The 48,308-nt window shown below is 45.6% G+C and carries 36 protein-coding genes; 18 read left to right on the plus strand and 18 right to left on the minus strand.

The genetic code is table 11. From position 1 onward, the window contains the following. Both QUA33_RS18095 and QUA33_RS18100 read left to right on the plus strand, forming a co-directional pair. Window positions 1–304: type II toxin-antitoxin system RelE/ParE family toxin (locus tag QUA33_RS18095; protein ID WP_333149989.1), on the plus strand; the 304-nt coding region annotated here is incomplete at its 5' end. A gap of 127 nt (window positions 305–431) precedes the next feature. Then, window positions 432–749: a helix-turn-helix transcriptional regulator gene (locus QUA33_RS18100; protein WP_333149991.1), complete on the plus strand. Its 318-nt coding sequence runs from the start codon at window positions 432–434 to the stop codon at window positions 747–749. Between the two features lie 321 nt (window positions 750–1,070). Here the strand turns inward: QUA33_RS18100 and QUA33_RS18105 are convergent, their stop codons facing one another. Both QUA33_RS18105 and QUA33_RS18110 read right to left on the minus strand, forming a co-directional pair. Beyond that, the gene (locus QUA33_RS18105; protein WP_333149993.1) at window positions 1,071–1,445 is read right to left on the minus strand and encodes an S-layer protein; all 375 of its coding nucleotides are present in this window, start codon (window positions 1,443–1,445) and stop codon (window positions 1,071–1,073) included. Window positions 1,446–1,526: 81 nt separating this feature from the next. Continuing rightward, the gene (locus tag QUA33_RS18110; RefSeq protein WP_333149995.1) at window positions 1,527–2,360 is read right to left on the minus strand and encodes a CPBP family intramembrane glutamic endopeptidase; all 834 of its coding nucleotides are present in this window, start codon (window positions 2,358–2,360) and stop codon (window positions 1,527–1,529) included. Window positions 2,361–2,572: 212 nt separating this feature from the next. Between QUA33_RS18110 and QUA33_RS18115 the strand changes: the two genes are divergently transcribed. After that, complete coding sequence (locus QUA33_RS18115) at window positions 2,573–4,042, plus strand: GTP-binding protein (RefSeq protein ID WP_333149997.1); 1,470 nt, start codon at window positions 2,573–2,575, stop codon at window positions 4,040–4,042. A gap of 350 nt (window positions 4,043–4,392) precedes the next feature. On the opposite strand, the gene QUA33_RS18120 is transcribed toward QUA33_RS18115, so the two are convergent. Next, on the minus strand, window positions 4,393–5,601 hold the full coding sequence (locus QUA33_RS18120) for an argininosuccinate synthase (RefSeq protein ID WP_333078688.1): 1,209 nt from the start codon (window positions 5,599–5,601) through the stop codon (window positions 4,393–4,395). A 308-nt stretch (window positions 5,602–5,909) separates the two neighbouring features. Between QUA33_RS18120 and QUA33_RS18125 the strand changes: the two genes are divergently transcribed. The 4 genes from QUA33_RS18125 (at window position 5,910) to QUA33_RS18140 (ending at window position 13,331) form a co-directional block, all read left to right on the plus strand. After that, window positions 5,910–6,848 (plus strand): glycosyltransferase, encoded by a 939-nt coding sequence (locus QUA33_RS18125; protein WP_333149999.1) that lies wholly within the window; start codon window positions 5,910–5,912, stop codon window positions 6,846–6,848. Window positions 6,849–7,422: 574 nt separating this feature from the next. Next, entirely contained in the window at window positions 7,423–10,188 is a 2,766-nt protein-coding gene (locus QUA33_RS18130) for a PAS domain-containing protein (protein WP_333150001.1), read from the plus strand. A gap of 386 nt (window positions 10,189–10,574) precedes the next feature. Beyond that, window positions 10,575–12,689: a bifunctional arginine dihydrolase/ornithine cyclodeaminase gene (gene argZ / locus QUA33_RS18135; protein ID WP_333150003.1), complete on the plus strand. Its 2,115-nt coding sequence runs from the start codon at window positions 10,575–10,577 to the stop codon at window positions 12,687–12,689. A 132-nt stretch (window positions 12,690–12,821) separates the two neighbouring features. Continuing rightward, window positions 12,822–13,331 carry a DUF29 family protein gene (locus QUA33_RS18140; protein WP_333150005.1) on the plus strand — a complete coding sequence of 170 codons (510 nt, stop codon included), beginning with the start codon at window positions 12,822–12,824 and terminating at the stop codon, window positions 13,329–13,331. Between the two features lie 418 nt (window positions 13,332–13,749). Here the strand turns inward: QUA33_RS18140 and QUA33_RS18145 are convergent, their stop codons facing one another. The 5 genes from QUA33_RS18145 to QUA33_RS18165 form a co-directional block, all read right to left on the minus strand. Beyond that, window positions 13,750–14,895: a citrate synthase gene (locus QUA33_RS18145; RefSeq protein WP_333082657.1), complete on the minus strand. Its 1,146-nt coding sequence runs from the start codon at window positions 14,893–14,895 to the stop codon at window positions 13,750–13,752. A gap of 234 nt (window positions 14,896–15,129) precedes the next feature. Continuing rightward, on the minus strand, window positions 15,130–15,624 hold the full coding sequence (gene sixA / locus QUA33_RS18150; RefSeq protein WP_333150007.1) for a phosphohistidine phosphatase SixA: 495 nt from the start codon (window positions 15,622–15,624) through the stop codon (window positions 15,130–15,132). A 67-nt stretch (window positions 15,625–15,691) separates the two neighbouring features. Further along, window positions 15,692–19,333: a diguanylate cyclase domain-containing protein gene (locus tag QUA33_RS18155; RefSeq protein ID WP_333150008.1), complete on the minus strand. Its 3,642-nt coding sequence runs from the start codon at window positions 19,331–19,333 to the stop codon at window positions 15,692–15,694. A 727-nt stretch (window positions 19,334–20,060) separates the two neighbouring features. Further along, window positions 20,061–21,335 carry a bifunctional oligoribonuclease/PAP phosphatase NrnA gene (locus QUA33_RS18160; RefSeq protein WP_333150010.1) on the minus strand — a complete coding sequence of 425 codons (1,275 nt, stop codon included), beginning with the start codon at window positions 21,333–21,335 and terminating at the stop codon, window positions 20,061–20,063. A 246-nt stretch (window positions 21,336–21,581) separates the two neighbouring features. Then, on the minus strand, window positions 21,582–22,079 hold the full coding sequence (locus QUA33_RS18165; RefSeq protein WP_333096229.1) for an HNH endonuclease: 498 nt from the start codon (window positions 22,077–22,079) through the stop codon (window positions 21,582–21,584). Between the two features lie 344 nt (window positions 22,080–22,423). Here QUA33_RS18165 and QUA33_RS18170 point away from each other — a divergent pair, with 344 nt between their 5' ends. Beyond that, the gene (locus QUA33_RS18170; protein WP_333150012.1) at window positions 22,424–22,888 is read left to right on the plus strand and encodes a COP23 domain-containing protein; all 465 of its coding nucleotides are present in this window, start codon (window positions 22,424–22,426) and stop codon (window positions 22,886–22,888) included. A 33-nt stretch (window positions 22,889–22,921) separates the two neighbouring features. Here the strand turns inward: QUA33_RS18170 and QUA33_RS18175 are convergent, their stop codons facing one another. Next, window positions 22,922–25,702: an AAA-like domain-containing protein gene (locus tag QUA33_RS18175; RefSeq protein ID WP_333150013.1), complete on the minus strand. Its 2,781-nt coding sequence runs from the start codon at window positions 25,700–25,702 to the stop codon at window positions 22,922–22,924. Between the two features lie 117 nt (window positions 25,703–25,819). Here QUA33_RS18175 and QUA33_RS18180 point away from each other — a divergent pair, with 117 nt between their 5' ends. Further along, window positions 25,820–26,578 (plus strand): 5-formyltetrahydrofolate cyclo-ligase, encoded by a 759-nt coding sequence (locus tag QUA33_RS18180; RefSeq protein ID WP_333150016.1) that lies wholly within the window; start codon window positions 25,820–25,822, stop codon window positions 26,576–26,578. 13 nt (window positions 26,579–26,591) lie between these two features. Here QUA33_RS18180 and QUA33_RS18185 read toward each other — a convergent pair whose 3' ends face one another. Then, window positions 26,592–27,191, minus strand: a complete 600-nt coding sequence (locus QUA33_RS18185) for a Uma2 family endonuclease (RefSeq protein WP_333150018.1) — start codon at window positions 27,189–27,191, stop codon at window positions 26,592–26,594. A gap of 270 nt (window positions 27,192–27,461) precedes the next feature. Then, window positions 27,462–29,327 (minus strand): AAA-like domain-containing protein, encoded by a 1,866-nt coding sequence (locus QUA33_RS18190; protein WP_333150020.1) that lies wholly within the window; start codon window positions 29,325–29,327, stop codon window positions 27,462–27,464. A gap of 276 nt (window positions 29,328–29,603) precedes the next feature. Here QUA33_RS18190 and QUA33_RS18195 point away from each other — a divergent pair, with 276 nt between their 5' ends. The 3 genes from QUA33_RS18195 to QUA33_RS18205 all read left to right on the plus strand — a co-directional run bounded on the left by QUA33_RS18195 (window position 29,604) and on the right by QUA33_RS18205 (window position 31,774). Further along, window positions 29,604–29,777 carry a hypothetical protein gene (locus tag QUA33_RS18195; RefSeq protein ID WP_333096224.1) on the plus strand — a complete coding sequence of 58 codons (174 nt, stop codon included), beginning with the start codon at window positions 29,604–29,606 and terminating at the stop codon, window positions 29,775–29,777. A 40-nt stretch (window positions 29,778–29,817) separates the two neighbouring features. Then, entirely contained in the window at window positions 29,818–30,150 is a 333-nt protein-coding gene (locus QUA33_RS18200) for a hypothetical protein (RefSeq protein WP_333150022.1), read from the plus strand. Window positions 30,151–30,442: 292 nt separating this feature from the next. Beyond that, window positions 30,443–31,774 (plus strand): serine hydrolase, encoded by a 1,332-nt coding sequence (locus tag QUA33_RS18205; RefSeq protein ID WP_333150023.1) that lies wholly within the window; start codon window positions 30,443–30,445, stop codon window positions 31,772–31,774. An 86-nt stretch (window positions 31,775–31,860) separates the two neighbouring features. Here the strand turns inward: QUA33_RS18205 and QUA33_RS18210 are convergent, their stop codons facing one another. Further along, entirely contained in the window at window positions 31,861–32,232 is a 372-nt protein-coding gene (locus QUA33_RS18210) for a DUF4342 domain-containing protein (RefSeq protein WP_333150025.1), read from the minus strand. 482 nt (window positions 32,233–32,714) lie between these two features. Here QUA33_RS18210 and QUA33_RS18215 point away from each other — a divergent pair, with 482 nt between their 5' ends. Continuing rightward, window positions 32,715–32,816 (plus strand): helix-turn-helix transcriptional regulator, encoded by a 102-nt coding sequence (locus tag QUA33_RS18215; protein WP_333150045.1) that lies wholly within the window; start codon window positions 32,715–32,717, stop codon window positions 32,814–32,816. A 313-nt stretch (window positions 32,817–33,129) separates the two neighbouring features. Here QUA33_RS18215 and QUA33_RS18220 read toward each other — a convergent pair whose 3' ends face one another. Next, window positions 33,130–33,909 (minus strand): TMEM175 family protein, encoded by a 780-nt coding sequence (locus QUA33_RS18220; RefSeq protein ID WP_333150027.1) that lies wholly within the window; start codon window positions 33,907–33,909, stop codon window positions 33,130–33,132. Window positions 33,910–34,109: 200 nt separating this feature from the next. Here QUA33_RS18220 and QUA33_RS18225 point away from each other — a divergent pair, with 200 nt between their 5' ends. Continuing rightward, the gene (locus QUA33_RS18225) at window positions 34,110–34,361 is read left to right on the plus strand and encodes a helix-turn-helix transcriptional regulator (protein WP_333150029.1); all 252 of its coding nucleotides are present in this window, start codon (window positions 34,110–34,112) and stop codon (window positions 34,359–34,361) included. 180 nt (window positions 34,362–34,541) lie between these two features. Here the strand turns inward: QUA33_RS18225 and QUA33_RS18230 are convergent, their stop codons facing one another. Beyond that, the gene (locus tag QUA33_RS18230; RefSeq protein ID WP_333150031.1) at window positions 34,542–35,699 is read right to left on the minus strand and encodes a PIN domain-containing protein; all 1,158 of its coding nucleotides are present in this window, start codon (window positions 35,697–35,699) and stop codon (window positions 34,542–34,544) included. Between the two features lie 199 nt (window positions 35,700–35,898). Between QUA33_RS18230 and QUA33_RS18235 the strand changes: the two genes are divergently transcribed. The 3 genes from QUA33_RS18235 (at window position 35,899) to QUA33_RS18245 (ending at window position 40,631) form a co-directional block, all read left to right on the plus strand. Further along, window positions 35,899–37,821 carry an ABC-F family ATP-binding cassette domain-containing protein gene (locus QUA33_RS18235; RefSeq protein ID WP_333150033.1) on the plus strand — a complete coding sequence of 641 codons (1,923 nt, stop codon included), beginning with the start codon at window positions 35,899–35,901 and terminating at the stop codon, window positions 37,819–37,821. 683 nt (window positions 37,822–38,504) lie between these two features. Next, window positions 38,505–39,725, plus strand: a complete 1,221-nt coding sequence (locus QUA33_RS18240) for a hypothetical protein (RefSeq protein WP_333150035.1) — start codon at window positions 38,505–38,507, stop codon at window positions 39,723–39,725. 330 nt (window positions 39,726–40,055) lie between these two features. After that, complete coding sequence (locus tag QUA33_RS18245; RefSeq protein ID WP_333096209.1) at window positions 40,056–40,631, plus strand: TIGR04376 family protein; 576 nt, start codon at window positions 40,056–40,058, stop codon at window positions 40,629–40,631. Between the two features lie 349 nt (window positions 40,632–40,980). Here the strand turns inward: QUA33_RS18245 and QUA33_RS18250 are convergent, their stop codons facing one another. The 4 genes from QUA33_RS18250 to cbiD all read right to left on the minus strand — a co-directional run bounded on the left by QUA33_RS18250 (window position 40,981) and on the right by cbiD (window position 45,702). Further along, entirely contained in the window at window positions 40,981–41,877 is an 897-nt protein-coding gene (locus tag QUA33_RS18250; RefSeq protein WP_333150037.1) for a pirin family protein, read from the minus strand. Between the two features lie 155 nt (window positions 41,878–42,032). After that, the gene (locus QUA33_RS18255; RefSeq protein ID WP_333150039.1) at window positions 42,033–42,248 is read right to left on the minus strand and encodes a hypothetical protein; all 216 of its coding nucleotides are present in this window, start codon (window positions 42,246–42,248) and stop codon (window positions 42,033–42,035) included. 383 nt (window positions 42,249–42,631) lie between these two features. After that, window positions 42,632–44,233 carry a glutamine-hydrolyzing GMP synthase gene (gene guaA, locus QUA33_RS18260; RefSeq protein WP_445243259.1) on the minus strand — a complete coding sequence of 534 codons (1,602 nt, stop codon included), beginning with the start codon at window positions 44,231–44,233 and terminating at the stop codon, window positions 42,632–42,634. 347 nt (window positions 44,234–44,580) lie between these two features. Next, window positions 44,581–45,702: a cobalt-precorrin-5B (C(1))-methyltransferase CbiD gene (cbiD, locus tag QUA33_RS18265; protein WP_333150041.1), complete on the minus strand. Its 1,122-nt coding sequence runs from the start codon at window positions 45,700–45,702 to the stop codon at window positions 44,581–44,583. A gap of 716 nt (window positions 45,703–46,418) precedes the next feature. Here cbiD and QUA33_RS18270 point away from each other — a divergent pair. Further along, window positions 46,419–47,861, plus strand: a complete 1,443-nt coding sequence (locus tag QUA33_RS18270; RefSeq protein WP_333150043.1) for an MFS transporter — start codon at window positions 46,419–46,421, stop codon at window positions 47,859–47,861. Window positions 47,862–48,308: the final 447 nt, after the last annotated feature.

The following is a 48,308-nucleotide window of genomic DNA, read 5'->3' on the forward strand; positions in this document are numbered from 1 at the left end:
TTCTCAGCTTGAGGCCATCAGGCCTTGTCTGAGTTACTTTGGCGATACTTGCTTATCAGCACTTATTGAGCAGTTACCTCTCAAAGGGTTTGGAGGTGCAAAAGTTTTAGAAATTACCGATGACTATGATGGGGATACCTATCGAGCAGTTTACACGGTAAAGTTTGCAGATACAGTGTATGTTTTGCACGCTTTTCAGAAAAAGTCTAAAAAAGGAATTGCTACACCACAACAAGATATTAAGTTAATCGAAGAAAGGCTAAAACGAGCTCAAGAGCATTACGAAGGTTTCAAGAGTAAGTAAGACTGGAATCAGTAGTGATAAGATGTGCTTATATTTCTAAATAAGGTGGAAATAGACGGCTTCTTATCACTACTTTTTCAGGAATAACTAAGACCAGGTAAAAAAGGGGGAAATCATGAGTAAGGAGATGGATATTCAAGTTAGTAGTGGGAATATATTTGCTGATTTGGGTCTGCCTAATTCTGATGAAATGCTGATGAAGGCGGAACTGGTACGCCAGATAACTGAGATCCTTAGTAAAAGGAAACTCAATCAAGTTCAAGCAGCAGAAGTATTAGGAATTGACCAGCCAAAGGTGTCAGCGTTGATGAGAGGAAAGCTGACAGGTTTTTCAACAGAAAGGTTGTTTCGATTTTTAAATGCGTTAGGGTGCGATGTGCAAATTGTGGTGAAGCAAAAGCTCGAATCGCCGGCGGTTGCAGGCATTAGTGTTGTTAGTATCTGATATCTGAATAGTCACTTTTTGTATAATTCACCTTTTTTGCATTCACTTTTATAAATCGGCGGTTTGTGAGCAAATCAGGTAGCGTCGCTTCTCGGTAAGCCCCGAAATAATACATTGTCAAAACAGCTTTGTAAGCCCAGTGATCAGAAGGTTCATCGGTAAAAAGAGTGGGCAGGGTTTCAACCTGATTCTGCACGCAAGCAGGGAGCAGTTGGTCTGGCGTTGCCTGCTGAGTTTTAAAATTTTGGTAATGGGAAATGCGGAAAAGGTAATCGGGAATAAAAACTTCCTCTAGTAGGATATTCCGATTCCAGTAATTCTTTAATTAATTATGGGAAAAGGCTGTAATGGGGAATTGGGAAACCGAGATCTGGAAGGCAAACTTTCTCTAGTAGGAGCTCCCGATTCCATTAATTCTTTAATTAAAGCAGGGTTCATCCCTTCTCGGTAAGCCCCGCAATAATACATTGTCAAAACAGCTTTGTAAGCCCAGTGATTGGAAGGTACATCGGTAAAAGGATTTGGCAGGGTTTCAACCTGATTCTGCTGGCAAGCATTGAGAATTTGTTCTGGCGTTGTCTGCACTTGAACTAAAGAATTATTTGGCTTGACTTGTGCGGTATTTTGTGCGTTTGCCGGAGCTAACAAACCTGTATACATTAACAGTGTAGCAGTGCCAAAGATGCTGAGTTTCATAAGTTTATAAATTTCTGAATTAGTTGGGTGGTAGTGAGGAATTTAGTCCTCCAAGTTGTGGCAAATAAGGACTCATCGTCCTTACTCGAAACCTTTGGAATGTTCAGAGATTTTTCGCATACCCAAGGCCAAAACACTCAAAAACAACAGCCCGATCGCCCCAGCTAGCGGATTGCCGTTAACTCCTGTCACCCAATCGGGAACCGATGCCGAATATCGCACTAACTGCCCGATGTTAATCATGTAATATCCCCAGACTAAACCTGCATGAAGCCCGATCGACAAACCGAGGCGATTTTGGCGCGATCTTTTTCCCCAAACCAGAATCAAACCCAGCAACAACAACCCCGGAAACTGCGGCCAACTCCCCAGCATTGCCGCGACAGGTTTGATAAAATGAGATAGGGCAAACACCAGGCTATTCGCCCACAGAGATATTTTATAATTGTAATCCCGCTGCAACTCGTCCAGCAACCAACCACGGAATACCAACTCCTCGGCAAAACCGACTCCAAGGGCGCTTAACAGCCCTTCTGCGATGATTCTCGGCAAATTATCAGAATTTTGCCACGCGACTAAGCCGAACAGCCCTTGCACCCCAAATAAGCTGAAAGTGAGCAAAAGCCCGATCGCCAATCCGATTAAAAGCTCAAAACCGTTTTTTCGCGTATTGATTAAACCGTAACTTTTGAGTAATTGGGTTTGTCCGTAAACCTGTTTTCCCCAGCGTGGCACTAGGAACAGAAACTCAGTAAACAACAATCCCATTGTCAGAATAGTTGCTAGGTTACTATCTTTAACTAAGAGATAAATTGGTGCTGCTAGGGGCAGCCAAATTGCTAGCAAGATTAATAAAAAAATTATTACACGTAAAGGAAATGGATAACTGGCTATTATTTGGAGGCGCTTAATCATTGTTGTAAATTAAACAGGTTTTACATGATATCTGTAGGGAGACAGCATTGCTGTGTCCTTACCAGGATTAGGAGACAGCATTGCTGTCTCCCTACCCGGATTATAAACACGCCATTGCCGTACCCCTAATGTACAAAGCAGACGGAAAAAGCTAGAATGGCATCATATCGGTTGAAACTTTAAGTGAAGCAAAGCTATAACATCAGGTAACAATGACTGAAGCCTCGGATTTTTCAAATGTCGATCGCGAATTAGATGACACAATTTTAAGCTTCGCAGACATTCAGGCAGAACTCAACCTGCGCCACGCTAAAGATGCTCTGCGAGATATAGTAGAAAATCTCGACTTGACAGTTCAAGAGCGAACTGGACTGGAACCGGAAATTGGCGGGTTGGAGAAAATGCTCGACAAGCTAGAGCGCGCTTGCGTGCAAATAGCTGTGTTTGGGATGGTGGGAAGGGGAAAATCTTCGGTTTTGAACGCGCTGCTAGGTCAAAATGTCTTTGAAACAGGTCCGACTCACGGGGTGACTCGCACCACGACTATTGGCCAGTGGGATGTCGGAGAGGGAATTGATGAGAATTTGCCGGATGGCTTACGCCCCGCTACGCTACGACTTTCGCCAGTTATTTACCGTTTGTCGCAAGTTGAATTAGTCGATACTCCGGGAATAGATGAAGTTGACGGCGAAACTCGCGAACTTTTAGCCCGCCGCGTTGCTCAACAAGCAGATTTGATTTTGTTTGTAGTTGCTGGCGACATTACAAAGGTGGAATACGCAGCACTTTCGCAGTTGCGGGAAGCCGGAAAACCGATGTTATTAGTCTTTAATAAAATTGACCAGTATCCTGATGCAGACAGGCTGGCAATTTATCATAAAATTCGAGACGATCGCGTGAGAGAATTGTTGTCTCCCGATGAAATTGTGATGGCGGCGGCTTCCCCTTTGACGGCGAGGGCGGTGCGCCGTCCCGACGGAAGTATGGGCGTGCAAATGACTCGCAGTTTGCCACAAGTGCAAGATTTAAAATTAAAGATTTTGGAGATTTTAGACCGGGAAGGCAAATCTTTGGTCGCGCTGAATACGATGCTCTGTGCGGGGGATATTAACGAGCAGTTGGTGCAGCGAAAAATGGAAATTCGAGATGAGGCGGCTAATCGAATTATCTGGAACGCGGTAATGACGAAATCGGTGGCGATCGCACTTAATCCAATTACTGTAGTTGATATTCTTAGCGGTGCGGTAATTGATGTGGTGATGATCTTAACTTTATCTAAAGTTTACGGCATTGCGATGACGGAAGCGGGCGCGGTGGAATTGCTGCAAAAGATTGCGATTAGTATGGGGGGGATTACGGCCGGTGAATTGTTGGCTAATTTTGGTTTGAGTTCGTTGAAAGGATTGTTGGGTTTGGCGACGCCGGCGACGGGGGGTTTGGCTTTAGGGCCTTATTTGTCTGTGGCGGTGACGCAAGCTGCGATCGCGGGGGTTTCTTCCTACGGTATCGGTCAAGTTACTAAGGCTTATTTGGCTAATGGTGCTTCTTGGGGAGATGATGGGCCAAAGGCTGTTGTGAGCAAGATTTTGTCTTCTTTGGATGAGGATTCTATTTTAAATCGGATTAAGGAAGAGTTGCGGGCTAAGTTGGATTTGGGAAGTGTGGAAAAACAGAAATCTTAGCGATCGGCTGTTTTACGTTGACCCAGCAATTCTAGCGCAGCCCTGCCACCATTCGGCAGGGGTTTCAACCCTTACCTCAAAGCTAAATTTGTGTGAAGACAATTTAACAAATTATTAGGATAACAACCAATTACCAATTATTACTGTATCTTACTAACTCCTAACTTAGGCAATTGGCAGAGGTTGGGCGATTGCGGCAAATAAGGTGCGCCGTGCACACCCTACTCTTAATTCCGCGAAGGCGGACTTGGTTTGTGTAGCCGCCAATTCGATTCGGCGGGTTAACATCGAATTGTTAATCCGAATTCGATTGGGCGGCTTAACATCAGGTTTTCAACCCTAATTCGCTCCTATTTGTAACCTCTATTCTTCTCCGACCAAATGCGGGTTGGTAGCCCCCAAACATAGACAAATCCTTCAGCAGCTTTGTGATCGAATTCGTCCTCTGCGCCGTAGGTTGCTAAGTCGAAACTGTAGAGAGAATTTTCAGATTTGCGGCCGACAATTGTCGCATTTCCTTTGAACAGTTTGAGCCGCACGGTTCCAGTTACTCGCTTTTGCGTGTCCTGAATAAATGCGTCTAAAGCTGTTTTCAAAGGATTGTACCAAAGACCGTTGTAAATCATTTGGCTGTAGGTTTCTTCGATGCCTCGCTTGTACCGCGTTACATCTGCTGTCAGCGTCAAGCTTTCTAAGTCTCGGTGCGCGTGCATCAAAACTAAAATCGCTGGTGTTTCGTAAATTTCCCGCGATTTTATCCCGACTAAGCGGTTTTCAATCATGTCAATCCGGCCGACTCCGTGGTTTCCAACTATTTCGTTGAGTTGGGAAATTAAGGCGACTGGTGATAAATCTTTGCCGTTTAAAGTGACAGGATTTCCGCAATCGAAACCGATTTCTATGTATTCGGGTGTGTCGGGAGTTTGTTCGATCGCCTTTGTCATCAAATACACCTCTTCCGGCGGTTCCGCCCAAGGATCTTCGAGGATTCCGGCTTCAATAGCCATTCCCAATAAGTTGCGATCGATACTGTAAGGGGAAGACTTTTTCACTGGGGACGGAATACCGCATTTCTCGCCGTATGCGATCGTTTCCTCGCGGCTCATTTTCCACTCCCGCGCAGGTGCTAAAATCTTAATCTTGGGGTTGAGCGCGCCGATCGACACATCGAACCGCACCTGATCGTTTCCTTTACCTGTGCAACCGTGGGCGATCGCATCTGCACCGTATTTTTCCGCAGCTTCTACTAACAATTTAGCAATCAGCGGGCGAGCCAGGGCAGTCGAAAGAGGATAACGGTTTTCGTAAAGTGCGTTAGCTTGAATCGCTGGAAACGCATAGTCTTTGACAAATTCTTCGGTAGCATCAATAACTAAAGATTCCGAAGCACCGGATGCTAAAGCTTTTTTGCGGATCGGTTCTAATTCGTCTCCCTGTCCCAAATCCGCGGCCAGAGTAATTACTTCTTCAACACCCCACTCGTTTTTGAGGTAAGGAATGCAGACGGAGGTATCGACTCCGCCCGAATATGCTAGGACAACTTTTTTAGCGCGACTCATTGCTATTTACATCCTGAATTTAACTGACATCTTGCACCCTTGTCACTAAGCTTTTCAGGGCGGACAAGATGCCCACCCCACAAAAAAATATCATTTTTGTGGAACAGGCATCTTGCCTGTTCTTGAGAATGGTGCCTAATGTGAGGTTTAACCGACTTTTCATTATGCACCTAATTGAGATCGATTCTTGTCAGAAATAGCACAGATTTATATATTCTTTTTTTGCTAAACTTGGCTATTTCCCTAGGGAGTTGCTGCGAAAAATCTGCTACCGTGGGATACGGTAACTGTGGAGATGGGGAAAAACCGTGTTTTTTAGTGTTGTGATTCCGACGTATAATCGTAAACCGATTTTGGCAAAATGTCTACTGGCTTTGGAAAATCAGCAGTTCGGTGAGATTGTGAGAGAGTATGAAATAATTGTGGTGGACGACGGCTCGACGGACGGGACGCTGGAGTGGTTGGCTGCAGATGCCGACTTGTTGCCTCATGTGCGATCGATCGCCCAATGTCACCAAGGCCCCGCCGCTGCGCGCAATTTAGGCGTTGAAGATGCTAAGGGCGATACGATTATTTTTATTGACAGCGATTTGGTGGTAACAGAGCATTTTTTGCAAGCCCACGCAGATGCTTTGCTACAGGGTTACAAAGATACTGATGCGGTTTTTACTTACGGCAGCGTGATTAATACTTGTAATTTCGATAATCCTACTTCGGAACCCTACAAAATAACCGATTTTTCGGCTGCTTATTTTGCTACGGGAAATGTCGCGATCGCCCGCCACTGGCTGCTGGCTGCTGGACTGTTTGACACTCGCTTTCAACTGTACGGATGGGAAGATTTAGAGTTGGGTGTGAGGTTGAAAAAATTAGGTTTAAAATTAATTAAATGTCCGGCTGCTGTCGGCTATCACTGGCATCCACCTTTTAGTTTAGAGCAAATTCCTGGCATGATAGACAGAGAAATTCAGCGCGGGAGAATGGGAGTTTTGTTTTATCAAAAGCACCCTAATTGGGAAGTGCGGATGATGATTCAAATGACTGTTTTGCACCAAATACTGTGGGGATTTTTATCATTAGGTGGGATGCTAAACGAGCGGACAATGACTCCTTTTTTGCAATGGTTGATTGACCAAGGTAAGCCCCAGCTAGCTTTAGAAATTGCTCGAATTTTTCTGAATTGGTATAACGTGAAAGCCGTGTACGCCGCTTGTGGGGAATTGCAGGCTGAGACAAAGATACCATAAATCAGCCGCCGGACGGTGTAAATAAAATATAAGAGATTGTAGGAGTGTTTCAGGGTCCATTGGTGTCAACTTAAGCTCAAATATAGTAACGGTATACTGTTTGACAATTATGCCTAAATTCTCCTAGCCTTGCTTAAGAAAGGGGATTTACCGGACTCAAGACTTGGATAAAAACCAGAGAAGCAAAGGATTTTAGTCTTAAGTTGATACCACTGATCGGGGAGGTTTTTAATTGTCATTTCGACTAAGGATATTTACTTAGAACACACAATAGCTATCCACCAGATAAAGGCCAGCGAAATCGGTTTCTAGACATTGTAAAAATTTTACCTTTAATCAAACTTGCTTGCTGAGCGTGTGATTTGATGAATCTCGCCTGTTTTCTTGATGGGCTGCGATAATTAGATTTTCACACATTTTCAAACTATTCTTATTTTTGATATAATTACAAATAATTTAGGAGCGTGCTATCTACCCAAGAGTTGTGCTGGTTTACCTGAGAGCGTTAGCTACAAACGGTTAATGACTTAAAAGTATTCCCACATAAAAAGTTTGAATAATTTGAGGGTCTGCTGTGAATACAACTGACGATAAAAATCCAAGACGAGAAACAATTAGACTTCCAAAAACTGCTTTCCCACAAAATATTTTAATGGTGGACGACAATCCAGAAAGCTTGCGACTTGTATCCCGGCTTTTGTCTAAGCGGGGATATAAACTGCGGCCGACACGAGATGGCAAATTAGCTCTCAACTTTGCTCTATCGAGTCCACCGGATTTGATTTTGCTGGACATCATGATGCCCGGTATGGATGGCTATCAAGTCTGCGAACAGCTAAAAGCTTCTCCGAAAACGAAAGATATCCCTGTGATTTTTATCAGCTCTTTAAATGAAGTTTTTGATAAAGTCAAAGCTTTTTCGCTGGGGGCGGTAGATTACATTACTAAACCGTTTGAAATAGAAGAAGTCGTGGCTCGCGTCGAAAATCAACTGCTGCTCAGTCGGCTTTCTAAGGAACTTGTAGCAAAAAATGCGCTGCTAGAAGCTGAAATAGAAGAACGTAAGCGGATCGAAGCACAACTACGAGAAAGCCAGCACTGGCTGTCGGCAGTAATTAAAACGAATCCTAATCTATTGTACGTTTACGATTTGATAGAAGAGAGAAGTCTCTACGTCAACCGCGATATTTCTAGCGATATTGGCTACACGTTTGAAGAAATACAGCAGATGGCAGCCACATTTATTCCTAAGTTAATACACCCTGACGATATCCCTGCATTCTCAGAACAAAGAAAAAAACTTGAGGGAGCAAAAGATGGCGAAAGCTTTGATTTTGAATACCGGATACAGCAGAAGAATGGTGAATATCGGTGGTTTTGCAGCCGGGAGAGCGTGTTTGCCAGAACACCGCAGGGCAAACCTTGGAAAATTCTGGGAACTGCTGCTGAAATTAGCGATCGCAAACAAGCAGAACTAGAACTTAAAACAGCTTTAGCTGCTTTGGAACGGCAAATCAAGCAAAGATTTCTGCTAGAAACAATTACTCTCGAAATCCGCTACAGCTTAAATCCAGAGCAAGTTTTTCAAACAGCGACAGCCCAAATAGGTAGAATTTTTAATGCCGATTACTGCTTGATTCACACTTACAAAGAAAACCCATTTCCCCAAATTTTTAATGTCGCTGAGTACAGAAAAGCCGCATCAAAATCGCTTTTAGATTTACAAATTCCCGTACAGGGTAATCCTCACGTTCAGTTTTTATTGTCCCAAGAGCAAGCTGTAGTTTCTGACGATGTTTTTTCCGATCCCCTGCTAGAAAATGTCAGAGATTTGTGCTGTCAAATAGGTTTGAAGTCGATGATATCCATCCGCACTTCCTACCAGGGAAAAGCCAACGGAATGATATGCTTGCACCAGTACGATCGCCCGCGTAACTGGACACAAGATGAGATCAGATTATTGAAAGCTGTGGCAGCACAAATGGGAATTGCGATCGCTCAAGCCAATCTTGTCGAACAAGATAAACAACAGCGACTTAAACTTCAACAGAGCGAAGCTAGTCTAGCAGCCGCCCAGAAAATTGCCCATATCGGCAGTTGGGAATTTGATTTAGTCACTCATAAAATTACTTGGTCAGAAGAAGTGTTCCGCATTTTTGGTCTTGACTCAAGTGCAACTGAACCGACATCTGCAAAACTTTTAAAGATGTGTCATCCCGACGACAGAGACGTGTTTCAAAAAACTGTCACCCTCACTATCTCGCAAGGCATTTCCTACAAAAGAGAGTTCCGATTTCTTCATCCTAGCGGTCAAATCCTATACGTGGAAGGCAGAGGAGAAGCGGTTTTTAACGAAACCGGGGAAGTAATCAAACTGTTGGGAACAGTAATGGATATTAGCGATCGCAAACAAGCCGAAGCAGAGTTGCTGCTTAGCGAACTGCGAGAACGAGAAAAAGCGCAACAGCTAGAACAAACTCTGGAATACTTAAAAAATGCTCAATCCCAGCTAATTCAATCCGAAAAAATGTCAAGTATCGGGCAAATGGTAGCGGGAGTGGCCCACGAAATTAATAACCCTGTCAATTTCATCTACGGCAATATTATTCCCGCCAAACAGTACGCTCGCGATTTACTAAAATTGCTCAGTCTTTATCAGCAACACTATCCCGAACCAGTTCCTGAAATAGCTCAAGAATTGGCAGAAATAGAGGCAGATTTTATCGCGGAAGATTTTCCTAAAATCATGGCTTCAATGCAAGAAGGTGCTAACAGAATTAAGCAGATAGTGCTGTCTTTGCGAAACTTTTCGAGACTTGATGAAACAGCTCGCAAAGTAATAGACATTCATGAAGGGATAGAGAGCACTTTGGTGATTTTGCAGCACCGATTGCAGCCACAGCAAAAACGTCGGGAAATTCAACTCATTAAAAATTACGGCACACTGCCAAAAATCGAGTGTTATCCGGCTCAATTAAACCAGGTATTTATGAATTTGTTGTTGAATGCGATCGACGCTGTGGAAGAGTCATCAGCAAACTGTACTTGCAAAGTTAACCAAATTCGCATTGTTACTGAAGTCAGCCGAGAAAATCAAGTGTGTGTGCGGATTTCTGACACCGGGCCCGGTATCCGTCCCGAAGTTCAGTCAAGGATATTTGACCCATTTTTTACTACCAAACCGATCGGCAGTGGCACTGGTTTGGGATTGTCGATTAGTTACCAAATAGTTAAAGACACCCACGGCGGAAATTTGGAGTGTCATTCAGAAGTTGGCCGGGGAACAGAATTTGCGATCGAACTTCCGATTTCGCAAAAGTTGAAAGTTAAAAAAAGTTAAGAGAAGCTGTTATATCATGTGCGTTAAATTAACTATAACTCTTCTGGGGTGGGTTCATCAACAATCTATAATATCAGCCAGAGAAAAGCGTAAACCCGCCCCGATCGTCAGATTTGGCACAATTCAACGGATATCCTATTAATAATCTATCAAAACCTCTTATAGTGTGTGTAATAACCAGACATTTTCTCCAGTATTTCACGAGTATTTCATAAGAACGGTTTGTGATTTAGTTTAATCTAATCCTAAGCGTGATATAATTAAGAGTTGGCCTTATGAGGCCCAGACGTTGCGATGCTAAAATTAGTAGTGAATATTACAGTTGCTATTATACAAACTCTGTCAACATACGTCTGCTGTAGCGTCTACCACATTTTAACTGAATTATGACTGACTCAATTCGCTTCCTCATGTGTGCTCCTGACCACTACGATGTGGATTACGTGATTAATCCGTGGATGGAGGGCAACGTACACAAATCATCGCGCGATCGCGCCGTCGAACAGTGGGAAAAACTCTACCACGTCCTCAAAGAAAACGCTGTGGTAGACCTCGTACCGCCCGCAAAAGGCTGGCCCGATATGGTTTTTACCGCCAACGCAGGCTTACTTTTAGGCAATACCTTCGTCCTCAGCCGTTTCTATCACAAAGAACGCCAAGGCGAAGAGCCCTATTTCAAAGCATGGTTTGAAAGCAAAGGTTTCACCGTGCACGAACTGCCGAAAGACTTGCCGTTTGAGGGTGCTGGCGATGCTTTGCTCGATCGCGAAGGACGCTGGTTGTGGGCCGGATACGGCTTCCGTTCCGAACTCGACTCGCACCCGTTACTAGCAAAATGGCTCAACATAGAAGTGCTCTCGCTGCGTTTAGTTGACGAACGTTTCTATCACCTAGACACCTGTTTTTGTCCCCTGACAGGCGGCTATTTGCTCTACTATCCAGCAGCATTTGACTCGTACTCCAACCGCTTAATTGAAATGCGAGTGGCGCCGGAAAAACGCATTGCCATTGAAGAAGCAGATGCCGCTAATTTTGCCTGCAATGCCGTCAATATTGACAAAGTTGTGGTAATGAATAAAGTTAGCGAAGCTTTGAAAACGCGCATCACTAATGCTGGTTTTAAAGTAATTGAAACGCCGATGACCGAATTTCTGAAAGCGGGGGGCGCCTGTAAGTGTTTGACGCTGCGGGTAACGGAACCGGTGCAAGAAGATCGATCGGCAAACGTGATGGTAGAAAGCCGCACAATTCGCATGGAAGGTCACTTGCTCGATGCTGGTTTAATCAGCCGCGCTTTAGATTTAATTATCGAAAACGGCGGCAGTTTCCAAGTCCTCAATTTCAATTTAGGAGAGCAGCGGCAAAGCACATCCAGTGCAGACGTTAAAGTTTCGGCTCCTTCCCACGATGTGATGGAAGAAATCATGGGACTTCTAATTGACTTGGGTGCAGTCCCCCCGCCACAAGAGATTTGCGACGCTATTTTAGAACCGGTAGTGCAAGATGGCGTCGGCCCGGACGACTTTTATGTGAGTACGATTTATCCCACAGAAGTGCGGGTAAATAACCAGTGGGTGAAAGTGCAAAATCAGCGCATGGACGGTGCAGTTGCTATTACTGAAACTGTCGATGGTCCCGTCGCTAAATGCAAATTACTGCGAGATTTAAAAGTAGGAGAAAAAGTCGTTGTAGATGTAGTGGGTATCCGCACCATCCGCAAAACCGAATCGCGGGAACAGCGCAATTCTCAAGAATTCAGTTTTATGTCCGGCAGCGTTTCTAGCGAGCGCCGCGTAGAATTGGTGGTGGAACAAGTAGCGTGGGAATTGCGCCAAATTCGCGATCGAGGTGGCAAAGTGGTAGTTACGGCGGGGCCTGTTGTTATCCACACTGGTGGTGGCGAACATTTAGCGCATTTGATTCGCGAAGGTTACGTACAAGCGCTGTTAGGCGGAAATGCGATCGCGGTTCACGACATGGAACAATCGAGCATGGGAACCTCTTTAGGGGTTGACATGAAACGCGGTGTGGCTGTGCGCGGCGGACACCGCCATCACTTGAAAATAATTAACAGTGTGCGACGTTACGGGAGTATTGCAAAAGCTGTGGAAGCCGGACTGGTTACTAACGGTGTCATGTACGAATGCGTGAAGCATAATATCCCGTTTTCCCTAGCAGGTTCTATCCGCGATGACGGCCCGCTTCCTGACACGCAAATGGATTTAGTTAAGGCTCAAGAAGAATATACTGAGCTGTTACGAGGTGCGGATATGGTGTTAATGCTGTCGTCTATGCTGCACTCAATTGGTGTGGGAAATATGACGCCGGCGGGTGTGAAGATGGTCTGTGTGGACATTAATCCGGCGGTGGTGACGAAATTGAGCGATCGGGGTTCGATCGAGTCTATTGGAGTTGTTACCGATGTGGGATTGTTCCTGAGTTTGTTGGTGAATCAATTGGATAAATTGACCAGCCGCCATCATGTAACTCAATCTGTTTAGATGTAGCGCGAAATCGGCGGTTGAAACCGCGTTTGTACAAACGAAGTCCGCCTTTGCGGACTGAAGAATAAAGCGCGTAGGGTGCGCACCGCGCACCTTACGAAATCGTTATAAATATTGAGGGCAAAAGCAATGGTACAGGAATTAATAGACCTGAAAAATTGTATTTTGGAAGGAAGGAATGAAGATGCTCTAGCAATTGTCGATGAGTTAGAGGGCATGAGCAAACAAGCAACTCTGCGGAATATTGGGTCTTTTTTACTGATTCTGCTAATCCACCTAATTAAAAACCAAGTTGAACAGCGTTTGACAAATTCTTGGGCTGCTTCTATTGCTAATTCGGTCCGAGGTATTAAAAAGCTCAATCTCAAAGATAATAAAACATCTTACTATATCAACTCGGCCGAGTGGGAATCTTTTATAGAAGATGAACTAGAAGCCGCAATTCGTGAGGCTAGCAGGGAAGTGTTGGAAGGAAAGTTAAGCCGCGCTCAACTCAATCAAAGAGTGGACAGAGAACAAATTATGGCGATCGCAACAGGGCTACTGTCCCTGACATACACTTATTATCGAGGTGAATTCGAGGATGCGATCGACGAATATTTGTCGCATTTACCTGGGGGTGAAAATTGGAATGTATAGAGTCAAAAATAGAAAAATTCATTGCTGTATAATACTGAGGGTAATAAACGATGTGTGCGATCGCACCTATCGAAAGCTATTCGTAAATCAGAGCCTGGCTGGGGCGGGTTGACTGCCTCAAACTGGCTTTTTTACCGATTTGGTCAATTCGCCCCTACATCCGCTGCAGCGCCTGATATTCCAATAAAAAACCTCAGACCCGCAAGTCTGAGGACCGGAGTTCCTGAAAATCGTCACTTCTTACTATTGTCGCCAACACACAGCACAACATACAAGAGGGGTTCAACCCAGCACTGCAGCTTTTGGCAGACAGAAATTGCTTCCTGACTCGCAACACGAAAGCAATTTTTACTTCAACATTTCACGAAAGCAAAAAAAATCTTCTCGTCATTTTTAGATCTGGGTTGATAATTTTGCTTTAGGAAGGGAGCCTATCCTCGATCGCAATATAAGGCTCACCGTGAGTGCCCGTATATATTTGAGTCGGGCGGTAAATGCGGTTTGCCTCTAACTGTTCCTTCCAGTGGGCCAACCAGCCGGCAACGCGGGCGATCGCAAAAACCGGTGTAAATAAGTCGATCGGAATTCCCATTTTTCGGTAAACCAGACCCGAATAGAAATCTACATTTGCATAAATTCCTTTGTGACCCAATTTCTCCTCAACCACTTCTTCCAACTCGACAGCAATGTCGTAATAATCGTCATGACCGAAGTTCTCAAATAACTGTTCTGCTAACCCTTGGAGAATAGTTGCTCTCGGATCTTTCACCTTGTAAACTCGGTGACCGAAACCCATGATTTTGTCCTTATTTGCAACGCACTTCTCGACAAAAGGCCGCACATTTTCTACCGAACCAATTTGCTCCAACATATCAATCACTTCTTCATTAGCTCCCCCGTGCAGCGGCCCCGCCAAAGTGCCAACTGCTGAAGCAATTACCCCGTAAGGGTCTGTCAGCGTCGAAGCTGTTACCATTGCCGAAAATGTAGAGGCATTAATTGTATGTTCAGCGTGGAGAGTCAGACAAGTGTCAAAAATGCTAGCTAACAGTGGATCGGGTTCTTGCTCGTTGAGCATATAAAGAAAGTTAGCCGAGTAGTCCAAGTCATCCCTCGGCCGCACCGGGTCATTTCCCCGTCGCATTTGCTGGAACGCTGCTACCATTGTGGGAATCTTAGCTAGCAGCCGCACTACAGCTTCTCGAATGTATGCTGGGTTAGCCAGGGCTCTGCGAGAGTAGAACAAGCCCAGGGCGGCCGCTGAAGCTTGCAGGGCGTCCATGGGATGTCCTCTTTCAGGAAAGCATTTCATCATGTCCCGGATGCGATATTTGATCCGGCGGTGATAGCGAATTTCATGCTCGAAAGCTTCGAGTTCTTCCTTTGTCGGAAGTACCCCCCAGATTAATAAATATGAAGTTTCGAGAAAGGAACTTTTCAGTGCCAGTTCCTCGATGCTAATCCCGCGATATTCCAGCAACCCTTTTTGTCCATCGACGTAGCTAATGCTGGACAAGGTGGCGGGAACACCTTCTAAACCTGGTTTGAATTCGCCGACGACCATTGCGATACCGTTTTGTGTGAGTTCAATACTACTAAAAGTACATTACCAGAAACCAAGATAGTGTCACAGTCTTGACAAATAATCATTGAATTCGGGTTCAGAAATCGGGTTTTTCAACAGATAGCCCGATCGCACCGCTGCGTATTGTCGCCCCTCAAACCCGGTTGTGCCGTCCCAGAATGCGGGTTTAAGAGGGCTGGCGCGTCCTGTTAATGTCGGGGCGGTTCGTTGTTTCTAGCGCAGCAAAAACTTGGGCGCAGTTAGCCAAAACATTTGGCTGCGGCCCACTGGGGAGCCGGTTTCCGGGAGAATTAAGCCGATGATACCTGCTTTTTTGAGAATCAGGGCATCTTGCGATCGAGCCCACAGCAAAGTTTCGGCCCAGTGGCCTAAGTCTGGTTGGTGGCCCACCAGGGCCAAGCTGCGGCTACCTATTTCCTGCCACTGTTTGTACCACTCCAGCCAGTTCCCGATGTCTCCTGAAGGTGCGAGGGCGGCGGATTCTTCTATTTGGGAACTCAAACCGACTGTTTGCAGGATTTGGGCGGTTTGCTGGGCCCGCAGTAGGGGACTGGTGAGAATCAGGTCAAACTGAATTTCGAGTTCGTACAGCCGCTGGGCAATTTTCCTGGTTTTACGATCGCCCTCTTTAGTCAGCGGGCGTTCTGAGTCTGTATCATATTCTTCTGGTGCGGCTGCGATACCGTGCCGGATCAGGTAAATAACCATATATCAATACTTCCAGGCATTGGGTCCGGTTTTTCTAGGAGAAATCTAGGATATACCTACCTTTTGCCTATTCTACAACTGGATTAACCTCTGGCGCCGTCAGCGGGTTTGCGCTTTTGTAGCGATCGCGCCCTTGTCGTTTCGCATCGTACAATGCTCGATCGGCGACGGCAACGAGTTCATCGGGTGATATTTCCGCAGTGGGAATCACAGTTGCAATTCCCATGCTCACAGTCACGATCGAGCTTACCTCAGATTGCTCGTGAGGGATGCCCAAATCTCGGATTGCCTGACGCATCGACTCAGCAACCGCGACCGCCCCTGCTGCATCCGTACTCGGCAGGATAGCAGCAAATTCTTCGCCCCCATACCGCACAAACAAATCGGTAGAACGTTTAACCGCGGCGGCACCAGCTTTCGCCACTTGCACCAAACAAGTATCCCCAGCTTGATGTCCGTAGCAATCGTTATATCGCTTGAAATAATCTACATCCAACATAATCAACGAAAGCTGTTGTTTTCCCTGCATCAGCCGATGCCATTCCGACTGCAATCGCTCATCAAAACAGCGGCGGTTTGCTACTTGTGTTAACCCATCTGTCGTAGCAATCAATCTTTCTTGTTCCGCCCGGTGTCTGAGCATCTCCTCGCCCCGCTTGTGTTCTGTAATATCAGCAAAAGTCGTCAATACTGCATAGGGTTTAGACTGATTGAGATGGAACAGCGGTTGAGAATTAATCGAAATCCAAGTCAGCGTTTTATCCGATTTGTGAATGCCCATCACCACATTCGATCGCCCTTGTCCCGTTCGCAGGGTGAGGATTGCCGGATGCTGTTGGCCCGGGAACGGTTGGCCATCCTCCCGAACGATTCGCCAATCTAAATCTACGGATGTGCGCCCCATCATTTGCTCCGGGGTCAGCCCTAGAATCCTTTCGGCACTAGCATTACACGCAGTAATTTGTCCGTTTGCTAGCTGGAGTACGACACCTTCTGTCATGCTAGTAATCACAGAACGGTAGCGTTCCTCACTTTCCTGTAATTGACTCAGGAGAATGTTTTTGGCATCAAACTCTGAAGCCAGATGCAGGCTGCTTGCCAGAAACCCGGCCATCAGTTGTAAGGTCTGGATATCTGGCTCTGTAAAGGCAGAGGGTTTAGCTGAAAGCACTTTTAAGACCCCAACCCGATCGTCCTGATAGAACAAGGGAACAACCACCATTGACCGCAGACCAATGCGCTCACAGGCAGCCCGATCCACCCGTGCATCGGTTTCTGAATCCTCGCAAAGCATGATTTGACCGGTCGCAATACATTTTCCCGATAAACTTGTCCCTACTTTGATCCGTAATCCAACATAGGCGCTGGCGATACCGGTGGCTGCCCGATACACCATTTCATCCCCTTCAACCATTTCAATCACTGCTCCATCGCCGCGGGTCAAATCTTGAGTCCTCTCTGCAATCACAGCCATGACTGCATCAAGATTGGGATTGCGGATGGCGATTTCCTGTTGGGTAGCAACCACTATACTCAGACGCTGGAACTCTAGTTGTAATGCTGCTTCTGCTTGCTTGCGATCGGTGATATCCTTCATAAAGCAGTGATGCCCGATCGATCGCTCCTGCGAGTCGTAGGCTGCCAACAGCACCACCTGCTTGTAAAAAATCGAACCATCTTTCCTGATACCTCGGGTCTCAACCTCAACTCGGCCCTCGGCCAGCATTTTTTGATAAGCTGCCATCATCATGTGGCCGTCATCGGGATGAACTGTTTTCTGCCAATTCATACCAAGCATTTCTTCAGGCTGATAACCTGCTATATTCGCGTAGGCTTGATTAACGCTGATGTACCGTCCGAAAATATCCAGCCGCGAGATGCCCTCAACTGCATGAGCAAGAGCTCTACTCAATTCTCTGAGTTCTGTTTCCGCCTTGACGAGATCCGTAATGTCTTGGGATGTACCAAACAACCGAATGACTTGTCCCTCTGCATTGAGTTCGGCCTGTCCTCTGGCTTCAGTATGGCGGATAGAACCATTCGGGCGCAAGACTTTGAGGCGCAATAGATAAGGCTCTCCCCGATCCAGCGCTCGTTGAACTACCAGGTGTAGCTGTTTGGCACTTTCGGGATGGTAAAGCCGCAGGTTTTCTTCATAGGTAGGTTCGCCCAGTGCCCTGTCGCGTCCCAAAATCTCAAATAGTTGGGGAGACCAGGTAATTTTACCCCTAATCACGTCCCATTCCCAGTTACCGATTTGGGCAACCCGCTGGGCTTCTGACAACCTGGTTTCATTTTGTTGCAGGGCAGTTTCTGTTTGCTGGCGACGAGCGGTAATGTCATTTTCGTTGACGACCAACATCGGGTTGCCTGTTACCGGGTCTTTGGTACACCGCACGTCGATTCTGTGCCAGCGAATCCCAGCCAGAGTAATCACTTGAGCCTCAGTGATCGATACCTCGCCGTACCCTTGAACTCCCATTGCGCGCTCTCCTACCTGAGGGTCAACAAAGTGGCTTAGAAAAGCATTATCTGACGCAGAGCGAGGGTGCAGCGCATCCCCATAACAGCGCAATGCCGCCGGGTTTTCCAGCAGCGGTAAGCCTTCTAGGGTGTACAGGGAAACCATGAGCGTGGTGTGCCGGAGTGCCTCGATCGATCGCAGGATTTCCGGCTCCATTCGATCGGCGCTTTCGACTGTACCCTCGACTAGCATTGCCAAACGCCCGCCCTCAATCCTGATCCCAGAACACCGACAGCGGACAGAAACAGGCTGACCGCCCGGGTAAAACGTCCACTGCTCGGACAAGGTTTTGCCTTGCTGAAACTGCTGCAGATATGTCTGCAAGCGAATCCCAGTAGACTCTGACACATCGCTAAAGTTGCGGCTCACAAGTTCTTGCCGGCTAGAAGCATTCCACAGGTACAAGGATGCTTGGTTTGCCCACCGCATTTGCAAATGCTGAATATCAAATATCCAGATCGGGTTTTGCAACAAGTCAAAAGCTTTGAGCTGGACAATATCGCCGCTCAGGGAATAGGCAAACTCTAGTGGTAGACAATTTTGATGATTGACTCTGGGCGCGCTTTCTGTACTGGGATCAGTTTGATTTGGTTCTGTTTCGAGTTCCGGCGGTTGATTTGGCCCCAGTACCGGGGGGTGAGATTCCAAGTGCCGCATCGTCAACCCGATGTGCATTGCAACCTGTTGCAGGATCTGAACGTCGAGAGGTTCCCACTGACGCGGACTTCGGCAGTGATGAGCAATCAACAGTCCCCAAAGCTTCGGAGATTGCTGCGGTTTGCCATCTAGCAAGATTGGCGCAACTAAATTTGCCTGAACCTGGAGGCGATCGAGCAATTCGACATCACAAGCTTGAAGAGAACCGCTGTGAATATCAGAAATGCTGCTCGTTTGTCCCTGGCTGTAACGCTCTACCCAGGTGGATTCACAGCAAGGATCGTAAATTTGTTTTCCTAGGATTCGCGGCCACTGAGCATCAACCGATTCAGCAAATACTACACTATTTCCCTTTGGTAGGAAGCGATAAATAATCACGCGATCGGTTTGCAGCAGCACCCTGGTTTCCTCTAGCGCACATTGCAAAATTGTCTCCAGCTCCCCGAACTCGTTGATTTGAAGTGCAATTTCTGAAACTTTTTCTAGAATTTTCTCTAACGACCAAGAGAAAGTCTGGTTTGTAGACATCTCCGCGTTCCTTTTTTGTTAACCAATTTTTTACTATTCTAGCCTGCCACAAAAAAATATAATAATTTCTTTTAACTCGTAGCAACAGGTTGCTTACTTAAGAAACGAAACCCACATTTTATGTTGAAATAAAGACTTTTATGAAATGCTACAATTCCTTTTTAACTAGGTAACTTAGATCGAAAAATATTTTATCATTATCCCTATATACTTTTTTGATCGTGCGGCACTTTTTTATAAAAAATTATTTGCCTAAACTTTCCTGCATCAACTCTAAAAAAATGTTATTTTTTTAGAAAATATTTAACCATCACAAAAATAAGCCTCGATAATTATTAAATTACAATAATTATATTGTGGACTTTAGTAAACTAAATAAAACTAATTTTTTCCCGCGCAACCTGGTTTTTTTACCAAAATACTTAGTTGCCTCCCTTGACCATCGTAAAAAAAACGGTTTCTTGGGTGTGTATTTTTGGAAAAAAGGGATAAAATTTATTATTGTTAGTCCTAGACGGAGCAACCGGGTTTTTTAACTCCCTTACTTCGCTCAAACCCTCAATAAGAGTTAAAAAACCCGGTTGATGAGAGTGAGAATGCGTCCAGGGCTGATTTTCAAATTGAGATTTTGCCCGAAATGAGAAAAAAACGCGGCAAAAGCTCGTAGTAACCGGAGGCAGAACCGAGGCTCTTGCTGGAATCAAGGACGCACCTAAAAACTCCCGAGTTAATGGTCGTAAACAGGATTGTCTTTAGGGCTAATTAAATGCAGCAACTTTTGCTTGATCTGATCGTCAAATACTTCCCATTTTAGCCTTGCATAATCGCTGTTCTCATTCCCGCCAGAAAGAAATCCCACCGGAATTTCAAAACCTCCAGCTTGACTTCTGCCACCCCCAAAAAAGCGTCCTTGAGCATCTTGACCGAAGGCTTCTTTAATGAATTCGTCGGGATCGAGAGTAAGTTTATTAGTTCGCAGGGAGCCAATTACTACTTCAATCTCCTCGTCCTTGTCGTGAACAATTGCGTAGACAACTGCTGTGTGTACGTTCTCTTCTGTTACTAAAAAGTCCGCCGCTTGGGGAATAGAATCCCGATCGTCATAGCGGAGATAGCCGATGCCGGCGATCGAAAAATTGTTCTGGACGGTGCGGTGTTTGAGCGATCGCTCGATCGCGTCCATCACCCACTTAGAACGAGACGACTGCAACACCGCATTCAGCAACTGCGGGTCGTAAAACCTGCTCAAATAAGCCGCAGCTAAAAAGTCCTCCTCCTGAGCTTGTCTGAGGGCGTTCGTATCCGATCGCAAACCGTGCATCAAAGCTGTAGCGCACTTGATGTGCAGGCTGACGCTGCTGTCGAGAGTTAGGAGTCCAGCCTGTAAATACTCGGCAAAAATCGTGGCTGTAGCGCGGATTTGAGGGCGCAAATCGATAAATTCTGCGTTCATTTCCCCCTGCAAATTGTGATGGTCGATGACGGAGGCGATCGGAACTCCCGCCGCTAAAATAAACTCGGTTAAGCTACAAGTCGTCCCTTGGTTGTCGATGAAAGCGCAACCCTGAAACACCGACAAATCCTTGGTTTTTACTGTTTCCAGCGTCCACCGCTGCAAGGGCAACCCTGTCAATTTAACTAAGGCAATATTTTCTTGGTGGCTGAGGGCCCCGGCGTAGATCATCTCGCATTGGATATCGTATTGTTCGGCGATTAATTTGTAAGTCCAAGCGCTTGAAAGTGCATCGGGGTCGGGAAAATCTTGCAGCAATATTAACTGGCGAGTGCCTTTGTGGCGATCGAACATTTGGCGCAATTGCTCGACTTTGCGATCGTGCAATTCCTCGCGGAGACGGCCGCGATTCTCTTGGGAAGCAACTTCGGCTTTGCTGCGCCGTTTTCCAGGCGCACTCACTGCGGGTACAACCTCGCTGCTGGCCTCAAGTTCAGCTTCGCGGTTGCCGGATGTTTCATCGGAATTGTTAGGGGAATGGTCTTTCATCGTTGAAAATTAACTATTTAACTATTTCAGGATTTGCACGGCATTCGATCTTAAACCCGGTTTCTTTGTAGATGCCTTGTTGTCAAAGCCCATACTTCTTACGAGAAACCTAATTTAAGAGCGTAAATTCTCTCTTTAACTGTTTAACTTTTTAATTTATGCAGAGAATTTGTGTTCCCAGGAACGAAGCAATCTCAGGACTCAGAACTTCCGCAAAAAACCCCCGCGCTTGCGCTGACAGGGGTTTTAAAGGCCTATTACATATTTTTGCCATTCTTTGTGCATACCGCTCTTAACGTGTTTAGTCACTTCAAAATAAAGACCGCTGTGAGGTTTCCGAGGCGGATAGCGCAGCGGCATTCCCGCTTCTTTCGGCGTGCGGCTGCCTTTATTGACATTGCAGCGCACGCAGGCGGTGACGAGGTTTTCCCAACTGTCCCCTCCTCCGCGCGATCGGGGAATTACATGATCGAGGGTTAAATCGTCCCCCGCATAACTGCAGTATTGACAAGAGTGTGCATCCCGGTGCAAGATGTTCCGGCGGGTCAGCGGAATATCCTTATAGGGAACTCGGACGTAATGCCGCAGTCGGATCACAGTTGGTAGCGGGAAGTTTGGCGCAATAAATTTCCCGTTGTGTTCTACCTGTTCTGCTTTTCCTTTCAGCAACAAAACTACCGCCCTTCGCCAATTGGTGATGTTAAGGGGTTCGTAGGAGGCGTTCAGCACCAGAACATTGCCCATTGTTGATTATTAAAGAGAATATTTTTTTCGATGTTAACACAGGTTCCCCTTTAGGTGGGACGGCCTCAGAAAGAGCGAGGCTCAGCAAAAAACGGTGAAAAACCACTTCTTTACCCTATACCTTCGCGCCTGCGCCCCCTAGGGCTACATCTATTTTCTGCCTTTGGTGTTTGTCAGCAAGCATTTTTCCCTGAGTTTTGGCTTAAATGAGGCCAGTGTGTGCGATGGCAAAAATTTGCAGAATAAATTTTATTTTTTTCTCTAAATGCCTAATCTTCCCGGCAACAAACAGCTTAACTTTTTAGACTATTAGTAACCTTAAATGAAAAAGCTTATTACTGCTCATGAAATTTCGGCTCTTAAAGTCAGTTTTTAGCGCGTCAATTATTGCCCTTGCTGCTCCGATTTTAGCAAACAGTCCAGCCTTTGCCCAAACGCCTTCATTCTTCTGCGGCGCTGCTGGCGGCCGTCCAGCTACAATTGCTGTCCAACAGGGCAAAAATATTCCCGTTATTTTGTGGCTAGCTGATAACTATTTCAATGAATCAGGAGAAGATGCGATTACTCGGTGTACCAGAGTCTCAGGAATTCTCAACAACTCGCAACCGCAAGGAAGCTGGGATAATATTGTCACAGCAGGTGCATCGTCCAGCGGTCAACTAATTATTTGTGCAGCTAATCCTCAAGACGGTTCCTGTAGATTATTATATCAAGTACCCAAAGGTCAAAATCCAGAACAAGCCAGACAAGAACTCTTAAAAAGAGTTACAAATCCTAATGTAAGTGTTTCGCCTGTTAAAGTAAATTGATAGTCATCATTAGGGACATGGCATTGCCGTGTCCTACTTGCAGAGAGTTGAAACTCTTGTAAAATACTTCGGTTGATTGGTGAAAAAATTGCAGCTTTGCTCGAGCAATTCTTCTAACCCTTCAACCTGCCTCAGCCAGACAGTGCCGTCGCTTCCAGCTACAGCAATTTGCTTTCCGTCTCGACTCCAACTGACACTAACAACATTCTCCTCAAACTCAAATTGAGCAACCTGCCGCCCCGCTAAATTCCACAGCCTTACAGTCTTGTCAATTCCCACTGTAGCCAGCCGTTCTCCATCGGGACTAAAACTAATTGATTTCGCATCTAAATGCAATGTTTGAAATTCCTTAACTAATTCTTTTTCTGACAAATTCCACAGCCCTACTTTGCCATTCAATGTTACTGTAGCAAAGCGATACTGGTGTGTAGCCGCAGTGAAACTGAGCCCAATTGCCTGAAAGGGAAGTGTTTTTTTCAGTTTTCCCGACAAATTCCAAATTCGCACTGTAGAGTTGCCATCTAAAGTCGTTATAAAATCTCCGTTTGGGCTAAAATTTACGCTTCTCACTAAGCCGTTGTGACCGGGGAGTTTCACGACGCTAGACGATATGGATTTTGGCAGTTTTGACAATTTCCAAATTGCAGCATTGCTGTCTATTCCAGCAGCAGCCAACAACAGTCCGTCTGGACTAAAACTGATGCTAGTAACTGAGCCTTGAATTCCTTTGAATGTATAAATATTTTTTCCTGATAAATTCCATATTTTAACTGTGCTGTCCCTTCCTGCGGTTGCTAAAAATTTACCGTTAGGGCTAAAGTTTACCATATTAACTGACTGCTGCCCAGCTTTCCATTCCACAATTTTTTGCCCGGAAAAGTTCCAAATCCGAACACTATCGTCTATTCCGGCGCTTACTAAAACTTGGTGAGTGGGGCTAAAATTGACGCTGGTAACTGCACCGATATGAGCTTGCCACTTCATCTTTATTTGTGGTGGAAGTGATGAGGTTTTTATTTGCTCTTTTTCGCTAATCTTATCGAGGATTACTTGTAAGGCTAGCAGCGGTATAGTAGCCGGATATTGTTCTAGACGCGGTTGATTTTTAACCAAGGTTTTTAACTTTTTACCCGAGGCGATCGCCCTCAGTAAAGCTTCTGATAAAGCTTCTGTGCTTTCGGTTTTTTGAGATACCGCCAACAATAAAGCATCGCTGCCACTTTGTTCGATTTCAATACTGGCTTGTGCTAGTTTAAACCGCTGGTAAGCGAGAGTTGAAAAGCCGATCGCCGCCAGTAACGATGCTGCCAGTACCGCAGAACCGATGCCGATCCACTCTTTGGCTTTTTGTTTGGCAGAGTCAGCTTCACTCCAAGCTTTTTCGGCATCGCACACAGCTTTTTTGGTTTCTAGTGTAGCTAAATGCAGCAGTTGATTTTGGTCGCTCAAAATAACTTTCTGGCTGGCAGTCAAAAACTGAAAATCTTCGTTTCTCAAACTTTTTCCTGCCGCCCAAACTAATGCTGACTGCAAATCATCCCCTCGCAACAGTTGGGAATCATCTTCACAGCTAGAATTTAGCCAGAGTTTGATCGCTTCCGAGTAAGGCGAGAGTTTTTCTAATTTGTCTTTAATTAATTCTTTGTTAAAGACAGCTTCATAAATAGGATTAGAAATTGTTAATTTTTCCCCGTGCTTAACGATTAATCCGCTTAATCGCAACTCCATTTGTTCGGCACTACCATCCGGGACAATTTCAGTTTGTTCTAAAATTTGCTGATACAATCCCAGTCTCCTGACAATGCGCTGGTTTTCTTTGAAAAGCCGATCGCGAATTGTGGACAAATGTTCTGGGACATCTTGAGTTTCCCAATTCTCCACGATTTTCAAGCGCACTACTTTCTCTACCCACTCTTTAGAAAGGTGAATGTTATTTTCCTCTCCCTCTTGGCAACGGGCGGCTGAATCTTCCTCCCCCCCTTGGCAAGGGGGGGCTGGGGGGGGTAAATTCGGGATTAATTGTGGATTTTCCAGCAGAAGTTTGCACAGCTTTTGAGTCAAAAAAGGCTGCCCGCCCGTCCAGTACAAAACCTCTCTCAAAACTTGATTAGGGCTGTCTGTAAGGTCGGACAACCCGGCTGCTAGCGGTTGAGCTTCTGTTTCGTCAAAACCAGTTAATTCGATTGCCTTGCCAATATTAAAAGGGGTGTTGCTGCTGGCATTTTGCTCGCGGCACAAATCCGTCGGCGATGCTACGCCTAAGAGGGCCCAAGTTAGGCGATCGAACTCTGAATTGTTGGCGCGCTTGTTGTAGCACGATCGAATTAAGGCTAAAAAATCGTCGGCGGGAAAATCTAGGGCGAGAATGCTGTCGATTTCGTCAATAAAAATGACAATATTGCTGGAAATGTTGGGTAGCAGTACGGTTTCGATGAATTCGCTCAATCTTTGAACCGGGGTTAAAAAATTGCGATCGCGCCACCAAGTCCGCACGTTGACAATATCCGACAGGTTAAAGTTATTTTCGAGAATGCGTAGCAAACCAGCATACCACTGTTCGGGAGTGACGCCGCGGTTGCCAATTTCCGAAATGTCGATCGCAGCACAAGCAATTCCTTCATTTCTCAGTCGCTGAATTGTCCGCACCTGCAAGCTAGATTTGCCCATTTGCCGCGAATTCAAAACATAGCAAAATTCCCCGGCTTTTAATCCGTTATAAAGGTCGTCGTCGGCTTGTCGCTTCACATAATTGGGAGCGTTATTGGTGAGACTGCCGCCGACTTGATAGTAACTGGGCTTTGTGGTAAAATTCATATAAGTTATTCGGCGGTTGAAACCGCTACTATACAAACAAAATCCGCCTTCGCGGACTGAAGAAGTGAGGCGGTATTAAAGCATAATTATGTATGATAAATTGTAACACAATACAGTATGAAAACTGATTGGACAGGATATAACGACGACAAAGACAAGTTAAGAGCTGAAATTTGGTCTTTGCTGAATCAGCAAGCCGCATCTATTGGCGATCCGTTTGGTCATATTCCCAACTTTGTCGGTGCACAGGTGGCTGCCGAAAGATTGGCAAATTTACCAATATGGCAACAAGCAAAAACGATTAAATGCAATCCAGATTCGCCCCAAATTCCGGTGCGGATGCGAGCTTTGCAAGATGGAAAACGCCTGTATATGGCAGTACCGCGATTGACAGACGAGCGCTGTTTTGTAGAGTTAACTGCTGAAGATTTGCAGCGGCAAAATATATCAATTGCCGAAAGTGCGATCGCCCGCAAAGCACTCGCTTGCGGAAAATTGGTAAGTTTTGCAGAAATGGAGCCGATTGATTTAGTAATAGTCGGCTGCGTAGCGGCGGGGCCCAACGGTGGAAGAACCGGGAAAGGTGCAGGATTTGCGGATTTGGAATTGGCTATGTTGAAGGAACTCGGGTTAGTACAAAGCGATACGCCAATTGTCACAACAGTGCATCCTTTGCAAATAGTCGCAGATTTGCGTTTACCAATGCAAGCTCACGATTGGGCGCTGAATTGGATTATTACTGCTGAGGATGTAATTGAAACTAATACAACTTATCCGCGTCCAATTGGGTTAAACTGGGATAATATACGGCCGGAACAGTTAGAACAAATTCCAATTTTGCGACAGTTGACAGAGAAATTAACCAATAAAAAATAGCTTTCAATCAAAATCAAGGCAAAAGAGAATTCACAGCGATCCCCCCAATTTCTATTCCTTCAATAATAATCGGTATAACAGCCGATCGCCCGAAATCCAACCTTTGACTGTAATCTGGCTGCTCAACTTCCACAAGAGGTTGAGAGTACACCTCAACCAGTCCTTCAACAAGATTCACAATCCAATAAATCGCAATTCCAGCGCGGGCATAAATCCGTTTTTTGACAGTGCGATCGCGCTGAAGCGTCGTATCTGATACTTCAATAATCAGGGCAATATCTTCAGCCCCCGGATGGCGATCGAGATACTGTCGCGTATCCCCTCGAACAACCACTATATCAGGTTCGGGTTCGCTGTTGGAAAGCGTGATCGGTTCTTGAGAATCGACATACCAACCACGGGGTAAAATATTCTCTAAAGCTGCTCTGACAAGACGAGTTGTGACTCGATGCGGTGGATTTTTTGGCATTTTGAAAACTAGCCAACCTTCCAGCAATTCTACAGAGTCATCATCCGTGAGAATGCCAGCTTGAATTATCGCATGATACTGCTCGATGCTCAACCGGAAAATCAGATCGTTCGGAATTGCTGCAACACTTTCGACGGGCGACATAACTGTATAGCCGAGTTGATTATTGTCTTATTTTAGTGTTTATTTAACAAACCGCGAAGGCGCAAAGGAAGCGAAGCAAGAAAGAAGAAGAAGAAGGTAATTTCATGATCTTTCTACTTTGTTGTGAACACGCGCCATGCAATGAAAGCTGTAAAGGCTAGATAACCAAACACGGTTATCCAATCTAGCCAATTATCGGAAGTTATCAAAAAAATATCGTTCATGGTATCATTCGCCTAATTATTACTTACCGCACTTACGCACCAAATTTTACACGATCGCGCTTAAGTGCGATCGAAAATATTGTCGGTACAGTTCGCACCTCGGCACGCACTCGTTCCCCTGCAATCTCACCAACCCCAAACTGTCCAACTTAAAAGCCTGCATCGCCTTTAATGGCACCGGACAATCCGCAGTCACAATCTCTCTCATCCCCTGCGCTAACTCAGGATATTCTTCTAAATTCCACAACTGCCGGCGCAAATGGTCGCTGTAAATTCCCGCATCTGCGATCGCAGTTTCTTTTAATTCATCGAGTGTCAAACCCGATCGCGAGATGTGATATAATGCAACTCGCACTAAATACGGATGACCGCCGACAATAGCCATCAATTCCTCAACTTTTGCCTCCGACCAATTCAAATTATGGCGCGCTGCTAAATCTTGTATTTGCTGAGAGTTGAATTCGGGCAAATCTACGGGAAGTCCGACGTTGAAAGGCGATTGATTGATGTTCATCGGGATGTAAACTTCGGTGGAGTGAACTACAATTAATCGCAGTTTTTTCCAAATGTCGCGCCGCTTCGATTCTTCGTGCCACGCCCGCAGCAGTCCTAAAAAGTCTTCGGCAATGTCGGGATATTGGAAAACGCGATCTATCTCGTCTAATCCTAAAATTAAAGGACTGTCGATTTGCGGCAAAATGTATTTTTCAAAGTAATCTTTGCAGTTAACTTTGCTGCCAAAAATGTCATCCCAATAATCGTCTAATTGATTTGGTAAGTGCAACTCGCGGCCGACGTAAGCGCAAAACCACTTTAAGAATTTATCTAAGTTGGCAAATACGGCTTTATCTACTAACTGAAAAGTTAGCGGGACGGTGCAATAGCCTTGACGGGCTCCGTGATGCAAAATTCTTGCCATCAACGAAGTTTTGCCCATTTGTCTCGGTGCTTTAATTCTAATTAAGGCGCTGGGCTGCACAATAGTTTGATAGCAGCGTTCTTCGATGGGCTGGCGTTCTACATAAAATTGAGAAGCGACATCGACTTGTCCTCCCGGTAATTCAGGTTCGGCGGCGGGTAGAGGTATTTCGTCGTTGCTAATTTCTAATAGCTGTTTTTGTGTTAAATCTTCTGTTTCTTCTATGACTGGTACGGGAGTTTCTGCTAGTAAATTCACAACTTCTTCGATAATAATTGGAGTGTCGGCGGTGGTTTTCCATTCCCTCTGTTTGATGCGGTACAGATAGCCTCGCAAGTCGTGATTTAGAGGCGCGTTCAGGGGAAAACCGACGCGGATGGGGAGAATTATTGGTTTCTTGTCAGGGCGGGAGTCTTGCAGTTCTTTTGCTTGCTGAACTTGATATGTTAGTAGTTCGCTTTGGTTTCCCGTTGGCGGCAACAGTAGCAGCAAATAATCGCATTCTTGGAGGAAGTAATTAATGCGGTCGAACCAATTGTCTCCCAATCTAATATTATTTTCTGCTGTGAAAACTGTATGACCGATCGCGCTTAAGGCTATTTCTAAGTGTTTTCCTAACTCGCGATCTGGTTCAGCGCTGCGATAACTGACAAATACTTTAACAATTCTGCTGCTGGCTGTATCTTCCGCTGGCTGCGAATTTTCCAGCTCGTCTAAATTTTCCGGTTCCTCAAGTTTAGCCGATCGGTGGTCGCTAGCAGCCAGAGTCATTTCAAAAGCCGCGAACAACTGTCGAATTTTACTCAAATCCGCACCTTCTCTACCCTGCTTAATTTTGCTGACTGTATCGGCACCGACGCCAGACTCGGCCTCGATTTCAGTCAGAGTACCTCTAATGTTATTTCGGTCAGACCATTCTTGGAGCGCCTCGTTAAGTTTCTTTAAGCCAGAGGCAGTGAGAATGCGACCGCGATCGCGTTTTGACTTGAGCACTTCGCTTGCAGTGAAAGGGGAACGAATCTAGAAATTTTAACGCCTTAAGTTCCTATTTTGGGCGATTTTAAGGAAGATAATCAGCCAGCCGGAATTTAAGGGATTTTACTTGGAGAGGTTTTTAGGGCGATCGACTCCTCAAACTCTTTCCTGATAACGGATTCAACAGTTGAATATATTTGACGAGAAAAAGTTTTTCTTAACTCCCCAATCTCCGCCGCTAATCACCACTTAACTTTTTAGAGTAGATACACCAAGCAAAAAAGGAGCAGCCAAATGAGCAAAATCTTACACAGACTGGCAATGGCCGCTTTGGGAACCGCCGCCATTTTCACAATTAATACACTTAATAATTTAACAGAAGCATCAGCCGCGGGTAAATTTGACCAATCAGAAATTCATCAAAACACAGTTTTTCCACTTGGCGTACCGGGTCAGTTGCATAAATAGGGCAATTCATTGATTGATTTAATTGAATTAAGGAGAAATTATGAAGTCTACACTGTGTTCGCCACAACCTATAGCTACCAAATCTGACTCCGTTGACGCTGAGGCGATCGATGCCTGCACTGCACTTGCATGGGTGGAATTGGTAGCATTAGATGCTAGCGCTCTCACGGGGGATGATTGGCTGGCTTTGTGCGATGATATAGATAGCGGGGAAATCTACCGCTGCTGGTTTTTGTGGCGCGATCGCGAAGTTAGCGGTAATTGGGAAGCTTACGATCCTTTGAGCGATCGCCGATTCGTTGCGAAAGGAAAAGTTTTTCTCAAAGCTGCGATCGACTCGCTCGAAGATGCTAGAAATCAGGAAGTCGCCTAACTTGAATTCATCTCAGGCGAATAAAATTTTTGCCTGCAAAACAAGAATTCTGCCAAGAGAATCCACGACTGTACACACTTTCGTCCGCCTGGGCGAGATTGGAAGAAAAAGGGGTAATAGGAGCGGATTTGAGATCTGTCCCGGAAACCGACTATTCTCAAATAAAATAAAAAAAATTACGGCTGCAGGCAAAAGTTGACTGTATGATGCTATGTGCTTCGTCTCGAAAGCGGTTGATAAGGTTTTTTCAGCCGCTTTCTCGTTGCAGCCGTTAAACTCTTTCTCTTCACACATGACTCCTAAACTGCGATGGCTGTTGCCGGCCGCCCTTAGCCTTTTCTCGATCGCCCTGCCCGCAAAAGCTGATACACTAACATCTTGGCACTTCGATCCCAGGGAAAACCAACTCAATTTAACCACAGATTCGGGAGTTCAGCCGGAAGTCAAACTAATCGCCAATCCCACCCGCTTAGTAATTGACTTACCGGGAATAGTCTTGGAGTATCCCGAAAGTCCTCAAAGCTACAACTCAGCTATTCAACAAATTAGAGTCGGGCAGTTTGACACCGGAACTACCAGGTTAGTAATAGAATTAACTCCCGGTTATAAGTTAGACCCGCAACAAGTCCGAGTCATTAGAGAATCTGCCACGCGCTGGTCGTTTCAGTTGCCAAATCCCGAGCAGATAGCGGGGAATGAGTCTTTTATCCCCACAGCTATTACCCGGATAGAACAAGCAGCAGGTCAAGTGACGCCCACTGTTTCGCCGGAAAATCAGAGAAATTATTCTACTGATTTGGTGATGTCAACCGCCTCGGAAATGACAGCCATCAAGCCTCAAATCGAAAGTGCGATCGAACAGTATAGATCCCTGAGCGCCGGAATGTTTTTTCTGGATTTAGATACAGGAAACTATTTGGATATTAAGGGCGATCGAATATTTCCGGCTGCGAGTACCATCAAATTACCAATTCTGATTGCTTTTTATCAAGATGTAGACGCAGGCAAAGTTAGCCTAGACGAAACATTAGTTATGAAGTCCGACTTAGTTGCCAGCGGTTCTGGCACTATGCAAGACGAACCAGATGGAACTCGGTTTAGCATCAGAGAAACCGTAGATAAAATGATTACCATCAGCGACAATACAGCCACCAACATGATTATTGAACGTTTGGGGGGAATTGCTAAACTCAACGAGCGTTTTCGCAGTTGGGGATTAACTGATACGAGAATTCGCAATTGGCTCGGCGATTTTCAAGGAACAAATACCACAAGCTCTGTGGATATGGTAAAGCTGCTGGCAATGCTGTCTCGCGATAAATTAGTTTCTGAATCGAGTCGGGAACAAGCTTTAGAATTACTGCGGCACACAACAACTAGAACCCTGTTGCCTTCCGGCTTGGGGCCGGGAGCAGTTATTGCCGACAAAACCGGAGATATTGGTTTTGTAGTTGGCGATGCGGGAATTATTGATATGCCCAACGGCAAGCGTTATTTAGCCGCAATTTTTGTAAAACGTCCTTACAATGACCCGATTGTAAGAGATTTTGTCGGTCGGATTTCGCGGATTGTTTACAATTATTTAGACCAATCTGCGGCAAGAGTACCGGATAATTTGCGTTGATCAGACAATTCGGCGATTGAAATCGCTACTCAAAAAACAAAGTCCGCCTTCGCGGACTTGAAGAGAAGATTTTTAATTACTAAGGACTATTCTTTGCGCTCGATGGCTACAGTCAAATGAGCCGCAACTGCCCCCACTGTAGCAAGTACAGCAGCAATTGGAAAGACTACCGATCCTGCAACGCCGCCTACCAATCCCGCCATCAGCGGAATGTCTGCCAAAGTCCGCCCTTGCGAGTTTTTGATGACGAGGCGGCGGAGTTTTCCTTGCTGAATTAGTTCTTTGACTTTACCAATTAGGCTGTCGGCGCTAATCTTAAATTCTTCCACTCTGACTTTTTCCTCGGTTGCAAATTCTGAGGCGAATAAAGGAGTTTCAACTGTTGGGTTGGCTGAATTTCCGGCCGCTGCTGTTTCGTCTTGTAGAATTGTCACTTGTTGTTCTAGTTGTGAGTTCATTTTGTGTAAGGGCGGGTGAAAACCAGCCGTTTAATTTCTATACTCTTATCTTCGGCGATCGCACTTGGGAATGACAGGCAAGGAAACCCTACAATCTGCATTCGTACTTTCCACCCCTGCCTTTTTACTCAAAACTTTATTTTTGTCTGGTTAGATCGGGGCGGGTTTATCTCTTTCTAAAGATAGAGAAGATATTGTTGAAACAACCTGTCTTTAGATACAAGTAAGGTGCGTACTGCCAGCCATATCAAGGTGGCTGCTGTGAGTTGAACTTTTAAGTGGGACACCAAGCGAACTAAAGTCAGGGAAAATTATTAAAATTAAAACTTTATATTTCTACAATCACTTCAAAAGTGATTGCTATCTAGGCAGAATCAAGCTATGGCTTGCAATGCCGGTTCCCAAAAGCATCCCAGAGATAGCGAGCGCATTGGCGAAGCACAATATAATCAGAAACGCAAACCGAGTACATCAAGAAACATCTGAATCAAGATTTTAAGCTTGCAGATTTAGCTCAATTGCTGGGCATGAGTCAATTTCATTTCAGCCATCTGTTGAAGCAGTTGATAGGCACATCTCCCTAAGAATATTCGATCGCCCAACGGGTAAAACGGGCAAAGCAATTGTTGAAACTTTCGAGCTTGAACATAAAATGATTCATTTTCTCGGTGGTGCCGATGGGTCGGCGTACCGTCACCAGGTGTAACAATTACCTCACCAAGCCCATAGGTTTTCCCTGTTTCTTCACCAACTGCCTTGAAGGTATAGAGGTCTCGACCAAAGTAGTAAGAACGACCTTGACCGGGTTCAACAAAAAGTCCGTCTTGATGAATTATAATTTGTTAATTGGTAAAGCGAAGTGTTAGCTGGCTGGAATGGCTTTTTGTGGAATCTTCTTCACGAATTCAGAGTTTTCTCAATACGCCGATCGGGGATAAGCCACATTATTGCAACTAAAACATACAGCATGAAAGCCAACCATGAGTTCACAAAGGAAAGCAGGATTGCTACGGCATAAATCACCACTGATACTTTACCCTTAAAGTCTCGCCCAAGTGCGATTGCCAGAGTGGAATCTTTACCGTGGTGAGAAATAAGAACACGAGTAAGAATGAAGTAAGCGATCGCAGCCAACAACAGCACTGTGCCATAAAGCGCAACTGGCCAGGCCGCGAAGTGGTTCTCGCCTGTCCAGGCAGTGACAAAGGGAATGAGTGACAACCAGAACAGCAGATGCAAATTAGCCCACAACACATTACCATTGACGTGGCGAGCCGCTTGTAACAAGTGATGGTGGTTGTTCCAGTAGATACCAAGATAAATAAAACTGAGTACATAGCTCAGAAATACTGGAACTAGCGGACGCAGCGCAGCTAAATCAGCTTCATGGGGCACTTTCAATTCCAGCACCATAATGGTGATGAGAATGGCGATTACACCATCGCTGAATGCTTCTAACCTGCCTTTACCCATTTTTGTACATCCTCCTTTTTTGCTGGCGCGGTCGATCGCTTCTAATTCCAAAAATAACTTAGCATAAGGTCGGTTGCAGTGATGCGTTATACCGATCGGCGATCGCTTGCACTTACCAACAAAGCTAACGATTTTCCTTGTTGGGAAATTTTGTTGTTCTGTGAGATTCGTTGTCTTTAAGTTCTGCCAAAGCTTCAATACCACTAATCTTTAGCTCGTCCTATGGCAAAATGTTCATGGCTTCGTGAATAATGCCATATTCATCCCAGATCGTAATAGTGGGTCTTATGATCTAATAACTGTTCCAACCCTAAATGAGGAGAAAAATGAGCGAGGAAATTAAGGTGCGATCGAGTAGTGGCAATATTTTTGCCGATCTAGGGCTACCAAATTCTTCATAATTATTGATTAAAGCGGATCTTGTTCGCCAAATTAGTGAATTAATCGCAGTACAAAAATTGACCCAGATTGAAGCAGCAAAACGCCTGGGAATCGATCGCTCTAAAATAACTCATTTGCTGCGTGGTCAACTATCTGAGTTTTCAATAGATCGCCTGTTCCGGTTCTTAAACGCGCTTGGTAGTGATGTGGAGAGTCGGGTGATTGCAAAACCTGAATCTGATTCAGACGCTAAGACAAGAGTGATTGCTATTTAGGCACAATCCAGCTCTGACAAATCGATTATAGGCATTGCCGTATTGGTATAAGTTCAACAGCCACAGGCATTCGCAGCACAGAGTTTCGGCTATTTACGGCCATGACACCGAGAGCCGGATCGAATTGAGCGATCGAGGTGTTGTACAGTACGCAGTTTATTATGCCGCTTTTCAGTAGTCCTAATCTTCGTCTCCCCAATCTAGATCAATATCCCCAAAATCAATGCTGACAGGTGTTTTCATCTCCACTTCAACCTCATCTACTTTGACCTGTGCACCAACCCTTTTAAAATCACCTGCAAATGTAATTAAAACCTCCACCTCCAAATTGTCTTGAGTATTTAGGCTATAGCCTCCTATTCCAACATAATCTTTGTCGATATGATCGTAGACATAAAATGAAAAACTGCACTCAACATTGACATCAACAGTTAATTTTGATTCAACTATCAAGCTATTGTCATCAAAATTAACTGGTCTAAATATTATGTTAGGAGACTCAAGCAATTCAAATTCAAAATTGGTAACCTTGATTTGTGTTACTTCTTGTTCATAATTAAAAGAAGAGTTAGCCTCGGGATAAATATCCATTTCACAAATTTTATAATCTAAAGCCTTAAAGACAGCTTGTTTTACATCTTCAAGAACGCCATTTTCATATTGTTGAGATAAATGTCTACATAGATCATCAGCATTTTGAAATAGCCCTAAAACGCCGGCAAAATCATCACTAGAGTAAAGTCGTTCAGAGCCTTTGCAGAAGTTTTCCCAGTCATTGTCAGATGTAACAACAATAATTTTTGTTTGATTTTTATTAGCCCAGGTTTCAAGAGAAATTAAAGCAATTGCATCAGGAAATTCATTTTTTTTCTTACCATTTTCAGAAAAAGGGGGTTGGGATCTAAAATATTTTTGTATTAGTTCGCTGACTATTAAATAATCTTGAGCTTCGATAATCTCCAGAGATGTAGCCTCTATAAACTGACTAAAGCGCTCAGATGCCACTTCTTGTGCTTCACGTCCACCGAAAAGTGAGTTTTTTATGTCTTCAATATCACCATCCTCAACTTGCCAATAATCCTTAGTGCCTTTGAGGGATTTATCAATCTCCTTTTGTGCCTCTTTGGTTTTTTTAGTTAGATGCGATAATACTTCCTCTTTAACCACCTCGGAGATAATCAACTTTGTAGAACTATCGAGAAATTGATCTAATTGCTTAAGCAGCCCAGACTCTAGCTTTAACCCTTGAGCCTCAAAAATTGATGTATCCAAACTAATTGCTCCAAACTCTCCCCTTCGGACAAGCTCCTTAAGTTCATTTAGTTCCATATGTTCCATATATTTAATTGACGAAGATATAAGATATTAATATAGAAATTTTACTACATTTTTAACATTTATCAAGATTTAGGTAGTCGGAAAAATCAAGTTGACCTTTGTCCTAAAGAAGTTTCATGGGAACGACAGACCATATCCATGCAGCCGGACTCGATCGAACTTGCGTTAAACTAAGTCAGGTAAATGACTTTCTATACAGATGACTATTTTTACTCTGCGATCGATCAAAAAAGACTTCGGCATCAAGGAACTCTTGACAGATGCCAGTTTCAGCCTGGATGAAGGCGATAAAGTCGGACTCATCGGCACTAACGGTTCCGGCAAATCAACGCTGCTGAAAATGATTGCGGGTATGGAGTCGATCGACTCTGGCGATCGCTGGGTCAATCCAGGATCTAAAATTGTCTATCTCCCCCAACAGCCGGATTTAGACGAAAATCACACTGTCTTAGAGCAAGTATTTGCCGACAGTGGCGAACAAATGGCTTTAGTGCGGGAATACGAGGAAATTTCCGCTCAACTCTCCCACGGCAAAGGCGATACAGACAAGTTGATGGCGCGTCTGTCTGCAGTGTCTGAACGGATTGATGAGGTGGATGCGTGGGATTTGGAAACCAAGGCGAAATTGATTTTGACCAAGTTGGGGATTGAGGATTTTGATGCGAAAATTGCCGACTTGTCCGGCGGCTACCGCAAGCGAATTGCCTTAGCAACGGCTTTGTTGTCCGAGCCCGATGTGTTGCTGATGGATGAACCGACAAACCACTTGGATGCGCTGTCTGTCGAGTGGTTGCAGAACTATTTGAACGGCTATCGCGGTGCATTGCTGCTGATTACCCACGATCGCTATTTTCTCGATCGCGTTACCAATCGCATCCTGGAGATCGATCGCGGCGACCTTTACAATTATGCTGGCAATTACGCTTATTACTTAGAGAAAAAAGCCTTAGCTGAAGAATCCGCCGCCAGCAGTGTTCGCAAACACGCGGGTGTATTGCGGCGCGAATTGGAATGGCTCAAACGCGGGCCGAAGGCGCGCAGTACCAAGCAAAAAGCCCGGATCGATCGCATTAAAGATATGCGAGCCCAGGAGTTCAAAACAGCCAACGGCAAAGTCGAAATTGCCACAGCGGGCCGCCGGATTGGCAAGAAGGTGATTGAGTTACTGAATATCAGTAAAGCTTACGGCGATCGCACTTTAATTAAAGATTTTACCTACAATTTCACACCCGAAGACCGGATAGGAATTATTGGCTGCAACGGTGCGGGAAAATCGACGCTGATGGATATCATCACCGGACGCATTCAGCCGGATTCGGGTACTGTAGAAATCGGCACAACCATTCATATCGGTTATTTTGACCAGCATTCAGAGGATTTGACACCCAACGAAGACCAGCGAGTTATTGAATATTTGCAAAGTGTGGCAGAGTTGGTGAAAACGGCGGATGGGGAAACCATTACCGCTTCTCAAATGTTGGAGAAGTTTCTGTTTCCACCGAACCAACAGTATGCACCGATTAACAAACTTTCGGGCGGGGAAAAGCGCCGGTTATTTCTGTTGAAAGTGCTGATGAGTGCGCCGAACGTGCTGATTTTGGACGAACCGACAAACGACTTAGACGTGCAGACTTTGGCGGTTTTGGAGGATTATCTCGAAGATTTTAACGGCTGCGTGATAGTGGTGTCCCACGATCGCTATTTTCTCGATCGCACGATCGACATGGTTTTCGCCTTGGAGCCTGGCGGCAATTTGCGTTTGTATCCCGGCAATTATTCGGTGTATTTAGACTACAAGAAAGCCGAAGAAGTTAAGGAAATTCAAGGGCAAAAAGAAAAAGAAAAACTTACACGCACCGTTGAATCTAACAATTCAAAATCCCCCAATTCCGCTCAAAAATCTACCAAAGTTTCCTTCAATGAAAAGCGGGAATACGAACAATTAGAAAGTAAAATTCCGCAGATGGAAGCTGAAAAAGAAGACATTGAGAAGATTTTGTCTCACAATGCTCCGAGCGGGTTTGCAGAGATGAAGAAGTTATCGGATCGTTTGGCTCAGTTGACGCAGGAGATCGATCGGGCGACTGAGCGCTGGTTGGAATTGGCGGAACGGGTGGGTTAATTTGGGTTGTCCGAGCGTTGTCTTTAGCTCCTGCTCACAATGACAGGAGCTAGAGGAATTATGAGTTAAAAAATCTCATGCTGAAACAAATATATATTGACAAAATTCAATATTTTTTTCTTTTTTGTACCAAAAATAGTATTGTAAAAAAATCTTAGGAATAGCGCTTATTTAGCCGACAATTTGGCAACCTTTGACAATTTATTACTTAAGTGTGATGAAGCTATGGTAGTATTAAAGTTATAAAATCGGTTGCTTGTTATTACTGTCAAGCAAACTGACCAACAAACTTAAGACGAGTAAAAGTCTAAAATCCTTGTTAAAACTGCAAGGCGATCGGAAACAGCGGCAAAAAACCCGCTTTTTTTGCGAGCCTCAAGTAAAGCTGTATGTCAAAAACTGTGAAGACCCGGAGGGTGGGGTTGACACAAGCAGTAGAATATGCAGTAAAAGCCAGCGTAAGCAAATAAGACTGGCAGCAGCAAACAGGGACTAAAAAGCCCAAAACAGGTAAAAAAAAAGTCGATCGGGCAAAGTAAGTTGGCCGAGGACTAAAAATATGGTGATGAGTGAGATACAATTGACCTGTTCTGAGCCAAGAATTGGTCAACATCACAAGTATCCTGTAGAAGTCAAAAGTTAACAGTCTCAGGGTTGTCGAGCAGCGCGAATCAGAGAAAACTATGCCTCAAAAAGTAATCGCCAAACAGATGTCTTTGGAATCAGCGTCCGATCCGATCGCCGTGAGGGCGACGGTGGAAACAGTGCCAGCCGAAGCAGTGGCCGTAGAGTCCTACGCCGATCAGTTGATGGACGAACTGTTTGAAGGAGTCGATCGATCATTCGACGGCAGCGACGGACTGCCATCGGAACCAGTGCAGCCTGAATTCGTGGCGCTCAAGTCGATCTCTGTACCTCAAATAGTTTTGTCGCAGTTGGCACCCCCCCAGCCGCAGGGGGGCGAAAAAGACGTAGAAGCGATCGCCCGCCAAGTCGCCCTAGAAACAGCGAAAAAACAGCAGTCCAAGCAATCATTCGACAGAATCCTGCTGGGAGCAGCATGTGGGTCGCTGCTGCTAGTCATGGGCTTGTGGCTGGCAAGCCGGTCGGGACTGGTGCGCTTGCCCGCCGCCTCCGCACCAGAGAGGCCCGCAGAAAGTGGCAAAACAGCACCAGACACCCCGTTTGTCGAATACGTGCAGCGCTCGCTAGAAGCGATCGAACAAAAAAAAGCACCCCGGGCTAACCCCCAACTTGCAGGAGTTCCCGGAGCCCCCATCCCAGGGACGCTGCCGAGCATTCCAATTTCCGGCGCGCCGCCGGCAACCGCAGGTCTTTCGACAGCAGTCAACCGCATTGCTAATGCCCTCGAACAAGCTGCCTCGCAGCCGGGAGCACCAGCACCCCAAGTTGTAGTCATCCCTCCCCCCGCTCAGGTGACTGTGGCTCCGGCTGCTCCGGTAGCTGCTGCTCCGGCTGCTCCTCAAACCGCTGCCGTTTCCCCCTCGCCGGCTGCTCCCGCCTCCGGTCGCGCGATTGCCGCTGCGGGAACTCGAGATCCCCTGGCCGCTTCCTCTTCCCCCTCGGAGTCTCCCCAGCCAAAGATTTTGGCTCGCGAAACCGAACCGGCACCCGCGCCCCCAGCCCAGCAATCCGCACCCGCCCCCGAGCAATCCGCACCGGCTGTCAGCAGCGCCCCGACTTCCGCCCACACGCTGGTAGGGATTTTGGAGTTGGGCGATCGATCGGCTGCTTTGTTTGAAGTAGACGGCGTAGCCCGCAGAATTTATGTCGGCGAAAGCATTGGCGCTAGCGGTTGGACCCTGGCAGAAATCAAAAATCAAGAAGCCGTTATCCGCAAGGGAGGAGATGTGCGATCGGTTTTTGTCGGCCAAAAGTTCTAATCAGTTATCAGTCATTAGTCATCAGTCATTAGTTATTAGTTAGGTCATCGGTAATCAGTAATGGGCAGCGATCGGGCTGTATAATATCACGAGCAGTGAAAAAAGTTATAATATAGGAACCTCCAATACGTTCTTAATTGCTGAAATCATTGCTCTTATTACTTCTTGCTTCTATCCGTTAAATCGGTTCCCCAATTCGTGGCCGAACTTTCTTCTGCTATAACTAACAACTCAGGATCAATAATCGATCTCCCGTGACTAAGAACAAATGACTAATAACTAATGACCAATGACTAATCACCAGGACTAATGACTGAGGAATTATAAAAAATGGGCTTATTTGATGATTTCAGCCGCTTTCTAGAAACCAAACTAGAAGAATTTTTGCGTAGCAATCCCCATCTGGAATTGCAGGCAATAGAAGAACAACTGAAGGAACAAGAAGAAGACACTCTGCGGCTGATTCTCGATATCCAAAAACAAGAGAAAAAACTGCAAGCCGAAATTCTCTCCGCCGCCCAAGAAATTCAGCGCTGGAACGATCGCATCAACAAAGCTAAAGCTGCTCAAAGGCTCGATTTAGCTCAAGCCGCCCAAGAGCGGCAAGCCGCTTTGCTGCGTCAGGGAAATCAGCGCTGGGGTCAAATGCAAGGCTGCAAAGAACGGATTGAAAAAGCCAAAGAACTGTACCGCCAAATTCAAGTACGGCGAAAAGAAGTCCGAGCAAAAGCTGCAGAAGCAGCAACTCGAACTACCACTAAAACAGAGCAGAGTTGGGATACAAAGGGTTGGAATCAGAGTTCTAATTATAGTAGTTTTACGGCTGCCGACCCTTTAGAAGAAAAGTTTCAGCGCTGGGAAGCTGACGAAGAACTCGATCGAATGAAGCGGAATATAGGTCGATAGTTACGAAAGCATTCCAATCCTTTAGGGACGGGTTCACCCGAAACTCGGATTCCCAATGCAAATATTCGTCAACCCTCCAGAGTCTCAGGTATTGCGATCGCTCCCTCAGACTTGATATAATTACCATCCTAAAATTCTAGGGCCAATTAATCAATCATCCCTACAATATTCTCACCTACTTAATTAGCGTTGCATATTTATTGTATAAACAAAACCTCTAATCAAGTAAAAAAATTATGATTTGTCCCGGCTGTCAATCCACCAATCTGACGGGGTGACAACCCCGTCAGGTGAAAAAGACGAATTCTGAATCAAAAAACTGTTTTTTAATTTAAATCGCTGCAGTTATTCACAACGGTTGCTCTGCTTGAGAAGGTGGCTCTTCAGGCAGCGGAATAAACTCTGTCTCTTGGGGAACCTGACCAAACCGTCCCTCTCTCCAATCGAGTTTAGCTTGCTCAATGCGCGAGTGCCGACTCGAAACAAAATTCCACCACTTATGCCGCTCACCAACAGGTTCACCGCCAATCACAATACAGCGAGCCTTGCCTGAAGCAGAAATGTTTACTTCAGCGCCTGAATTTAGAACTGCCAACCGATGTTGTTCCAGAGGCTCTCCATCAATAACAAGCCCATCTGTTACGCTGTAAACCGCCTGTTCGCTGTAATGGCCCGGTAAGGTAAATTGCTTGCCAGCAGTCAGTTGCACGTCCAGATAAATCATGGGTGAAAATATTTGAACTGGGGAAGTACGACCATAGGCTTCACCGGCAATTAGAGTGAACGAAACTCCTGCATCCTCCCAAACAGGCAACTCAGAAGCCGGATGATGCCGAAACCAGGGGTCGGTTTCTTCGTATTCATCGGGAAGTGCTATCCAGGTTTGAATGCCATGCAGGATGGCTTCTTTGCTGCGCTCGTCGTCAGGCGTGCGTTCAGAGTGGACAATGCCTCGCCCTGCCGTCATCCAGTTCACCGCACCAGGACGGATTTCTTGAACGCTGCCGACACTATCACGATGGAGCAAAACACCTTCAAACAGGTAGGTGACGGTTGCTAAGTTGATGTGCGGATGCGGTCTGACATCCACACCCCGGCCGGGTGGAAACACCGCAGGGCCCAGATGGTCAAAAAAGATGAACGGGCCTACCAGTGCTAAAACGTCTGAGGGAAGCAAGCGGCGGGCTTGGAATCCACCCAAATCTTGAATGTGTGGCTCAATGAGATGCTGGATGGTATCCGTCATAATGTTTATGAAGTTGCGAACGCTAATTGTCTATGTCAAAAGTGCATTATACAAAAAGCTATCCTTGTAGAGGGCGATCGCAATATCAGTGACTGGTCTAAACTTTCCCAATCGAAAGCTGTTGTAGAGTGTCGAGTTCTCAACGAGCTTTCTGCTTACGAGATGATGGAGAGTTCGTCACTGACTTGAACCCGACCTTTGACCAGGGAGCGAATCAGACGATCGAGCGAGCCGCGTTCTTCTTCACTGATTGACTCATCGAGGATGGCAGCCATCATGCCGTAGCGGTCAGCTTTGGTAACGCGGTGAGTATCGGTGACAGTGGCAATTAATTCGTTGATAGCGCCGGGGAGAAGATTAACTGGAGACATGGGATTGTTTTGAACTCGACACCTTAATCATCTCGTGGTTTCTTCTAAGAGCAAGTGATAGTGCTGGTTTTTTTCCGTGATAATACTGAAAATATTCGGTGAACCAAGTCCGTATTACAAGTGATGGAAGTCACAACCTTGAAACCTATGCAGCGGTGGAACAACTACAACCCACCTTCCGCCCTTTGACTATCACACCGTGATAATTTTCGTCTTTCACGAGTCTTAACTTCCTGCTGTGCCAAAGTTTCAGACCTTCATAGGAAGAAGTACCTCTTCTTCAAGCAATTCTCAACAAGTAACGACTGTTGACTTTTTATCCCAAATCAAAATAAGTAGACAGACAAAAAAATTAGTCCGCCTACTTAATCGCTAACTAGAAATCACTCCCACTCGATCGTTCCCGGTGGCTTAGAAGTAATATCGTAAACCACCCGGTTCACCCCCTTAACCTCATTCACAATCCGGTTCGATATCAGTTCCAACAAATCGTAAGGAACCCGCGCCCAGTCAGCAGTCATCCCGTCTTCACTCTTAATAAACCGCAGAACGATCGGGTAAGCATAAGTGCGCTGATCGCCCATCACCCCTACACTGCGAATCGGCAGCAAAACTGCAAAAGCTTGCCAAAGTTCACCGTACAATCCGTGCCGGTTAATTTCTTGGCGAACAATGAAGTCAGCATCCCGCAAAATATTTAGTCTCTCTGCGGTAACTTCTCCTATAATCCGAATCGCCAGTCCCGGGCCGGGGAAAGGTTGTCGGTTCACGATTTCTTCGGGAAGCCCGATCGACCGCCCGACTTTTCGCACTTCATCCTTAAACAATTTTCGCAGCGGTTCAATCAGCTTAAATCGCAAATCTTTCGGCAAACCGCCGACGTTGTGGTGGCTTTTAATTTTAACAGCAACTCGTTCGCCACTTTTCGGGTCTGCATTAGTGTCAGCCGACTCAATCACATCAGGATAAAGAGTACCTTGTGCGAGGTAGTCAAAGGGGCCCAGACGCTTCGATTCTTCTTCAAATACGTTGATAAATTCGTGACCGATCCGCTTGCGTTTTACTTCAGGATCGGTAATCCCTTCAAGTTGAGCTAAAAAGCGTTCGCGAGCATTAACATACTCAACATCAATGTGGAATTGCTCTTTAAATAATTTTACCAACCGTTCTGGTTCATACTTCCGCATAAACCCTTGGTCGATAAACATACAGGTAAGTTGGTCGCCGATCGCCTTGTGCAGCAAGAAAGCCAAAGTAGAAGAATCTACGCCGCCGGATAAAGCCAGCAAAACTCGTTTATCTCCCACTTGCTCTCGAATTTCGCGAATAGATTCCTCCACAAAGGTAGCAGTCGTCCAAGTCGGTTCGCACTCGCAAATGTGGTAAACAAAATTGCGAATTAAAGCTATTCCCCCGATCGAGTGAACTACTTCTGGGTGAAACTGAACCCCGTACAAATTTTTCTCGTGGTGAGCAACAGCAGCACACGGAGTATTGTCTGTGTGAGCGAGGATCTCAAAACCCGACGGTAACTCGGAACACGAGTCTCCGTGACTCATCCACATCGTGCTGCCTTCTTCGACATTTGTCAGCAAATCGGTCGGATCGTCAATAAATAGCGATGCCTTGCCGTATTCGGCTAACTTAGCCCGCTCTACCGTGCCTCCGAGCTGCTTTACCATCAACTGCATCCCATAACACACTCCCAACACGGGTATTCCCAAATTCCAAATGTCTGGGTCGCAGTGGGGTGCTTTTTCATCGTATACAGAACTCGGACCTCCTGAAAGAATAATTCCTTTAGGATTGATAGCTTTTAACTGTTCTGCCGTAGTCCGGTAAGAAATAACTTCTGAATATACTTGAGTTTCGCGAATGCGACGAGCAATCAGTTCGGAATATTGCGAACCGAAGTCGAGAATCACGATCGTCTGGCGATCGATCTGCCCCAGAGAAGAGCTGGTGAGGTCTGATTCAGTTTTTATTTGAGTAGTCACGGTTATTGCGTAATTGCTAATTGCTAATTGGGCAGAAATTAGGGGATGTATTTGTAGCGGCTTCACTACAAGGCTGAGGAAGGCGAGCAAGCATTAGTCGCTAGGAATAAATCTTATTTATACTAGATTGCAGTCAGCGCTCGCAGTCTATTAATAGGGTCGAGGGCAAGCATAGATTTACTTCAATCCTTACCCTAATTAATTAAACTCTGGCGTCAGAAACTGCGTCCCCAAGCAACCTAGTATAATTAAGGTCTAGGGACAAAGAATTATTACTTGTTAAATATTATCCCTGAGCGATGTTTTCAACAGAATTCAGGGATATTCACACTACATTAACAAATTTGGGTCAAAAATGTATCTCCTATTTCACTTTTAACAATAATTTTGCGATCGCGCCCGAACATCACCGAGCCCACGGGGATGTGCAAGTTAGTGTGAGTAAAAATGCAATCCGATGACCGCAAGTCTATTTGTCGGGCGATGTCGCCGTAAATTCGATCGACCCAATTGTTGCCAGTTTGAGCGTCCAAAGCCCGCAGTTGTCCGAGAGCCTCTTCGGCTGTTGCTGCGGCAAAAATTGCGGAACACGCATCAGCCGACATTCCAGCCTTAGCACAGTAAGCTGTGAGAATTTCCCTGCGCCCGTCAGCGAGGTGGTGGTGAGTGTGAAAAATTCCCGCTGCCAATTTCATCAGCTTCCCGTGATAGCCAAACAGCAAAATTGACTGCACCCCCTGACATCCGGCTTCTACCAGCAGCGGGCCGAGCCAATTAGCGGTTTTGACTAGCCTCTCAGGATTAATCCCCAGTTGTCGAGCCAAATCCAAGCCGTTTTCGCCGATGCAGAAAACCAAACAGTCAAACAGTTTGGCTTTTTGTTGCAGTTGTTCGCGGTAAACTTCCAACTGTCCCGGGGCGCTCAGCGGTTGAGAAATTCCCGTTGTACCCAGCAGCGAAAGTCCTTCTACCACACCGAAAGCTTCGTTAGAAGTGCGGGCCGCTAGTTGCCGCCCAGACGGCAGAATCAGCGTGACAGTAATTTTTTCGGACTGTGCGAGTTCTCGGCTCAGATTCGATCGCAACAGCCGCATCGCGTAATCATAGATTGCCGCTCCTCCACCTGCTTTATGATGTCCAATTCCCTCCCCGCCAACAATCTGTATTTGTTCCCCCTCTCCTTCTCTCCCCAATTCCACCATTGCCCAAACGGGGGTATTGCGAGTCAGATCGAGATTGTCCCCCGGATCGGAGCGAGTCACTCCTAAAGCGGTACCAGTTTTGAGTACAGACGCCTGCTCGATCGGAATTTCTGCGGTTATTTGTGGTTCCAGTAAATTTACTGATACACTATCAACAGATTGGATACCCTCACGCAAGCACCGCAAAGCTGCAAGTGCGGCTGCACAGGCAAATACTGGCAGTGTATACCCGGATAAAGGTTGAGCTTTTGTCACAATCTAATACAAAAATCCGTAAATTTGCTGGTAATTGACATCACACATTAGCAGTAATATCTTTCAAATGTTTAAGTTTAATTCTAGAGTTTGCTATTATCTGCAGTTAGCATAATTTTTGTCAAGTAATAATTTTGTCCTACCAGTTGCCGAGCTCAGTCACACTTTTTTTTGATGTGCGTTAGCGAAGCCCTAGTAGAGGATCGCCAATAACCCACTCCGAAGCTTTAGCGGCACCTGGGGGCGATTTTCACAAAAAACCCGGACTCGATCGCGAGCGCTGGCACTGAACAAACGGATTCCAGGAATTAGATAGAAATAGTTAGCAGCTATACTCGGCAAGTCGATCGTCTTTCATTCTATAGATTCCGCTAACCGTAAAGATTTGAGAACCGAGTGAGCTCGCAAAGGCGAAATTTGTTTTCGCCTTTGCGAGACTTGTTTGAGGCGGAATTCGAGAAATTTTTGGTAGGCGAAATGCTGCGCTCGCTTCCTGGTTCAGCCCTAAAACCTACTTTTGTAAAATTAGCAAATTTATATCTCCCAACCGGTTGATGTCCTAGCGATTGCAAGTCATTTATATTGATCTGAATTACCCGGACGTGCCAGTCCTACTTTCGAGCTAGCCTCTTGAAGGTGGGGCTGGTTTTATCTAACCCTGTTACTTCAATTATCCAATCTACAATCTAAAACCTAAAATCTAAAATCGATTGACTATGGTTGAACCAGTTGCAGAGTTAAATGAACCTCTATCTCTTCAGACTGCAGAAATAGTAGAAATAGTAGATCCGAAAATATTTCAGCTCGTTCTCTCTCCAAAAATAGCTCTCAAATTTTCCAAAAAAGACGTTCGATCGACCCTGAAAGCCTCAACTCTAGACGGCGTTTTTGCCACTATCTTCGAGTCGGCGACCACCGGCGTGCTACTGAGCAACTTCTTGCTGCAACTCGGCGCAACTAGCGTGGAAATAGGTATATTCTTTGCTATTCCGATGGTGGTAAATCTCCTGCAACCATTAGGAGCCTACATAGCAGACCGGACAACCAGCCGCCGCTGGTACAACCTATTTATATTCAGCGTTTCGCGGCTGCTGTGGCTGGTGCTGGCGGTGGCAATTGTTTGGGGTTCCCAGCACGCAGACCTCCACCAACTGCTGCAATGGACACTGGTAACAGTCGTAGCAGCTAGCGTGCTGGCTGCTTTTGCCAATTCTAGCTGGTTCAGTTGGATGGCTGCTGTGGTTCCTGAGCGCTTGCGGGGACGCTATTTTGGCTTTCGCAACAGTGCTGTCAGCCTCATCATTTTGCTGGGAGTGCCGTTGATGGGATTGGGAGTGTCAACTTGGGACGGCGGTCCAGTTTTGGGCTACGGTATTGTTTTATTGGTTGGTGTTTTGGCGGGAATGATTAGTTTGGGGTGTCAATCCTTGATGGTTGATGTGAATCCCCAGGTATACAAAAAAGATGCACAGAGCGATCGACTTACAGAGAAAAAAGCCAAGCAAATAACAGATTTTGTGCCTTCTGTGCTGAAAGATTCTAACTTTTTAATGTTTATTCTTTACTTCAGTGTGTGGACATTTGCGGTTAATCTCAGCGCGCCTTTTTTTAATATCTACCTGCTGAAAGATTTAAGCTTGGATGTGAGTTTGGTAACTATTTACACCAGCTTAAGTTCTGGGGCAAATCTACTGCTGCTGATGTTTTGGGGCAAGTTGGCCGATCGCTGGGGAAATCGCCCCCTGCTAATTGGGGTGGGGCTGGTGGTGGCGATAACGCCTTTGTTGTGGTTGGGTACGGGCAATTACCCGTTTGCGGTGTGGGTATGGCTGCCGCTGCTGCACTTGTTGGGGGGGACGACTTTAGGGGCGATCGGGCTGTGTACTAACAATATTCAAATGGAGATAGCGTCGATCGAGCAACCTTCGACTTATTTTGCGATCGCCGCAGCGGTTTCGGGATTAGCTGGGGCTTTGGGAACTACCGCCGGCGGCTTTCTTGCCGAACTTCCGGGCATGAGTTTGGGAGCACTGTTTGCCCTCTCGGCTGCTGTGCGGCTGGTAGGCTTGCTGCCTTTGATTTTGGTGCGAGAACCTCGTAGCCAGTCGCTGCGGTCGATCGTCCCCACTTTGGGACGTTTCAATTTAAACCGGGGCTAGGAAATTTTCGCACAAATTTACCGATCGAGAAACCAGAAAAGCCCACAGATTGCTAAAAACTTCAAGCAAATCACACAAAACCTGAGAGTGCTTGAAACAAATGTTAATCCAAAACATAGTCCAAACCTGCTATGTCTTCTGCCAATACGTCACCATTATCTTGCAGCCAACTGACAAATAGATCGGATATAGCTGTTCTAAAAACTGACCTGGCATAGCGTAAATGTGTTTAAATGTTTCTTAGCTAGGGCGTCGGAGCGCTACTTCTGTTAGGAGAATCGAGCATTTTTCCCTAACCAAAGCTACTATTTCACGCTGTAAATATTTTACTTTTTAGGAAAAGCGAGCATTTTCCCAGAACCAAAGCTACTAAGCTGTTGTGCATTTAAAACGCATATTGGTATAATATAACATAATGATATTCAGAAAAAGTAAATGCCTGCTAAA

The sequence above is a fragment of the Microcoleus sp. Pol14D4 genome, assembly GCF_036701245.1.
Taxonomy (GTDB): domain Bacteria; phylum Cyanobacteriota; class Cyanobacteriia; order Cyanobacteriales; family Microcoleaceae; genus Microcoleus.

Excerpts from the sequence above, each read along its gene's own strand:
- QUA33_RS18140 (WP_333150005.1), top strand. The coding sequence starts at position 12,822 with ATGGTACAGGAATTAATAGACCTGAAAAATTGTATTTTGGAAGGAAGG.
- QUA33_RS18250 (WP_333150037.1), bottom strand. The coding sequence starts at position 41,877 with ATGACGGATACCATCCAGCATCTCATTGAGCCACACATTCAAGATTTG.
- QUA33_RS18105 (WP_333149993.1), bottom strand. The coding sequence starts at position 1,445 with ATGAAACTCAGCATCTTTGGCACTGCTACACTGTTAATGTATACAGGT.
- QUA33_RS18120 (WP_333078688.1), bottom strand. The coding sequence starts at position 5,601 with ATGAGTCGCGCTAAAAAAGTTGTCCTAGCATATTCGGGCGGAGTCGAT.
- QUA33_RS18230 (WP_333150031.1), bottom strand. The coding sequence starts at position 35,699 with ATGGAACATATGGAACTAAATGAACTTAAGGAGCTTGTCCGAAGGGGA.
- QUA33_RS18115 (WP_333149997.1), top strand. The coding sequence starts at position 2,573 with ATGACTGAAGCCTCGGATTTTTCAAATGTCGATCGCGAATTAGATGAC.
- QUA33_RS18210 (WP_333150025.1), bottom strand. The coding sequence starts at position 32,232 with ATGAACTCACAACTAGAACAACAAGTGACAATTCTACAAGACGAAACA.
- QUA33_RS18255 (WP_333150039.1), bottom strand. The coding sequence starts at position 42,248 with ATGTCTCCAGTTAATCTTCTCCCCGGCGCTATCAACGAATTAATTGCC.
- QUA33_RS18110 (WP_333149995.1), bottom strand. The coding sequence starts at position 2,360 with ATGATTAAGCGCCTCCAAATAATAGCCAGTTATCCATTTCCTTTACGT.
- QUA33_RS18235 (WP_333150033.1), top strand. The coding sequence starts at position 35,899 with ATGACTATTTTTACTCTGCGATCGATCAAAAAAGACTTCGGCATCAAG.
- argZ (WP_333150003.1), top strand. The coding sequence starts at position 10,575 with ATGACTGACTCAATTCGCTTCCTCATGTGTGCTCCTGACCACTACGAT.
- QUA33_RS18100 (WP_333149991.1), top strand. The coding sequence starts at position 432 with ATGGATATTCAAGTTAGTAGTGGGAATATATTTGCTGATTTGGGTCTG.
- QUA33_RS18205 (WP_333150023.1), top strand. The coding sequence starts at position 30,443 with ATGACTCCTAAACTGCGATGGCTGTTGCCGGCCGCCCTTAGCCTTTTC.
- QUA33_RS18175 (WP_333150013.1), bottom strand. The coding sequence starts at position 25,702 with ATGAATTTTACCACAAAGCCCAGTTACTATCAAGTCGGCGGCAGTCTC.
- QUA33_RS18160 (WP_333150010.1), bottom strand. The coding sequence starts at position 21,335 with ATGAAAGACCATTCCCCTAACAATTCCGATGAAACATCCGGCAACCGC.
- QUA33_RS18200 (WP_333150022.1), top strand. The coding sequence starts at position 29,818 with ATGAAGTCTACACTGTGTTCGCCACAACCTATAGCTACCAAATCTGAC.
- sixA (WP_333150007.1), bottom strand. The coding sequence starts at position 15,624 with ATGGTTATTTACCTGATCCGGCACGGTATCGCAGCCGCACCAGAAGAA.
- QUA33_RS18180 (WP_333150016.1), top strand. The coding sequence starts at position 25,820 with ATGAAAACTGATTGGACAGGATATAACGACGACAAAGACAAGTTAAGA.
- QUA33_RS18170 (WP_333150012.1), top strand. The coding sequence starts at position 22,424 with ATGAAATTTCGGCTCTTAAAGTCAGTTTTTAGCGCGTCAATTATTGCC.
- QUA33_RS18240 (WP_333150035.1), top strand. The coding sequence starts at position 38,505 with ATGCCTCAAAAAGTAATCGCCAAACAGATGTCTTTGGAATCAGCGTCC.
- QUA33_RS18165 (WP_333096229.1), bottom strand. The coding sequence starts at position 22,079 with ATGGGCAATGTTCTGGTGCTGAACGCCTCCTACGAACCCCTTAACATC.
- QUA33_RS18155 (WP_333150008.1), bottom strand. The coding sequence starts at position 19,333 with ATGTCTACAAACCAGACTTTCTCTTGGTCGTTAGAGAAAATTCTAGAA.
- QUA33_RS18185 (WP_333150018.1), bottom strand. The coding sequence starts at position 27,191 with ATGTCGCCCGTCGAAAGTGTTGCAGCAATTCCGAACGATCTGATTTTC.
- QUA33_RS18270 (WP_333150043.1), top strand. The coding sequence starts at position 46,419 with ATGGTTGAACCAGTTGCAGAGTTAAATGAACCTCTATCTCTTCAGACT.
- QUA33_RS18195 (WP_333096224.1), top strand. The coding sequence starts at position 29,604 with ATGAGCAAAATCTTACACAGACTGGCAATGGCCGCTTTGGGAACCGCC.
- QUA33_RS18245 (WP_333096209.1), top strand. The coding sequence starts at position 40,056 with ATGGGCTTATTTGATGATTTCAGCCGCTTTCTAGAAACCAAACTAGAA.
- QUA33_RS18145 (WP_333082657.1), bottom strand. The coding sequence starts at position 14,895 with ATGGTCGTCGGCGAATTCAAACCAGGTTTAGAAGGTGTTCCCGCCACC.